This is a genomic window from Bacillus sp. VT 712, assembly GCF_001614195.1.
GTDB lineage: Bacteria > Bacillota > Bacilli > Bacillales > Bacillaceae_H > Priestia > Priestia flexa.
On the sequence record NZ_LWBK01000004.1, the window covers coordinates 1 to 57,671 of the forward strand.

57 protein-coding genes and 1 pseudogene (1 of these 58 running past the window's edge) are annotated in these 57,671 nt (G+C 37.6%); 35 read left to right on the plus strand and 23 right to left on the minus strand.

Features of this window, described 5'->3' with window-relative positions; translation table 11 throughout:
- Together A2U94_RS02590 and A2U94_RS02595 are read right to left on the minus strand one after the other, a co-directional pair.
- The coding region (locus A2U94_RS02590) for a transposase (protein ID WP_197473391.1) at window positions 1-453 on the minus strand (453 nt) is incomplete at its 3' end.
- A 128-nt stretch (window positions 454-581) separates the two neighbouring features.
- Window positions 582-2,750: an MMPL family transporter gene (locus tag A2U94_RS02595; RefSeq protein WP_025909555.1), complete on the minus strand. Its 2,169-nt coding sequence runs from the start codon at window positions 2,748-2,750 to the stop codon at window positions 582-584.
- Window positions 2,751-2,927: 177 nt separating this feature from the next.
- Here A2U94_RS02595 and A2U94_RS02600 point away from each other — a divergent pair, with 177 nt between their 5' ends.
- Together A2U94_RS02600 and A2U94_RS02605 are read left to right on the plus strand one after the other, a co-directional pair.
- The gene (locus tag A2U94_RS02600) at window positions 2,928-3,773 is read left to right on the plus strand and encodes a dimethylarginine dimethylaminohydrolase family protein (RefSeq protein ID WP_035320542.1); all 846 of its coding nucleotides are present in this window, start codon (window positions 2,928-2,930) and stop codon (window positions 3,771-3,773) included.
- A 67-nt stretch (window positions 3,774-3,840) separates the two neighbouring features.
- Complete coding sequence (locus A2U94_RS02605; RefSeq protein WP_025909557.1) at window positions 3,841-4,692, plus strand: YihY/virulence factor BrkB family protein; 852 nt, start codon at window positions 3,841-3,843, stop codon at window positions 4,690-4,692.
- Window positions 4,693-5,094: 402 nt separating this feature from the next.
- Here A2U94_RS02605 and A2U94_RS21755 read toward each other — a convergent pair whose 3' ends face one another.
- Window positions 5,095-5,277, minus strand: coding sequence for a hypothetical protein (locus tag A2U94_RS21755; RefSeq protein WP_025909558.1), 183 nt, complete (start codon window positions 5,275-5,277; stop codon window positions 5,095-5,097).
- 238 nt (window positions 5,278-5,515) lie between these two features.
- Here A2U94_RS21755 and A2U94_RS02615 point away from each other — a divergent pair, with 238 nt between their 5' ends.
- The 10 genes from A2U94_RS02615 (at window position 5,516) to A2U94_RS02665 (ending at window position 18,453) form a co-directional block, all read left to right on the plus strand.
- Complete coding sequence (locus A2U94_RS02615; protein WP_025909559.1) at window positions 5,516-6,403, plus strand: helix-turn-helix domain-containing protein; 888 nt, start codon at window positions 5,516-5,518, stop codon at window positions 6,401-6,403.
- Between the two features lie 488 nt (window positions 6,404-6,891).
- A complete protein-coding gene (locus tag A2U94_RS02620) occupies window positions 6,892-10,536 on the plus strand; it encodes a bifunctional 2',3'-cyclic-nucleotide 2'-phosphodiesterase/3'-nucleotidase (protein WP_025909560.1) in 3,645 nt (1,214 codons plus the stop codon).
- Window positions 10,537-10,920: 384 nt separating this feature from the next.
- A complete protein-coding gene (locus tag A2U94_RS02625) occupies window positions 10,921-11,670 on the plus strand; it encodes an exodeoxyribonuclease III (RefSeq protein WP_025909561.1) in 750 nt (249 codons plus the stop codon).
- A gap of 12 nt (window positions 11,671-11,682) precedes the next feature.
- A complete protein-coding gene (pepF, locus tag A2U94_RS02630; protein ID WP_025909562.1) occupies window positions 11,683-13,467 on the plus strand; it encodes an oligoendopeptidase F in 1,785 nt (594 codons plus the stop codon).
- Between the two features lie 439 nt (window positions 13,468-13,906).
- Complete coding sequence (locus A2U94_RS02640; protein WP_025909564.1) at window positions 13,907-15,289, plus strand: MATE family efflux transporter; 1,383 nt, start codon at window positions 13,907-13,909, stop codon at window positions 15,287-15,289.
- Window positions 15,290-15,632: 343 nt separating this feature from the next.
- Window positions 15,633-16,226, plus strand: a complete 594-nt coding sequence (gene uptA / locus A2U94_RS02645) for an undecaprenyl phosphate transporter UptA (RefSeq protein WP_062954409.1) — start codon at window positions 15,633-15,635, stop codon at window positions 16,224-16,226.
- A 65-nt stretch (window positions 16,227-16,291) separates the two neighbouring features.
- Window positions 16,292-16,579 (plus strand): DUF3219 family protein, encoded by a 288-nt coding sequence (locus A2U94_RS02650; RefSeq protein WP_025909566.1) that lies wholly within the window; start codon window positions 16,292-16,294, stop codon window positions 16,577-16,579.
- Window positions 16,576-17,586, plus strand: a complete 1,011-nt coding sequence (locus A2U94_RS02655; protein ID WP_025909567.1) for an LLM class flavin-dependent oxidoreductase — start codon at window positions 16,576-16,578, stop codon at window positions 17,584-17,586. Before A2U94_RS02650 ends, A2U94_RS02655 begins: the two co-directional genes overlap by 4 nt.
- Before the next feature lie 139 nt (window positions 17,587-17,725).
- Window positions 17,726-17,932 (plus strand): hypothetical protein, encoded by a 207-nt coding sequence (locus tag A2U94_RS02660; RefSeq protein ID WP_062954410.1) that lies wholly within the window; start codon window positions 17,726-17,728, stop codon window positions 17,930-17,932.
- 107 nt (window positions 17,933-18,039) lie between these two features.
- On the plus strand, window positions 18,040-18,453 hold the full coding sequence (locus tag A2U94_RS02665; protein ID WP_025908057.1) for a GNAT family N-acetyltransferase: 414 nt from the start codon (window positions 18,040-18,042) through the stop codon (window positions 18,451-18,453).
- Between the two features lie 30 nt (window positions 18,454-18,483).
- On the opposite strand, the gene A2U94_RS02670 is transcribed toward A2U94_RS02665, so the two are convergent.
- Entirely contained in the window at window positions 18,484-19,014 is a 531-nt protein-coding gene (locus A2U94_RS02670) for a DL-endopeptidase inhibitor IseA (RefSeq protein ID WP_025908056.1), read from the minus strand.
- 763 nt (window positions 19,015-19,777) lie between these two features.
- On the opposite strand from A2U94_RS02670, the gene A2U94_RS02675 reads away from it, so the two are divergent.
- Window positions 19,778-21,007, plus strand: a complete 1,230-nt coding sequence (locus A2U94_RS02675) for a Zn-dependent hydrolase (protein ID WP_025908055.1) — start codon at window positions 19,778-19,780, stop codon at window positions 21,005-21,007.
- A gap of 191 nt (window positions 21,008-21,198) precedes the next feature.
- Here A2U94_RS02675 and A2U94_RS02680 read toward each other — a convergent pair whose 3' ends face one another.
- Window positions 21,199-21,606: a VOC family protein gene (locus A2U94_RS02680; protein ID WP_025908054.1), complete on the minus strand. Its 408-nt coding sequence runs from the start codon at window positions 21,604-21,606 to the stop codon at window positions 21,199-21,201.
- Between the two features lie 133 nt (window positions 21,607-21,739).
- On the opposite strand from A2U94_RS02680, the gene A2U94_RS02685 reads away from it, so the two are divergent.
- Entirely contained in the window at window positions 21,740-22,264 is a 525-nt protein-coding gene (locus A2U94_RS02685; RefSeq protein WP_025908053.1) for an MBL fold metallo-hydrolase, read from the plus strand.
- On the opposite strand, the gene A2U94_RS20525 is transcribed toward A2U94_RS02685, so the two are convergent.
- From A2U94_RS20525 to A2U94_RS02725, 9 genes are all read right to left on the minus strand, one after another.
- A complete protein-coding gene (locus A2U94_RS20525; RefSeq protein ID WP_174521183.1) occupies window positions 22,207-22,818 on the minus strand; it encodes a DUF998 domain-containing protein in 612 nt (203 codons plus the stop codon). The two genes, A2U94_RS02685 and A2U94_RS20525, sit on opposite strands and share 58 nt — an antisense overlap.
- Before the next feature lie 128 nt (window positions 22,819-22,946).
- On the minus strand, window positions 22,947-23,228 hold the full coding sequence (locus A2U94_RS02690) for a hypothetical protein (protein WP_025908051.1): 282 nt from the start codon (window positions 23,226-23,228) through the stop codon (window positions 22,947-22,949).
- A gap of 117 nt (window positions 23,229-23,345) precedes the next feature.
- Window positions 23,346-24,263 (minus strand): NAD-dependent epimerase/dehydratase family protein, encoded by a 918-nt coding sequence (locus A2U94_RS02695; protein ID WP_025908050.1) that lies wholly within the window; start codon window positions 24,261-24,263, stop codon window positions 23,346-23,348.
- Window positions 24,264-24,281: 18 nt separating this feature from the next.
- Entirely contained in the window at window positions 24,282-25,613 is a 1,332-nt protein-coding gene (locus A2U94_RS02700) for a glycosyltransferase family 4 protein (protein WP_064484025.1), read from the minus strand.
- Window positions 25,614-25,640: 27 nt separating this feature from the next.
- On the minus strand, window positions 25,641-26,702 hold the full coding sequence (locus tag A2U94_RS02705; protein ID WP_025908048.1) for a protein kinase family protein: 1,062 nt from the start codon (window positions 26,700-26,702) through the stop codon (window positions 25,641-25,643).
- A 3-nt stretch (window positions 26,703-26,705) separates the two neighbouring features.
- Window positions 26,706-27,884, minus strand: coding sequence for a carboxylate--amine ligase (locus tag A2U94_RS02710; protein ID WP_025908047.1), 1,179 nt, complete (start codon window positions 27,882-27,884; stop codon window positions 26,706-26,708).
- The gene (locus A2U94_RS02715) at window positions 27,881-29,206 is read right to left on the minus strand and encodes a glycosyltransferase family 4 protein (protein WP_035320038.1); all 1,326 of its coding nucleotides are present in this window, start codon (window positions 29,204-29,206) and stop codon (window positions 27,881-27,883) included. Before A2U94_RS02715 ends, A2U94_RS02710 begins: the two co-directional genes overlap by 4 nt.
- The gene (locus A2U94_RS02720) at window positions 29,203-29,859 is read right to left on the minus strand and encodes a PIG-L deacetylase family protein (RefSeq protein WP_025908045.1); all 657 of its coding nucleotides are present in this window, start codon (window positions 29,857-29,859) and stop codon (window positions 29,203-29,205) included. Before A2U94_RS02720 ends, A2U94_RS02715 begins: the two co-directional genes overlap by 4 nt.
- A gap of 131 nt (window positions 29,860-29,990) precedes the next feature.
- On the minus strand, window positions 29,991-30,545 hold the full coding sequence (locus A2U94_RS02725) for a serine/threonine-protein kinase (protein ID WP_025908044.1): 555 nt from the start codon (window positions 30,543-30,545) through the stop codon (window positions 29,991-29,993).
- 162 nt (window positions 30,546-30,707) lie between these two features.
- On the opposite strand from A2U94_RS02725, the gene A2U94_RS02730 reads away from it, so the two are divergent.
- A complete protein-coding gene (locus tag A2U94_RS02730; RefSeq protein WP_062686292.1) occupies window positions 30,708-31,121 on the plus strand; it encodes a GRAM domain-containing protein in 414 nt (137 codons plus the stop codon).
- Here the strand turns inward: A2U94_RS02730 and A2U94_RS02735 are convergent.
- Window positions 31,045-32,073, minus strand: coding sequence for an LLM class flavin-dependent oxidoreductase (locus tag A2U94_RS02735; protein ID WP_025908043.1), 1,029 nt, complete (start codon window positions 32,071-32,073; stop codon window positions 31,045-31,047). The genes A2U94_RS02730 and A2U94_RS02735 overlap by 77 nt on opposite strands.
- A 355-nt stretch (window positions 32,074-32,428) precedes the next feature.
- On the opposite strand from A2U94_RS02735, the gene A2U94_RS02740 reads away from it, so the two are divergent.
- From A2U94_RS02740 to A2U94_RS02765, 6 genes are all read left to right on the plus strand, one after another.
- Window positions 32,429-33,244, plus strand: coding sequence for a creatininase family protein (locus A2U94_RS02740; protein WP_025908042.1), 816 nt, complete (start codon window positions 32,429-32,431; stop codon window positions 33,242-33,244).
- A gap of 25 nt (window positions 33,245-33,269) precedes the next feature.
- Entirely contained in the window at window positions 33,270-34,067 is a 798-nt protein-coding gene (locus tag A2U94_RS02745) for an ABC transporter ATP-binding protein (protein WP_374699983.1), read from the plus strand.
- A gap of 12 nt (window positions 34,068-34,079) precedes the next feature.
- Window positions 34,080-35,426 carry an FAD-binding oxidoreductase gene (locus tag A2U94_RS02750; RefSeq protein WP_025908040.1) on the plus strand — a complete coding sequence of 449 codons (1,347 nt, stop codon included), beginning with the start codon at window positions 34,080-34,082 and terminating at the stop codon, window positions 35,424-35,426.
- Window positions 35,427-35,438: 12 nt separating this feature from the next.
- Window positions 35,439-36,287, plus strand: coding sequence for an ABC transporter permease (locus A2U94_RS02755; protein WP_025908039.1), 849 nt, complete (start codon window positions 35,439-35,441; stop codon window positions 36,285-36,287).
- Window positions 36,288-36,304: 17 nt separating this feature from the next.
- Window positions 36,305-37,306: an ABC transporter substrate-binding protein gene (locus A2U94_RS02760; RefSeq protein WP_025908038.1), complete on the plus strand. Its 1,002-nt coding sequence runs from the start codon at window positions 36,305-36,307 to the stop codon at window positions 37,304-37,306.
- A gap of 72 nt (window positions 37,307-37,378) precedes the next feature.
- Window positions 37,379-38,623, plus strand: a complete 1,245-nt coding sequence (locus tag A2U94_RS02765; protein ID WP_035320049.1) for an amidohydrolase family protein — start codon at window positions 37,379-37,381, stop codon at window positions 38,621-38,623.
- A 33-nt stretch (window positions 38,624-38,656) separates the two neighbouring features.
- Here the strand turns inward: A2U94_RS02765 and A2U94_RS02770 are convergent, their stop codons facing one another.
- Complete coding sequence (locus A2U94_RS02770) at window positions 38,657-39,835, minus strand: NAD(P)/FAD-dependent oxidoreductase (RefSeq protein WP_025911184.1); 1,179 nt, start codon at window positions 39,833-39,835, stop codon at window positions 38,657-38,659.
- A 46-nt stretch (window positions 39,836-39,881) separates the two neighbouring features.
- A complete protein-coding gene (locus A2U94_RS02775) occupies window positions 39,882-40,316 on the minus strand; it encodes a helical membrane plugin domain-containing protein (RefSeq protein WP_025911182.1) in 435 nt (144 codons plus the stop codon).
- A gap of 292 nt (window positions 40,317-40,608) precedes the next feature.
- On the opposite strand from A2U94_RS02775, the gene A2U94_RS02780 reads away from it, so the two are divergent.
- From A2U94_RS02780 to A2U94_RS02805, 6 genes and pseudogenes are all read left to right on the plus strand, one after another.
- The gene (locus A2U94_RS02780) at window positions 40,609-40,821 is read left to right on the plus strand and encodes a hypothetical protein (RefSeq protein ID WP_139109139.1); all 213 of its coding nucleotides are present in this window, start codon (window positions 40,609-40,611) and stop codon (window positions 40,819-40,821) included.
- Window positions 40,821-41,712, plus strand: a pseudogene (locus A2U94_RS02785) (ammonium transporter). Before A2U94_RS02780 ends, A2U94_RS02785 begins: the two are co-directional and overlap by 1 nt.
- A 320-nt stretch (window positions 41,713-42,032) precedes the next feature.
- On the plus strand, window positions 42,033-42,230 hold the full coding sequence (locus A2U94_RS02790) for an IDEAL domain-containing protein (RefSeq protein ID WP_025911177.1): 198 nt from the start codon (window positions 42,033-42,035) through the stop codon (window positions 42,228-42,230).
- A 290-nt stretch (window positions 42,231-42,520) separates the two neighbouring features.
- The gene (locus A2U94_RS02795) at window positions 42,521-43,903 is read left to right on the plus strand and encodes a cobyrinic acid a,c-diamide synthase CobB (RefSeq protein WP_025911175.1); all 1,383 of its coding nucleotides are present in this window, start codon (window positions 42,521-42,523) and stop codon (window positions 43,901-43,903) included.
- Window positions 43,900-44,646 carry a uroporphyrinogen-III C-methyltransferase gene (cobA, locus tag A2U94_RS02800; RefSeq protein WP_035321217.1) on the plus strand — a complete coding sequence of 249 codons (747 nt, stop codon included), beginning with the start codon at window positions 43,900-43,902 and terminating at the stop codon, window positions 44,644-44,646. The genes A2U94_RS02795 and cobA overlap by 4 nt, the downstream gene beginning before the upstream one ends.
- A gap of 137 nt (window positions 44,647-44,783) precedes the next feature.
- On the plus strand, window positions 44,784-45,911 hold the full coding sequence (locus A2U94_RS02805; RefSeq protein ID WP_025911173.1) for a GAF domain-containing sensor histidine kinase: 1,128 nt from the start codon (window positions 44,784-44,786) through the stop codon (window positions 45,909-45,911).
- A gap of 28 nt (window positions 45,912-45,939) precedes the next feature.
- Here A2U94_RS02805 and spoIIP read toward each other — a convergent pair whose 3' ends face one another.
- The 3 genes from spoIIP to A2U94_RS22075 form a co-directional block, all read right to left on the minus strand.
- Window positions 45,940-47,127, minus strand: coding sequence for a stage II sporulation protein P (spoIIP, locus tag A2U94_RS02810; RefSeq protein WP_025911171.1), 1,188 nt, complete (start codon window positions 47,125-47,127; stop codon window positions 45,940-45,942).
- Between the two features lie 130 nt (window positions 47,128-47,257).
- Window positions 47,258-47,794, minus strand: coding sequence for an RQC domain-containing protein (locus A2U94_RS02815; protein ID WP_025911168.1), 537 nt, complete (start codon window positions 47,792-47,794; stop codon window positions 47,258-47,260).
- A gap of 133 nt (window positions 47,795-47,927) precedes the next feature.
- Window positions 47,928-48,059, minus strand: coding sequence for a hypothetical protein (locus tag A2U94_RS22075; RefSeq protein ID WP_258954099.1), 132 nt, complete (start codon window positions 48,057-48,059; stop codon window positions 47,928-47,930).
- Between the two features lie 215 nt (window positions 48,060-48,274).
- Here A2U94_RS22075 and A2U94_RS02820 point away from each other — a divergent pair, with 215 nt between their 5' ends.
- Complete coding sequence (locus tag A2U94_RS02820; RefSeq protein WP_025911166.1) at window positions 48,275-48,790, plus strand: SMI1/KNR4 family protein; 516 nt, start codon at window positions 48,275-48,277, stop codon at window positions 48,788-48,790.
- Window positions 48,791-48,802: 12 nt separating this feature from the next.
- Here A2U94_RS02820 and A2U94_RS02825 read toward each other — a convergent pair whose 3' ends face one another.
- Window positions 48,803-49,312: a GNAT family N-acetyltransferase gene (locus A2U94_RS02825; protein WP_157803598.1), complete on the minus strand. Its 510-nt coding sequence runs from the start codon at window positions 49,310-49,312 to the stop codon at window positions 48,803-48,805.
- Between the two features lie 175 nt (window positions 49,313-49,487).
- On the opposite strand from A2U94_RS02825, the gene A2U94_RS02830 reads away from it, so the two are divergent.
- The 3 genes from A2U94_RS02830 to A2U94_RS02840 are packed head-to-tail and all read left to right on the plus strand — an operon-like array spanning window position 49,488 to window position 52,048.
- The gene (locus tag A2U94_RS02830) at window positions 49,488-50,954 is read left to right on the plus strand and encodes a sensor histidine kinase (protein WP_035321214.1); all 1,467 of its coding nucleotides are present in this window, start codon (window positions 49,488-49,490) and stop codon (window positions 50,952-50,954) included.
- 14 nt (window positions 50,955-50,968) lie between these two features.
- Window positions 50,969-51,655: a response regulator transcription factor gene (locus A2U94_RS02835; RefSeq protein ID WP_035321211.1), complete on the plus strand. Its 687-nt coding sequence runs from the start codon at window positions 50,969-50,971 to the stop codon at window positions 51,653-51,655.
- 12 nt (window positions 51,656-51,667) lie between these two features.
- Window positions 51,668-52,048: a GNAT family N-acetyltransferase gene (locus A2U94_RS02840; protein ID WP_025911161.1), complete on the plus strand. Its 381-nt coding sequence runs from the start codon at window positions 51,668-51,670 to the stop codon at window positions 52,046-52,048.
- 332 nt (window positions 52,049-52,380) lie between these two features.
- On the opposite strand, the gene A2U94_RS02845 is transcribed toward A2U94_RS02840, so the two are convergent.
- A complete protein-coding gene (locus tag A2U94_RS02845) occupies window positions 52,381-54,021 on the minus strand; it encodes a SulP family inorganic anion transporter (protein WP_025911157.1) in 1,641 nt (546 codons plus the stop codon).
- Window positions 54,022-54,286: 265 nt separating this feature from the next.
- Between A2U94_RS02845 and A2U94_RS02850 the strand changes: the two genes are divergently transcribed.
- The 4 genes from A2U94_RS02850 to A2U94_RS02865 all read left to right on the plus strand — a co-directional run bounded on the left by A2U94_RS02850 (window position 54,287) and on the right by A2U94_RS02865 (window position 57,422).
- The gene (locus A2U94_RS02850) at window positions 54,287-54,694 is read left to right on the plus strand and encodes a MerR family transcriptional regulator (RefSeq protein WP_025911155.1); all 408 of its coding nucleotides are present in this window, start codon (window positions 54,287-54,289) and stop codon (window positions 54,692-54,694) included.
- A 5-nt stretch (window positions 54,695-54,699) separates the two neighbouring features.
- A complete protein-coding gene (locus A2U94_RS02855; RefSeq protein WP_025911154.1) occupies window positions 54,700-55,845 on the plus strand; it encodes an MFS transporter in 1,146 nt (381 codons plus the stop codon).
- A 139-nt stretch (window positions 55,846-55,984) separates the two neighbouring features.
- Window positions 55,985-56,284, plus strand: coding sequence for a TIGR04104 family putative zinc finger protein (locus A2U94_RS02860; RefSeq protein WP_025911153.1), 300 nt, complete (start codon window positions 55,985-55,987; stop codon window positions 56,282-56,284).
- Between the two features lie 337 nt (window positions 56,285-56,621).
- Window positions 56,622-57,422, plus strand: coding sequence for a YihY/virulence factor BrkB family protein (locus tag A2U94_RS02865; protein ID WP_025911152.1), 801 nt, complete (start codon window positions 56,622-56,624; stop codon window positions 57,420-57,422).
- A 28-nt stretch (window positions 57,423-57,450) separates the two neighbouring features.
- Here the strand turns inward: A2U94_RS02865 and A2U94_RS02870 are convergent, their stop codons facing one another.
- Window positions 57,451-57,671, minus strand: the final stretch of a protein-coding gene (locus A2U94_RS02870; protein WP_025911151.1) for an MFS transporter. The gene runs 949 nt beyond the window's last position; the window shows 221 of its 1,170 coding nt (coding positions 950-1,170); its start codon lies beyond the right edge, outside the window; it ends in the stop codon at window positions 57,451-57,453.

Sequence of the window (57,671 nt, forward strand, 5' to 3'; positions counted from 1 at the left end):
TTTGATATGAGTCGAGTCTGTCATTAAAGCACGTCCACCAACCATGCGATGTTCTATCGCCTGGCGAACAATTTCATCAAAAATGTCTTCAAAAATCGTCGTATCTAAAAAGCGTGTTCGGCGATTAAAACTAATCGTCGAATGGTGAGGAACGGCATCCGTTAACGATAAGCCTAAGAACCATCGATACGCCACATTCGTTTGAATTTCTTTGGCAAGTTGACGTTCGGAACGAACGCCATAAAAGTAACCAATAAACATCATTTTGAATAGCGTAATGGGATGAATGGAAGGACGTCCATTGTCTTCACAATAATAAGGAAGAAGCTTTTCTTCAATAAAGCTAAAATCAATTGTCGCTTCAATTGTACGCAAAAAGTGATTGGCAGGAACTAAATCTTCTACAGAAACCGTCACTTGTTCATCTCGATGATTTTTAAGTGCACCCATCATGTTTCATCAACTCCAGTCTTTTTTTATCAGTGTTACCACTGATAAAAAAAGACAGACATAAAAAAGCTGTTGAGAACAAAGTTTCTCAACAGCCTGAAAATAACCCTGCAATTTGCAGGGTTATTTTTTTATTTATTTAGCTGTGTGTTTGCTTTGGTAGTTTTTTTACCAAAAAACCACCAGTTTGCATTGCCTAATAACTTCATAAGAGAAGGGACAAGCAGCATCCGAACAACCGTAGCATCAATAAAGATAGCAAGCGCGATACCAACGCCCATTTGTTTGACAGGTGTAATGCCAGTAAACGCAAATGCACCTGTAATCACAATCATAATGAGAGCGGCACTTGTAATAATTTTACTAGTTGAAGCTAACCCTTCAACAGTTGCTAAGTTATTATCGCCTGTTTGTTCATACACTTCATGAATGCGTGAAATTAAGAATACCTCATAATCCATACTTAATCCAAATACTAGTCCAAACACAAATACGGGAAGGACTAAGGCAATATTAGACTCTGTTAAGCCAAAATGTCCCCCTTGGAAAAGCCAAACAAGCAATCCGAAAGTAGCTGTTAAGCTTAAAATGTTCATAATAATTGCTTTCAGTGGAATTAAGACAGAACGAAAGGCAATCATAAGGATTAAATAAGTAGATACCAGAACTAACAATAAGCCGTAAGGAGCTTTTTCATATATTTCATCAAAAATTTCTTGCTCAAACTTTGGATATCCTCCTACATACAGTTCAAGATCACCTGGTGTTTTAGCAGCCCACGTCTTTACAAATTCTTTTGCTTCGTTGGAACTTTGTTTTGTATCCAATGTTACTTTTACAAGCATATAATCATTATTTACAAATGACTCAACCGCTGGCTTAGTTTGAGTCTCTAACTGTTGGTTGTTCAATAGTTGGCTAAGTTCTTTCCCTGAATCTACTTTTAATGCAGTAGGTAAAGAGTCAACCTTACTGACCAAATTATCATCTTCTATTTGATGAATAAACGGTACGGCATCATTTAGAGAACCTTGTGCTAACATATCACCATTGCTTTTTAACACAAAGAAGACATCGGTGGTTGTTTCGTCCGTAAAACGCTCATTGTAAACTTCTAAAGCCTTTTTTGAATCATAGTTATCTGGCAGGGCTTCAGAAGATGGGATTTCCAGCTGCATATCTTTAATAGGAAGAAGTGCTGTTAACAAAATAACAAGGGAGACGAGTGTCATAATGACCGGTCGTTTCATTACAAAATGAGCAAAAGAACGCCATTTTGATTGACCCGATTTATCATTTGTGCGCAGGATACGCAAGCGATTTACTTTTTCGCCAAGCATTGCTAAAATAGCTGGCAGTAATGTAACCGCTGATAAGACAGCTACAAATACAACCGCCATGCCTCCTAACGCTACGTTTTGGAAAATGTCTACTTGTATGAATAACATTCCAGCAAGCCCAATAAATACGCAAAGTCCGGAGAAAATGACCGAGCGCCCAGCAGTTTGAATGGTCTTTTTCACAGCGTTTTCTACGCTGTTATGTACGAGCTCTTCTTTAAAACGATTAATAAATAGAAGGGCAAAATCAATACTTAAAGCTAATCCAATCATCGGTACAACATTTAAGATAAAGATTGACAATGGTGTCACATGATGAAAGAAATAGACAATTCCCATTGTTGTAATAACCGTCACGATACCAATAATTAAAGGAATGCCAGCTGCAATAACGCCACCAAAAGCAAGTAATAAAACAATGAGTGCTACAGGGATTCCAATTGCTTCAGCTTTTGCTAAATCTTTTTGGCTAGCTGTATTCATATCCTGAACAATAACAGGTTCGCCTGTTAGCTTCACTCTAATTTCATCATTTTCAATTGGAATATCTTGAAGCTCATTAATTTCATTATCTAAATCGACAGCTGCTTTGTTGAAGTGAATAATGCCATACGCAAAGTTGCCATCAATTGTACTACTATCTAGAGAAGGAGCGTCAATCTTTAACACATAGTCCTTTGTATTAATTTTCTCTAAGTAATTGCTTGCGCTCTTAATAAGCTCTTCATATGAGACGTCATCTTTCTTTTCAAACAAAACAATCGCTTGAGATTCGCTGACGTCAAATTCATCAACAAGAAGCTGTTGGGTTTGTTTAAATTCACCCTCCATCTCAAAGCCGTTACCTCCCAAAACAGATGGGAGTTTCAGAGCAAAATAACCAAATGTAACAATCAAAACAAGCCACATAGCTAGAAAAAGTTTACGATATCGATATAAAATTGTAGATAGCTTTTCCATAATAACCTCCGTTTCTATATAACTACTAGCCTATTTTATAACAAACAATGATACAAATAGAAGTTATTTGGCACTTTTAGTAGCAAATTAATTGCTGGTTGTAAGAAATAAAAACTTGTTTATTTTTTTCATAAAAAAGGAACACTACACTATACAATTATTTGGGTAGGTGTTTTGATGAATCTAGAAAAATCCTCCGTTTGTCAAACGGAATACGGCATTTTAAAAGAAGTAATTGTTTGTCCTCCTACATATATGGAAATTAAAGAAATAATTAATGAAACACAAAAGCATTATGCTGGAGAAAATATTGATGAAACCAAAGCTAGTAAGCAGCATAAAACATTTGTAGAGTACCTTCGTACACAAGGAATTAACGTCATTGAGCTAAAAGCAGACAAAAGGTTTCCAGAACAAGTGTTTACACGAGACATTGGATATGTACTTGGCCACGCGGTTCTTGTTTCCAAAATGGGAAGCGATATTCGTGAAGGTGAAGAAGCTTATTTGACAGAATGGTTGAACAATCATAACCTATCTTATTATCAAGTAAAGGGTGACTCAATTGAAGGCGGCGATGTAATTATCGATGGAAAAGACATTTACATTGGCGTGAGTGGGAGAACGACCACGGAGGCTATTAAGCAGGTCCAAGAACAACTTCCGCATATGAATGTTATACCCATTCCTATTAAAGACGGTTATTTGCACTTGGATTGCGTTTTCAATATTATTTCTAAAACAGAAGCGTTAATTTATCCCGAGGCTCTTGATAAAAGGGAAATAGCATTATTAAAAGAACGATTTGACTTAATTGAAGTAACCGAAAAAGAGCAGTTTACATTGGGGACGAACGTATTTTCAATTGGGAATAAAACGCTTATTAGTTTACCTGTAAATAATCAAGTAAATGAAACCCTTCGTATGAGAGGGTTTGAAGTGGTTGAAATTGATATTTCTGAGATTATTAAATCAGGAGGATCGTTTCGATGTTGTACGCTACCTCTTCAAAGAGAAGAATAGAAAAAGGATTAAAGAAGAGGAAAATCGGGAATTAAAGAGTTGAGTAAGTGAAGGAATGGGGGATTCAATGAAAGGAATCGTAGGTTTTGTAAAAAAACTAATAACTGAAATTAAAGAAGATAATGCAACTGGGCTTGCGGCAGAACAAGCGTATTATTACATGCTTTCGCTGTTTCCGATGCTAATTTTACTGTTATCCATCATACCTTATTTATCCCTTGATGCAAACGATGCGATAAAGGTGTTAGAAAGTGCTATGCCAGCTGAAACAGCAGATATATTTAAAGAAAATGTTGTTCAGTTTATTAATAACCCAAATGGTGGCTTATTAACAATCGGTATTTTAGGAACAATTTGGTCAGCATCAAATGGAATGAACGCATTTATGCGAGCGATGAATGAAGCGTATAATGTAAAAGAAACTCGCTCGTTTATAAAAGTGCGTGGCTTATCGATACTGCTAACAATTGGATTGATTTTAACACTTGTAATTGCACTTATTTTACCTGTATTTGGCGGTGTTATTTTAAAAGCTTTAGTAAGCTGGGGGCTGCCAACTAGCTTTGGGACATTTTTAAGCGTTTTAAGATGGATTGTAGCGATCACAATTATGATTGCTGTGTTATCTATGTTATACCGATTAGCGCCGAATAAAAAGTTTCCTTTTGCACACGTATGGCCTGGTGCTGTGGCAGCAACGCTTCTGTGGCAGCTCACGTCTCTTGGCTTTTCATTTTATGTCAGTAATTTTGGTAACTATTCAGCTACTTATGGAAGCTTAGGAGGCGTCATTGTGCTAATGCTATGGTTATTCTTAACGGGATTAATTCTGGTAATTGGCGGTGAGATTAACGCTATATATCATCAAGATCGAACGATTTCTCCTGTTACAAAAAATGACGAAATAACGGTTAATTAGGAAAAGGGTTTGGGACATAACAAAATGATGGCTTCTAAAAGACGAACACTAGCTGTTCCCATCTCTTTAGTTTGTCTGAACACGTTCGTTCCATTGCGCTACGGTCACTCGCTTTCCGCGGGGAGGAACCTGAGCTTCCTCGCTGCGCTGCGGGATCTCCGTTTTCCCTCTCTTTCCCGCAGGAGTCGAGTGTCCTACGCTCCATTCCACCCTGTTTCCAAACTAGTTTTTCCCAATCAACCAAAAAACCTGAACGATTAAAAGTTATGAACTCTCAATCGTTCAGGTATAGTAGAGGCTGAACTACTTATGTCTCAGTCTCTTTTTAACTACTTTTTTACACGTATCGATTGTATATAAGAATGCTGCTTGTTTATAAGCAATATCATTTATTATGACAGCCTAAGTTTCTGATAACTGATTTGATTGGTATTGTATAGAAGAGATGCCCTGTTGAATCGTTTCATTTGCTGTCGTCATTTGATCCATAGTTGGCGTAATTTCTTTTTTAAAGGAAATTACGCGATAAATGAAAAAGCAAGCAGAGACAATTATAAGTGCAAGGCTTAAGTAAATAATAATCAAAATTTTCAACTCCTTAAGTAACAGTTGTTTTATGAATAAAATACCCTCATTTTTTGTTTTTAAACGAGGAGTATATATCATGCTTAATCTCAGTGTAAAGCTATGAATATTGCTTTTTGTTTGGAATTATTTTCTTGTTTCTGTTGATTCAAAAATGAATAAAATGGTACAATAGACTTATAAAATATGATAGAACGTTGTTTAAACAGGTTTTATTGATAATAAATAAGGTGATTTCTTGAACGACAGACAGCATGTAGGAAAACTTATTCAAAATCTAAGAAATATAGCCAAGTTATCTCAAGAAGAACTTTCTGACGGGATATGTTCCAAAGAAGAACTTGATTTGTATGAAACAGGAGCAAAAGCAATTCAGGGTGACATTTTATATAAAATATCAAAGCGTCTAGGCGTATCTATGAATTATTTTTTTGAAGTAGGAGAGTTAACTCCTAATGACTATTCCAAAGAAATTAAAGAGACCATTCGCTATTATATTCGCAAGAGAAATTATGAAATGGTGTTGCATGTAGTAAACAAAGAAAAGGAAAACCCGATGTTTCAAGATCCGTTTCATGCTCAGTTCTTTTTATGGCACGAAGCGATTTGTGATTATTATATTCATCACTCTTTTCCAACAGCTCTAGAAAAATTAGAGCGAGCTATTTCGTTTACTCGCACAAGTGAACATTTTTATTCTGAAAAAGAAATTGCAATCTTGAACAGCATTGCCATCATTTATGAGGAAGAAGGAGATTTGAAAAAAGCATTTAGTGCGTATATGGAAGCTCTACAACATATTACGCTTCTTCCTAAATTAAAAGATCCGTTTGTAAAAATTCGCATTCTCTATGGACTTTCAAAAGCGCTGTGTGAGATGGAGCGTTATGAAAAGTCAATTAAGTACGGAAGACTTGGTCTAGAGCTCTGTGTAAAGCATGAAACTCTATATTTATTGGGAGAGCTACATTATCAGGTAGGTGAGTCCTTATATAAAATTGGCAAAAGTGAAGAAGGGCTATCCTGTCTCCAAAAATCGATTCACATATTTGAAATTGAAGAAAACGAACGATTTGTTTCGTTAGTAGAGCAAGAAATACAGCTTTTACAAGCAGATTTTAAATAGCTATAAATGAAAAAGAGGACCTAAAATAAAACATTAGGTTCTCTTTTTTATCTGCATAATGAAAAATAAGTAAAAATAACTAGTTGATGGAAGGCAATCTAACCAGATAGATTTTAAGTTGTTGTTTTTTAAATATAGTTATTTAAGAGTTTTTTTATTCTTTTTGGAATATAAAACCCCAATAGACCATAAAATTTTTTGGTTTGTCGAAGAAGCTAATATTTTCGTAGGATTTTAGATTTTTCTGTAGTTTGTCAGAGAGTATGACAGAGTTAAGGGTATATGGATAGGTTTTCTAACAAAAAATCCGAAAAATAAAATGGTTTAAAATACCTATCATTTCCCCTTTTATTTCCAAAATGTAGGTATGTTAACGACATGTAAAAGATTATTTACGAACAAGTCAAAAAATTTACAACTTATTTAAAATCTTTTCTGCTATACTATTTTTGAACAGTCTACTAATCTACTTGAAAGGTGAATGATACATGAAAAAGGGTAAACACAACAAAGCGAAAAAAATATTATCAACCTCTTTGGCGTTATCGTTATTATCAATGCCTCTTGTAACAACAACTGTATCTGCTTCTAGTACTCATGAGAACCACCAGAATTTATCTGAAAAAAAAGAGAAGCGTCCAGGAAAGAAAGATTCAATTGTCAAAATGCGCTTAATGGAAACAACTGATATTCATACGAATCTATTAAACTATGATTATTACAAAGATGCTCCTTATGAAAAAGTAGGATTAGTGAAGACGGCTTCACTTGTTAAGCAAGCGCGCAGCGAAGTGAAAAACAGTTTATTAGTTGATAATGGTGATTTAATTCAAGGGACACCGTTAGGTACATATAAAGCGACGGTAAAACCACTTAAAAAAGGTGAAGTTCATCCTGTCTTTAAAGCAATGAACGAAATGGACTATGATGTTGCGACTCTAGGAAATCATGAATTTAACTACGGCTTAGATTATTTGGAAGAAGCTTATAATGACGCTGACTTTCCTTATATTAACGCCAACGTATATATTGACGATCACGATAACAATCCTAAAAATGATAAAAATAAATTTACTCCTTACAAAATTGTGAATAAAAAAGTTGTGGATGAGAACGGAAAGAAGCACGTTATTAAAGTAGGTTTTATCGGCTTTGTCCCTCCACAAATTAATGAGTGGGATAAAGCAAAGCTAGATGGTAAAGTCATTACGAAAGATATTGTAGACACAGCGAACAAGTTTGTACCAGAAATGAAGAAAAAGGGAGCGGATGTTGTCATTGCCCTTGCTCATTCTGGATTTAGCAGCAACAAAGATAACTCCGAAGATACGATTTATGCCCTAAGTGAAGTAAAAGGCATCGATGCGATTACGTTCTCTCATACGCATAAAGTGTTCCCGGCAAAAACAGAAGCAGCGCTTGATGGTCTATTCTTAGACGTAAATAAAAAGCCGCTTCCAGGCGTAGATAATGCAAAAGGAACAATTAACGGTGTGCCAGCTGTACAAGCAGGGTACGGCGGAGGTTCTCTCGGCTTAATTGACCTGTCTTTAGAAAAGAAAAAGGGCAAGTGGTCTGTTATAAACTCACAGTCTTCAACAAGAGAGATTTATAAAGATGTAAAAGATCCACAAACAGGAAAAACAGTAACGCAAAGCACGGTGGAATCTGATAAAAAGATTTTAAAAGCGATTCAAAAAGATCATATGAACACAGTGAACTACGTAAATACGCCAATCGGTAAAACAACGGATGATATTCACAGCTACTTTGCGCTGGTTCAAGATGACCCATCTATTCAAGTTGTAACAAATGCTCAAAAGTGGTACGCAGAAAAATATATTGCGGACAATAAGCCGGAATACAAAGACCTTCCAATTCTATCAGTTGGTGCTCCGTTTAAAGCGGGTCGAAATGGCGTAAATGAATTTACAGAGATTAAAAAAGGCGACTTAACTATTCGCAGTGCGGGCGATTTGTATTTGTATGACAACACGTTGAAAGCAGTCAAAGTAAAAGGTTCAGTTGTGAAAGAATGGATTGAAATGTCAGCTGGAAAGTTTAATCAAATTACGCCAGGGAAATCGGAAGAGCAAGAACTTTTAAATCCTTCCTTCCCTGTATACAACTTCGACGTAATTGATGGGGTTCAGTATCAAATTGATGTAACAAAGCCAGCTAAATACGATGGGAATGGTAATGTTATTAACGCAAATTCAAGCCGTGTTACGAACTTAACCTATGATGGCAAGCCAATCGATTTAAACCAAGAGTTTATCGTTGTAACGAACAACTACCGTGCAAGTGGAGGAGGAAACTTCCCAGGTCTTAAAGGTAGCGAGCTAGTGGTAGATTCAGCGGATGAAAATCGTCAAATCTTAATGGATTATATTACAGAACAAAAAGAAATTACGCCAACTGCTGACAACAATTGGTCTATCGCACCGATTAAAGGAGAAGCAAATGTTACCTTTACATCATCTCCAAAAGGAGAAAGCTATGTAAAAGAAGGTAGCAACATTTCTTACACAAATAAAACAAATGACCAAGGGTTTGGAATCTTTAAACTGAACTTAAGCGGTGGAACTTCAACAGATCCGGTTAAGGTTCAGCTATTAGGCATGAACGATCTTCACGGTCAGTTAGATACGGATACAAAATTAACCCTAAATGGACAAAGTGTTCTTGCTGGTAGCATGGAGTACACGGCAGCGGCAATGAAACAGCGTGAAAAAGAAAATGAAAACACGCTTTTAGTTCATTCAGGAGATATGATTGGTGGAAGCCCACTTATTTCAGCTTTATTCCAAGATGAGCCAACGGTTGAAGTAATGGAAGCGATGGGCTTTGATGTAGGTACGCTTGGTAACCATGAGTTTGATGAAGGGATTTCTGAGCTACACCGCATGATCAAAGGTGGAGATCATCCAAAAGGCAATCCAGGATACGATGGTATGAATTTTCCTGTTGTGGCAGCTAACGCATATGATACGTCAACAAATAAACTAATTACCGATCCGTATGCAGTTAAAGAAGTAGGTGGCCAAAAGATTGGCTTTATCGGAGTTGTGACGCAAGAAACTCCTTCAATGATTGTTCAAAAAGGAAACGAAACGTTAAAAATTACTGATGAAGCAGAGGCGATTAACAAGTATACAAAAGAGCTCAAAGACCAAGGTGTGAAAGCAATCGTTGTGCTAGCTCATAACCCTTCTGTACAAAATGGAAGAACAGATGCTTTTGATGCTGCTGATATTGCAGAAAAGGTAGATGACGAAGTAGACGTAATTTTTGCTGCTCATAACCATGCAAAAGTCAATCAAGTCGTTGACAATAAATTAATCGTTCAAGCGTATTCATACGGCTCTGCGTTTTCGGATGTAGACATTGAAATCGACCCTGCAACAGGGGACATTAGTAAGAAACAAGCAGAAGTTGTGACTGTATACCAAAAGGACTATACACCAGACCCTGCGGTTTCCGCTATCTTAAACAAGTATGAAGAAAAAACGGCTCCAATCAAAGCAGAAGTAGTGGGTGAATCACTTACTACTTTACCTAAAAGATACCCTACAAATGGTGAAGTGGGAGACGTTGCTTTAGGAAATCTTTTAGCTGATGGAATGAAGTACGCAATGAATTCTGACTTTGCTTTAATGAACGGTGGCGGTTTACGTGCTCAGCTTGATGCGGGTGAAGTAACGTTTGGTGATTTATTCTCCATTCAACCGTTTGGAAATGTCTTAAACAAAGTGACCCTTTCAGGAGCTGATCTTGAAACGGTATTAAACAACCAGATTGCAGCTTCTGGACTTGATTTTCACGTTGCAGGTTTCCATTACACATGGGACCCAGCTACGCTAAAAGTCGTTGATTTAACTTTACCTGATGGAACGCCTTTAGATCCATCTAGAGAGTATACGGTTGTTGTCAATAACTATATGTATGGCAATACAAAATATGGAATCGGCGAACTATCGAAAGATATGGAAGTTGGTCCTGAAGATTTAGAAGCTACGATTGCTTATGTAAAGACGCTTCAGCAACCATTTGATTACAAGGTAGAAGGTCGCATTCAGCAAGCAGTTGTGGGTGCGAACAGTCAGCCAACGGAATTAAAGAAAGCTCAATAATAACATGTTTTATGTAAAAGAGACTGAGACATAAGTAGTTCAGTCCTTACTATACCTGAACGATTGAGAGTTCATAACTTTTAATCGTTCAGGTTTTTTGGTTGATTGTGAAAACAAAACAATGTTGGAAACAAGGTGGAATGGAGTGTAGGACACGCGACTCCTGCGGGAAAGAGAGGGAAAACGGAGATCCCGTAGCGCAATGGAACGAATGTGTTGAGACAAACCAAAGAGATGGGAACAGCTAGTGTTCGTCTTTTAGAAGCAATCATTTTGTTATGTCCCAAACTCTTTTGTTATATAGGCAAATCTGTTCTCTACGTTTCGTGAATATGCCATAATGATAGGTACTGATGAATAAGTTAAAGGAGAACAACTGATAAAATGAAATTAGTATCATGGAATGTAAACGGGTTACGAGCATGTGTGAAAAAAGGCTTTATGGACTATTTTCACGAAGTGGACGCAGATCTATTTTGTATTCAAGAAACAAAGCTTCAAGAAGGCCAAATAGATTTAGTAACAGAAGGATATCATCAATATTGGAACTATGCTGAAAAAAAAGGGTATTCTGGAACGGCCATTTTTACAAAGAAAAAGCCTTTAGGCGTCACGTATGGCATACGTGATTTTGAAGATTTAGAGGGAAGAGTCATTACGCTTGAATTTGAAGAGCTGTTTGTAGTCACAATGTACACGCCAAATGCGAAAAGAGACTTAACTCGACTTGCTTATCGACTGGAGTGGGAAGACGCAGTCAGAAGCTATTTAATAGAGCTAAACCAGCAGAAGCCGGTTGTTTTTTGCGGTGACTTAAATGTTGCTCACACACCACTAGACCTACGAAATGCCAAGAGCAACAAAGGAAATTCAGGTTTTACAACAGAAGAACGAGAAAAAATGACGCAACTGTTAGCGGAAGGATTTGTTGATGCGTTTCGTTATCTTCACCCAAACCAAGAAGGTATGTATACATGGTGGTCGTATATGAGTACGGTGAGAGAGCGAAACATTGGATGGCGCATTGATTATTTTTTAATTTCAGAGCAGCTGAAAAGTCGATTAAAGCGTGCGGATATTCACTCAAACATTTTGGGAAGTGATCATTGTCCCGTTGCAATTGAACTTATTTAAGGAGGAATAAGAATGAAAACCTATCGAAATCGAACGGATGTACCAGTTCAAGAAACTTGGAATTTAGCTGACATTTATCCAAATATAGAGGAATGGCATGTACAGTATGCACTTATTGAAGAAAAGGTGGCTGAATTAAATAGCTTTAACGGAAACATTTCAAGTGCTGAAGAGTTGTATCAATTTTTAAACTTAAAGGAAGAAATGACCTATGAATATAGCAAACTATATGTATATGCGTTTTTACAACATGACTTAGATACACGAGTTTCAGCTTCTCAGGCACTTTTAGATAAAGCTAGCCACTTAGGTCAAAAAATAAGCAGCGCCACTTCATTTTTTATGCCATTTTTATTATCACTAGATGAATCTACGCTTAAATCATACATAAACGAAGTAAAAGAATTAGCTTATTTTGAGGATTCGTTATTTGAGTCGTATCGGTATAAAAAGCACGTGTTAAGCAAGGAACAAGAAGAAATTTTATCGAAAATGGGGGATGCGCTAGGTTCTCCTCGTCAGACATTTGGGATGATTAATAATGCGGACATTCGTTTTGGTGAAGTAACGACTGATTCTGGTGAAAAGGTGACATTAACAAGAGGGATGTATAGCAAGTTAATTGAGGATAAAAACCGAGAGAAGCGAAAAGAAGCATTCCAAGCTTACTACAAGCCGTACATGCATTTGCAACATACAATTGCTTCAACGTTAAGCTCAGCGATTAAAAATACAAAAACAACGTCTGAAATTAGGCAGTATCCATCTACTTTAGAAAGAGCGCTATTTTCAGATAATGTTCCAAAAGAGGTATATGAGAATTTAATCCAAACAACAAAAGCACATATTCAGCCGTTGTATGATTATATGGACATTCGAAAAAAAGAGCTTGGGTTATCAGAGCTTCGTCAATATGATTTAAGTGTCCCGTTAGTGAAAAATCATAAGCTAACGATTCCCTATGATAAAGCATATGAAACAATGTTGGAGAGCTTGTATCCACTCGGTGAAGAATATGTCAATACGTTAAAGAGCTTTAAAGAAAAGCGATATATTGATGTAAGAGAAACACCAGGGAAACGCTCAGGAGCATATAACTTAGGTTTATACGGCGTTCATCCATTCGTTTTATTGAATCATCAAGATGATTTATCAAGCTTGTTTACTCTTACTCATGAAATGGGCCATGCGATGCATAGCTATTATTCAAACCAGTATCAGCCTCAAATTAAAGCTGGGTATTCAATCTTTGTAGCGGAAGTGGCATCGACGGTCAATGAAGTTCTTTTAATTCGTTATTTAATTGAGCGGGCTAAAACAGAAGAAGAGAAAAAGTACTTATTAAATCACTTTATTGATCAGTTTAAAGGAACCTTCTTCACGCAGGTGATGTTTGCCGAGTTTGAACAAATTACGCATGAAAAAGCACAGAAACAAGAGGCGTTAAATGCTGAGGTATTTAATGAAGTGTATGCCGATTTAATGAAGCAATATTATGGACCAAGTCTTGTAGCAGATGAAGAAACCAAATATGGATGGGCTAGAATCCCTCACTTTTACCGTCCATTTTATGTCTATAAGTATGCGACAGGCTTTGTGTCAGCCATTGATATTGCTGATCGACTTATTAAAAAGGAAAAAGGAACAAAAGAAGCGTATTTACAATTTTTGCGAAGCGGGAGCTCGGATTATCCGCTTGAACTATTAAAAGCTACCAACGTTGATCTCTTAAAACCAGATGCTATTGCTAATGCGATGTCCGTCTTTGCAGAGTTAGTTAAGCAGTTAACGAAATAATTGATAAAAAGAGGCTGGGACCTAAGTAATTCAGCCAATGATAAACCTGAACGGTTGAGAGTTCCTCACTTTTAATCGTTCAGTTTTTTTCTTGATTGTGAAAACAATGTTGGAAACAGGGTGGAATGGAGCGTAGGACACTCGACTCCCGCGGGAAAGAGAGGGCAAACTGAGTTCCGCAGCGCAGCTCAGGTTCCTCCCCGCGGAAAGCGAGTGGCCGTAGAGCAGTGGAACGAACTTGTTCAGGTAACTAAAGAGGTGAGAAAAGGGAGTGTTGATATTTTTGAAAATTTGTTTTGTTATGTCCCATCCTCTTTCTCTTTATTTGAAAAACTTTCGAATGTCGAAAAAAATAGGTGAAAAGGGTAGTGCATGTAGTGAGAAAGTGTGTTAAGATACGATTTGGTTGAAAAAGGATATCGGTAAAGAGGGTGAGGGTATGACCGCTGTTGAGGTCAAAAAGGGCTCTGGAGAAAAGCTAAATCTATTCTTTTTAACATGGCCTATTTTTTTAGAAGTTTTTCTTTTTATGCTGATGGGAATTGCCGATACGTTTATGCTAAGCGCGCTTTCCGATGACGCGGTATCAGGAGTAGGAGCAGCAAACCAATACCTACATATTGCGATTTTAATCTTAGAAGTAATTGGGAACGGTGCGGCGATTGTGGTTGCTCAGTACATCGGTTCAAAGCGCTACATGGAAGCCGCTAGAATATCAGCTTTGGCAGTTACTATGAATTTAATTGTTGGCATAGTCATTAGCGTGTTCTTTTTATTGTTTGCACGCAGCATGATGGCTGCTATGAACTTGCAAGGCGAAGTTTTGGCTTACGCGCAAAGTTATTTAGCGATTGTTGGTGGTGCTATTTTTTTACAAGCGATTATTAACTCGTTAGCTGCTATCATCCGTGTTCATGGCTTTACAAAACAAGCTATGTTTGTATCTCTTGGTATGAATTTATTCCATATTGTTGGAAACTATCTATTAATCTTTGGGAAGTTTGGTTTTCCAGAAATGGGTGTTCAGGGGGCTGCTATCTCAACAGTTGTCAGCCGCTTGCTTGCATTGATGGTTTTCTTCTGGTTGCTATATCAAGTGATGGAATACAAAGTTAAGGTTCAGTACTATTTATCGTTATCAAAAGAATATATGGGGAAAATCTTAAAGATTGGCCTTCCATCAGCATTTGAGCAAGTCATGTATCAAGGTTGTCAAATTGTCTTTTTATATTATGCAACGTATCTTGGCTCAGAATCGTTAGCAGCTAGGCAGTACGCTACCAATATTTCAATGTTTATTTACTTGTTTGCCATCGCTATTGGAATTGGAACATCCATTATTGTAGGCCGATTAGTAGGTGGGAACGAAAAAGATGAAGCCTATACGCGCGTTTGGCACAGTGTAAAGTGGGCTGTAGGGGTTACGCTTGGAATGGTAGTGCTTGTTATTTCGTTTCGAACAAAACTAATGAGTTTATTTACAGATAATGAACAAATCATTACGCTAGGTGCTACGGTTTTAGTGCTAAGTATTGTGCTAGAAACAGGGCGAACAATGAATATTGTCCTAATTAATTCTCTGCGCGCAGCTGGTGATGCTAAATATCCATTATTTATTGGCTTGTTTTCAATGGTGCTCATGAGCTTACCGCTTGGCTATTTCTTTGTGTTCCATTTAGATATGGGGCTTGCGGGCATTTGGTTAGCAATTGCTGCAGATGAGTGGACGCGAGCCGTTATTATGTTCTTTCGCTGGAAAAGCAGAGCATGGGAAAATCATGCGCTTGTTAATCATGAAAAAACAGAACCTGTGCAAGCTTAGAAGAGGCTGGGACATAAGTAATTCAGCCAATGATAAACCTGAACGATTGAGAGTTTCTCACTTTTAATCGTTCAGGTTTTTTGGTTGATTGTGAAAACTGAGATCCCGCAGCGCAGCGAGGAAGCTCAGGTTCCTCCCCGCGGAAAGCGAGTGGCCGTAGCGCAATGGAACGAACGTGTTCAGACAAACCAAAAAGATTGGAACAGCTATTGTTCGTCTCTTAGAAGCAATCATTTTGTTATGTCCCAAACTCTTTTTCGTGTGGAGAAAAGTTATACATAAGTAAAAACGTTAATATGATAGTGTCATAGAGCTTGACCACAATAAGGAAGTAGGTGGAGGCATGGGAGCGTTTTTAACAGATCTTTTAGAGCTGCTGACAAGCTTTGGGTACATTGGCATTGCATTGGGGTTGATGGTTGAAATAATTCCGAGTGAGATTGTACTAGCATACGGTGGCTACATGGTAACGAAAGGAATTATTACGTTTTGGGGAGCAGTTATCGCTGGAATAATTGGTGGAACGATTGCTCAATGGTTTTTATATTGGATCGGAGCTTACGGTGGACGTCCATTCTTACAAAAGTATGGAAAGTATTTATTTATTCGTGAAAAACACCTAGATGTTTCAGAAAAATGGTTTAAGGAATATGGAACAGGAATTGTATTTACCGCTCGATTTGTACCGGTGGTTAGGCATGCTATTTCTATTCCAGCTGGCATTGCAAAAATGTCGTTTTGGAAATTCACGTTCTTAACCATTTTAGCAATGGTTCCTTGGTCCATACTATTTGTCTATTTAGGGATTCAGCTAAAAGAAAACTGGATTAATATTGAGGAAATTGCGACTAGCTATACCATTCCTTTTATTGTCTTTGCACTTGTGGGCGTCGTTTTGTATTTTGTGTTTAAAAAGCCTGCTTCTTCTCAAAAGTGAGAATCCAATTAGTTGTTCTTATGTATAAGGTAGTGCTATGATGCTTATACGTAAGGAGTGATACAATGATAAATGAAGTATGGCTAAACGACACAAAGCTTATAGTTCGACATTTTGAAGAAAAGCAAGAACAAGAAAAGCGCTACATTACGTTTGAATTTGACGTGACAAGCGAAGCATATCATGATGTTACCACCTTGTTATATAAAAATAAGTTTCATGTTCGTATTCCGGCAAAGAATGAGTCTTTTTTTGCTGTCATTCAAACATACTTTACATCCGTTACAAACTTATATCAGGAAAATCAAATAGGAACGTTTACCTTAACTCTTGTTGAGGAGCAACCTAAATGAAACTTAGCATACTTGATCAATCACCAATAAGAATGGGTCAAGAACCTCAACAAGCATTAGTTGAGTCTGTTGAGCTTGCAAAACTAGCAGATAAACTGGGATACACGCGCTATTGGATGTCTGAGCACCATGATTTAAAGGGATTAGCAAGCTCCGCACCAGAAGTCATGCTTAGCTATATTGGTGCACAAACGAAGAAAATTCGGCTTGGTCCTGGAGCCGTTTTATTACCTTATTACAAGCCTTATAAAGTAGCGGAAGTGTACAATACACTTGCAGCGCTACTTCCTGATCGCGTTGATATTGGGCTAGGTAGAGCACCAGGAGGCGGAACAGACGTCATGACAACTCTTTCGGATAACTTTCTGCAGCAAGCATTTAAGATGCCTGCTTTAGTAGAGGAGTTGCTTCATTTTCTAAACTATAAAAAAAGTGCTGTTACTGGCCTGAAGGCTGCTCCATTGCCCGCGGTTTCTCCAGTACCGTGGATTCTTGGAACAAGCAAAAAAAGCGCTTTACTAGCTGCTAAGTACGGCTTGCCGTATGCATTTGGACAATTTATGAGTAACAAAGACCTAGAAGAGATTTTGCACGAGTATCGTACAAGCTTTCAATCTCATCGAGGACAGCAACATCCAGAAGCTTTATTAACGGTATCGGTTATTTGTGCAGAAACAGATGAAAAAGCAAAAGAACTTGCTCACAGTGCGTTAGCATGGAGTATTCAAAGTGAAAGAGGAGACGGCAAAGTAGGTCTCCTTCCAGTTGATGAAGCAAAGAAATATATTGACGAATTGCCAGATGATCAGGTTAAAGCTGATATTGAAAAGAAAATGCTGATTGGTTCACCAACGACAATCAAACATAAGCTTAAATCTATGCAGGACGCTTATCAAGTGGATGAGTTTATGCTCGTTTCGTTCATTCCATCGTTTGAAGAGCGCCTTCAATCCTACGAACTTTTAGCACATGAAATATTTACTGAAGAGAGGCTGGGACATAAGTAATTCAGCCAATGATAAACCTGAACGATTGAGAGTTTCTCACTTTTAATCGTTCAGGTTTTTTGTTGATTGTGAAAACAATGTTGGAAACAGGGTGGAATGGAGCGTAGGACACTCGACTCCTGCGGGAAAGAGAGGGAAAATGGAGATCCCGCAGCGCAGCGAGGAAGCTCAGGTTCCTCCCCGCGGAAAGCGAGTGGCCGTAGCGCAATGGAACGAACGTGTTCAGACAAACCAAAAAGATTGGAACAGCTATTGTTCGTCTCTTAGAAGCAATCATTTTGTTATGTCCCAAACTCTTTTTGTGACAAAAATTAGCTGTGTGTTTAAAGTGATGGATTACTATTGAATTTTTATAACTTTTATTGTATAAATATTTATATCGGTATTTATTTATTCAAACTTAATGAAAGTAAAATAGATAAATCTAGTGGAAAGAAAGGAAGGGACAGAATAATGGGTTACATAACAACAGAGCAGTTACCTGCGTTTCATCAATTTGCATATCTTCATGAAGAGAGTGGCTTAAAGAAAAGTAAAAAAGCAAGCTATACGAAAGAGCAGCTTTATGAAGCGGTATGCAATAGCTTTTATACGTTTTCTATTTATGATAATCATCAGTTAATTGCGTTCGGCCGAATGATTTCAGATGGTATTTACCAAGCTTTAATTTGTGATGTGATGGTAGCTCCAACTTATCAAAAAAAAGGGCTAGGAAAGCAAGTTATTGAAGGAATCGTCAATAAATGTAACGAACGAGGAATTGAGTCCATTCAACTTTTTGCTGTAAAAGGAAAACAGCAGTTTTATAAGAAGCTCGGGTTTCAAGAGCGGGATTCAGAAGCACCTGGCATGTCGTTAGTACAATAATAAAAAGGTAGGCGAAAGCCTACCTTTTTATTATTGTACAGCATCAAATTTATTTACTTTCCATGTAGCTCCTGATTTATAGAATGTGACCGTGCGTTTTACAGTGCCACCTTCTACGTCGGGAACAGTGAATTCGTAAGAGCGTACATCAGAACGTTGATATGTTAATTTAACTTTGGCTTTATTCCACTCTAACATGTTTCCACCATCTCCAACTGGACGAGCTAGCTTGCCGTTATGTGTGATAAAGCCGTATTTTGTTAGTCCTGCATTAATTGCGCTATTTGTATAAACTCCACTTAAGTAAGAAGTAACTTTTTGTTTTGTATCAAATTCGCTGCAAACATAAGAATAATAAGTGCCTTTATAAGTAAATGCTTTTTGTGTACACGCTTTTTGTTTGTAACCGTGTAATGTATTCCAATAGCGAGTGTTTGCGTCCGCCGCAATTTTAATAGCTTGGTTATTTGATAGGGTTGCTGACGTTGTTGCGGCCGTAGCACCTGCAGTCATTGTAAAGAAAAGAGCCATTGTCATTAGAACTAGTTTAAATTTTTTCATTGTGATTCTCCCTCCTAAATGAATCATCTTTTATGTAACATTCATGTTGCTTTTGTTACAATTATGTTACATTTATATTACAACAGAATTCAGAAAAAGAAAAGGGGTTTTCCGAATTTATGTTTATTTTTCCCTTTAAATTTTAAAACAAACCTGAAGTTATGAAATGACTGCGACATATTTTGAATGTAGTTTGTTAAATGATATGGCTGTGGTAAGATAGGTATGTCTAGATTACACTGAAGGAGAGAACATAATGGGTTATTTGTTTGCAACAACTATCTTTTTAATTATTGCTGTTGTTGTTGGGTTTCTAGTAACGGTTGTGAGTATTGCAAGACGAAATAAAAATGAAGGATCTAAATAAAAGCAAAAGTCATTTTGAAGTGACTTTTGTTTTTTTATGTACATATAAAAATACGACTCTCTTGCCTCACACCCCTTTGTAAAAAAAGAACTAGTTTTGTCACCTTTATGTCGTTTTATCGGAATTTCAAAGAGAAGTGTTTACTGAACCGTAGTATAAAGGTAAGCACTTATTTATGAACATTGGTTATAAGTAAGGCTAGAAATCATAAATTATAAATTAAGAAGAGGAAAAGCAGTGTTTTTGTATAATTTGTTATAAAGTAAGAGTTTGCTAGGAGTTCTAACATAAAAGGGGATTTGCATCGTTGCTTATGTCATAATAATGAATATTCATTTTTCGACATCAAGTATTTTCCACATTATTCATTTAAGAAGAAACGAAGGAGTGGTTGCTTTGCAAAGACAAAAATTAGTAGTAAACGGTGAACGGTTAAAACAAGAGCTTGAAGCATTTGCTGACTATGGAAAAACAATTAATAACGGTGTTACAAGGCTATCTCTATCTAAGGAAGATCGACTGGTACGCGATTATTTCTGCGAATGCTGCGAGCAGCTAGGCATGACAGTTAAAATTGATGATATGGGATGTATCTATGCAACTTTACCGGGAGTTGAAGATAAGCCACCTATTGTCATGGGTTCTCATCTCGATACGGTAAAAAAAGGTGGTCGCTTCGATGGCGTACTAGGAGTTGTGGCAGGGTTAGAGCTTGTAAGAACTCTTGTAGAGAACAACATTAAGCCGAAAGTTCCCATTATGATTGTGAACTTTACAAACGAGGAAGGAGCTAGATTTGAACCTTCAATGATGGCTTCAGGAGTGTTGTCTGGGAAATTTGATAAGCAGACAATGTTAAAGAAACAAGATGTGGAAGGCACAACTTTTGAGCAAGCTTTAGCAGCAAGTGGTTATGAGGGAGATATTACAAACCGCTTAACAGAAGCTGCTGCATTTTTGGAGCTACATATTGAACAAGGCCCTGTATTGGAAAGTGAAAATCTATCAATTGGAGTAGTGGAGTGTGTGCTTGGGATGGTTTGCTATGAAATTGAAATTACAGGTGAATCCGATCACGCAGGCACCACACCAATGAAGATGAGAAAAGATGCCCTGTTCGCTACTAATACAATTATCCAAAAAGCGCGTGAAAAACTGAGCGCAATTGATGAAGAACTAGTTTTTACGATGGGGCGCATGAACGTCTTGCCAAATATTCATACCGTCATCCCAAATCAAGTTATTTTTACCATTGAAGCTAGACACAAGGATATGAATGTTATTGCAGAAGTAGAAGAAATAATTAAAAACCTATCCTCTTTAGCAGCAGCGGAAGGCTGTGCGATGAAAGCAACGAAACAATGGGGACGAGATACCGTATGGTTTAATGAAAGAGTGTGTGGAGTTATTGAGAAAGCAACGCAAAACCTCACGTATTCTTATAAGCGAATGGTAAGCGGAGCGGGTCACGATGCGCAGTTTATTGCTAGTTATGTACCGACGGCGATGATTTTTGTACCAAGCTTGAATGGTAAAAGTCATTGCGAGGAGGAATTTACTGAGTGGAAGCAGTGTGAACAAGGCGTAAATGTATTATTAGAAGCGGTGATGCAGCTGCTTGAATAGAAAAAAGAGACTGAGATATAAGTAGTTCAGCCTCTACTATACCTGAACGATTGAGAGTTCATAACTTTTAATCGTTCAGTTTTTTTGGTTGATTGTGAAAACAGTGTTGGAAACAGGGTGGAACGAACGTGTTCAGACAAACTAAAAAGATGGGAACAGCTAGTGTTCGTCTTTTAGAAGCAATCATTTTGTTATGTCCCACACTCTTTTTTTAATGAAGACTGTTCAACATTTAGCTCAATTAAATTCCCATCAGGGTCTGCACAAAAGATTTGGGCAAAGCCGCTTTTACTCTTTCGTTTTTCAAGGGTCTCAATTCCTTTAGAGGTTAAATGACGGAGCGTCTCTTCAAAGTCAGCTACACGAAGAGCAAAGTGACCTTCACGACTGCTTAGTTCCGTTGTTCCACGAAGGGTTTGAGCAGTAGGAAAAACGATTAAGTGGATTTGTTGATTCCCAACTCCGTACCAAGCTCCTTCGAAATCAAAATCTGGACGCTTAATTTCTTGTAATCCTAAAACATCTCCATAAAAATGTTTGGCTTTTTCAATATTTGTTACGGCTATGCTTACGTGATGTAAGGCTTCGTATGTAATCATGATAAATTCCTCATTTCTCAAGAGTTATTATGTAAAACGATATCATAAAAACAAATAGATGACCACAAGTACGAATGTATACTGAGTATAAACTAGTGCACAATGAAAAGGTACAAAAAAGGGAGTGTATAAAATGGATATGGAAATGCAAGGTAGCTCATCTACTGAACGGTTTATTCCAGTAACATCTGTAGCTAATGATAAAGGAGTAGAGGTAGCTCTTGATATTTATAGTTATACCATTCAGATTGTAAACATTTGCTTTTTAGGTAATCCCCAACATGAGAATGAATTTGTGTTAGTGAATGCAGGAATGCCAGAGTCGGCTCCAATGATTTTAAAGGAAATTGAAGACCGATTCGGTGTGGGTGCTCAGCCTAAAGCAATCGTTTCGACCCATGCTCATTTTGATCATATTGGTTCTATTATTGACCTAGTTGATAAGTGGAACGTTCCTGTCTATGCTCATGAGTTGGAAATGCCTTATTTGACAAGTCAAAAAAATTATTCACTACCGGATAGTATAGTAGAGGGGGGGCTTGTAGCAAAATTATCCCCTCTATTTCCTACTGAAGCCATTGGTTTATGGGGAGCTTTTTATCATTGTTTTATGTCCCAGAAGGCAAGAACGGTTCCCCATATGAAAATAACGAAATAAAATAAGCGCTGTAATAAACCGACAGGCATTGGAAAAAAGAAAACAAACATTATAAGTAATAGAATCATAAATAGAATGGTTAAACAAATAAGCGTCCATTTGCGTCCTGTAGGTAAAAGCTTCGCGTATATCCAAAGTCCGGCTAAAGTAGTGATCATCCCCACCTGAGCAACAATGGAGTGCCAAAATAGATTTATATCAGCTGGTATGAATCCAGAAACGATATTTCCTAATGCCAATAGTAAAAGAAAGATCGTTGCTAGATGTCTCACTTTTGTTTTTGCAAGGTTTTGTGCTAAATACAAAATCCCAATAGCGAGAGTTAAACCGTTTATAATAAACAAGACGTTCATCCAAAGATGAAAAGGAGAACAGATCGTGTAAGGTGCCAGTGAATACGTATATTCACCACATGAAGTAACACCAAGATCACTCATAGCTTGGTATAAAAAGCTATAGGGAACAAGAGAAGTATAAATAAAGAATGGTTCAATCAAAAAATAGCAGCAAGTAGCAAACCAGCTCAAAACGCCAATTTTTTTTGGTATATACAGTGTAATCACCCTTTTTAAAGTGTTATACAGCTATTATATATCCAAAAAATGCTAATTAGAATAGAGCTATAAGGGGAGTTTATTGTAAGGCTTAGGTCTGATAAATAAAGTTCTTCAAACGTACTCTTTTATTGTTTTGTTTCTGTACGAAAAGCTTGTAGGGTTGTTTGTAAGGAAGCATAGGAACCAATGGCGCCATATCCATAAAACCATCCCATAAAAAGGCCAGCGATTAAATCCTTTGGGTGGCTGATAAAGATAGAAACTGTTAACCCTATTAATAAAGCGATTGTTGGTACATATTTCTTATTGATTTTGAAGAAGATTTTTAAAAGTTGGGTTATAATCATCACGCATGGAACAGCGATTATTGCATCCCAAAAGTTTGTGTGAATTGTTGGAAAGACCATGTAATCCCACCTTCAAATGAAAGGAATAAAAATAACTCTATAGTAATAAAATTAGAGTCTCCAATTTGTGCCTTTTTATTTAGAAAAGCCACCAGGAATTTCTGGTAGCTTCTTGTGTTAGCTCCTATAGGATTGAAAGTGTTCAATTGTTTTGAGCAAGTGCGTATGAATGTCGCTAGAAGGTTTCCATCCAAGGGTTTGAAGTGCTTTTTGATTGTTTAATTGACTGTGTAAAATCTCTCCGCTTTGTTCAGGTAGATAATTAGGAGTAGCAGATGAAGAAATCTCCGCAGCTAACAGTTTAAACAGTTCATTAATGCTAATTTGATGATTGCAGCTAATATTAATAATTTCATTCTCACCACTTTTAATAGCAAGAACATTTGCTTTCGCTACATCTTCAACAAACACAAAGTCTCTAGTTTGATTACCGGTCCCAAAAATAGAAGGGGTTTTACCATTTAGTAATTGGTTAATAAAAATGCTGATAACGCCACCTTCTCCGTCTGATTTTTGACGTGGCCCAAATACGTTAGCATAGCGGAAAATTGTAAAAGAGAGGCCGTGTAGCCGTTGAAATAATTGAATGTAAGACTCCGATACAAGTTTTGAAGTTCCGTAAAAGGAAAGAGGAGATGTGGGTGTTTCTTCATCAATCACTGTGTCGGCATCACCGTATACAGCGCTAGAAGAAGAAAAAATAAATTTTTTGACCGCATGTTTTTTACACATATCTAGCAAGTTAATAGTTCCCAAGATATTAGTTGCTGCATCTTCAACGGGGGCTTTTAAAGAAGTCGAAACATTGACTTGTGCCGCTAAGTGGATAACAACTTCTGGTTTTTCAATTTTAAATACCTGCTCAATCTCTTTTGACAAAATTGACATGTTGTAGAAAGAAACGTCATCAGCAAGGTTGCTTCTAATCCCGCTTGATAGATTATCAAGGACAACAGGAGTATACCCATTTTCTAATAAACATTCAACAACATGAGAGCCAATAAAGCCTGTTCCGCCTGTCACTAGTACCTTCATAATTTATCACAATTTGATTTATTCATCACATTCATTCTCCTTTTTTGTATTGGTCTTCCACCACTCTTCGTAGACTGCTTGTATTTTAGCAATCATTACATCCGCGGTTAAATGAGTGGTTGCAAACTCAAAGGCTTGGTTCGCTATTGTTTTACGATATTCGGCATTGCAAATGAGTTCTTCAAGAGCTTGCTTTAGTTCAGCAACGTTTCCGGGTTTACAAACGAGTCCTGAATGTCTGTTTGTAACAATCTCAGGTATACCTCCACAATCACATGTTATAATGGCTTGTTTTGCATGCATTGCTTCAATGATTGATAAAGGGAGGTTATCATTTAGTGTTGGCAGAACGTAGATATCGGATTGTTGCAGAATGTCAAAGACATCATGACGTTTGCCGAAAAACGTAACGAATGATAAGTCTAAATCGCTACGGATTTTTTCAAGATGTTTTCTCATAACACCATCACCCACAATCCATACTTCAATATAATCTTCGAACTGTTTTAGATGAGAAAGAGCTTGAAGAAAGAATTCATGTCCTTTTCTAGGTCCTAATCGTGCGATGCATGTAATAACTAGTTTATTTGTTGCTTTGCTATAAGAAGTACGCAGTGAAGGAACTTTCACGCCGGTATGAACGGTCCTTAATTGTTGATTTGATGCTCCAAGCTCCTTTAGTCGTGGATGAAATGAATCGCTGATTGTGATAATTCGGAAAGCCCCTCGTATGCCAGCTCTCTCAATCGCTGTAAAATAGGCTTCTTCAAGGGATCCTTGTTGCATCTTGTAAAAATCGATGCGACTTTTGGTAAAATGACCGTGCGGAGTAAAGAAAATGGGTTTGTGAAGTTTTTGGTTGAGGTGAGCGAGAAGGTATGCTGCGAAGAGATCTTGAGCATGAATAATATCATAACTTTTAAGATTTTGTTTTTCTAAAAAAGCGTTAAAAACAGTGAGGAAGCTTGTGTTTTTAACAATTTTCTCGCTAACCAACCCGTAGCGTTTGCTCATAAACTCTTTTGCTTTTGAAGCTTGAACTGGAATATGGATCTCAAGCTCTTCTTTCGACATGCTAAGAGGTGAGAGTACATCAACGTGATAGTCCAGCTCTGAAAAACCATCTTTAACATGGTTGATATAGTGAGCTAAACCTCCTGTATTAGGGTAGCGTAAAAAGGTGACATACAAAATACGAAGCTTTGGCTTTCTGATGAGTGCTTTTGCAGTTTGGAATCCTGGTTTGGAAATGAAAGCTGGATTATTTGATGAAATAGCATAAAACTGATCCATGGTGTGGAGTAAATCAGGGAAAAACGGAGGTAGATTTGTCGAAAAAGAATCGTTCATAACATAACACCTCGATTCGTTCGCTTACTATTTATAAATTCCAAGGTCTTTACCCCAGGTTTTAAGTTTATGAAGGTGATAAGGTAATAGCTCACCACCACGATTTTCATAAATTCTTCGCAGTTGTGTTTGTAATCCCTTTTCAAGAGTTCGCTGCAAATATGCCATTTTATAAAGGTGGGTCGGATTTTCTTTAAAGGAAATGCCGTGTTTTTTCATCTCTTGAAGGTAGGCTTTAATGCACTCTGTTCGAATAGAATTGCCGTCTTTTTGCCAGTCTTTTCGAAAAGCAATTAACAGCTCAACTAATACGATTAAATCTAGCCAAGAAGGAGCGTATTTAGCAGACTCCCAATCGATAAATTGAATTGGCCAAGGGCCGTTTTTTACCGTTTCATGGCTACATATGTTTTGCATGTGCAAATCGCCATGAGTTAGGGCAGAACCACTTTCTAATAACTCTGGAAAAAAATCAGGACCCTTTTCGTATATTTTATATAAAGAACTTTTATGAGGTGAAAGAATGGATTTGAGTTCTCGGTTTTTTGAGGATTCTTGAAGGAAATTCATCGTGTTAGCAATCGCTTTTGAGCGTTCTTTTCGCATAGTGAATGAATCATAAATAGGTAGCCAAGAGCTCCATTCCATTGCCTGTTCATTAAAATGACTGTCAAACGTATTAGCATGCAGTTTTGCTACCGATGGAATAATGGATTGAAAATGCTTTGGTGTGAATACTAGTTGACCTCGAACTTGTTGCACAAATTCCATGAATATCCACGTTTCTTCTTTATATTCTTCCACTAAGTAAATAGTTGGAAAAAAAGACTTTAACTTGGAATAACCTTTTGTATACATATTGATTTCAATGTCGTTTTTATAATTATTCTTACTATACGTTTTAAAGATAAGTGGAAAAGAATTATGTTTTGTGCTCACAACCAGTTTATAAATACTACTTCGCGTTGTAGATTTTAAGCATTTCAAGTCGGTGGAATCAATCATGATTTTTTCCCCGATAGATGCTGATAGCTTTTCTTCGATTTTTAAGAGCTGAAACGTTGAATATAATTCTTTTGGTTGATACATTTCTTATTTCTCCTTTCGCTTGTTTTTCCATGCGTTGACTAAATGTGAATAAGCACTTCGAACAAAGGGCATTGGATCTCGTAAGCTGAACAATGCCCATTCTTTTTCGCCTTTAAAACCTGATAGGAAATCTCGTAACGTCATGCCTTCTTGTTTTCGCTTCGTTAGGTAAGTTAAGTAATAGCGCACGAGATAAATCCACTTCACTCCATCTTTTTGAACGAGATGGGGAATCGGTTGTTGTTCTGTCATTGATAAATAGTAGAGGTAAACAAAGTCGATTCCAGCTGCACCTGTTAAGCTGTGGGTGAGCCAAAAACGAGGGTTTATTTCAATGAATTTATAAACACCATCTCTCGGGTCTTTTTTAAACTCAGCCATCGCAACGCCCTTTAAGTGAATGGCTTTAAAGAATGGGAGGCAAATATCAAATAATTCAGGAACGGTCTTACTGACAATATGCGCTCCAGTGCCAAACTGAGCTGGAAACTGATGATTTTTTTGGAGTGAAAACTGAGCAAGTAAATTCATATTTTCATCAAAAAAAGTGGCTACCTTATAAAAACAGCTGTTATCGCCTGGAATAATTTCTTGTACAATTAAATCTCCAGCTTGTTGATAGGTAGGGTATTCTGCTTGGAGTTGTTCAGCAGTTTGGATTAAGATTGCTTTTTTATTAATAATCTTTCGAAATTCATGGCCAAGCACAGGCTTTAAAATGCATGGAAACTCTAACGTCTCTATCGCTGTCTTCATATCATCTTCATTTTTAATAATAAACGTTTTAGGGCAGGGGATGTTATGTTTCAAAGCAAGATTATAAGCTCGCTGTTTATCTAGCACTTGCTCAATTACATCATGATCAGGAAATAAGAATAAAAAATAATTGGAAAGTTCCTTACGGTATTTGGAAATAAATATGACATAATCATCAGCACCCGTATATAATACAGGTTTATGTTTCTGTTTCTTTCCAAGTGTAATGAGCACATCTAGCAGCTCTTTTTCTTCGGTAAGAGGACTTGGACAAGGGCTACAGGTAGCTAATTTTGTTTTTCCAATTCGGTAAGACTTTTCTGTATCAAAAGCATATATTTCAATGTTCCGTTCTGCTAACCTTTTAATAATTCCTAAGCCGTTTGCGCTAAGGTCGAGTACTACGGCAGCATGTTTGTTATTCATATTTTTTCACCTACTTTAAAAGCGGCAAGCGCTTGAGAATAAAGGTTGCTTATAAAAGACACCATTTTCACGTTTGTCAGGTTGGCGTTTGCGAAACGCTTTGCATTGGCGGCCATTCGAGCACGCGCCTTTGTATTAGCGATGAAAAAGGAAAGTGCTCTAGCTAACGTTTCGGTGTCTCCTGGTTCAATAATAATTCCAGTTTTATTATGCTTAATAATCTCTGGGATGCCTCCGCATTCTGTTGAAATGATTGCCGTTTGAGCATGCATTGCTTCAATAATAGATAGAGGCAAGCTATCGTTTAGCGTTGCGAGAACAAAAATGTCGGTTTCGTGTAAGATTTCTGGAATATCGGTTCGAGTTCCAAGAAAATGAACCATGTCCAAATGGAATTTTTCCTTTTGTTCTTCCAACTCTTCGCGCATTTCTCCGTCACCTACAATAAGCACTTCTACGTTATCTAGATGATTAATAGTAGACAGGGCACTTAATAAATCTCTATGGCCTTTTCTAGGGCCTAGTCTAGCAATTGATGCAATGGTAATCTTGTCATCTTTTGCTTTATGCTTTTTAGGGTACATCTTATTTTCAATCCCGGTGTAAACTGTTGTCATATGTTCTTGTTTGGCACCAATACTTTCAAGTGGTGGGCGAAATCCATCATGTAAAATGATAATATGGCTGGCAAATGAAACAGCTTGCTGCTCCATGCGTAGGTAATACGCTTCTTCAACCGATCCTTTATCAAAAATATTGAATTTTAAGCGGTTAAAAGTATACATGCCGTGAGGAGTATAGAAGAGAGGTTTCTGAAGAGACTTGTTAAATTTCCCTAAAATATTTGCGGTGAATAAATCTTGAGCATGGAGGATATCATATTTTTCTAAATCTACGGTCTTTAACATTTGTTCATAGATATAAAGTAAACGTTGGTTTTTTAAAATAAGTTTGTTTACTTCGCCATAACGGGTTGAAAAAAAGTCTTCAAGCTCAGGAACAATTTCATTGCGCATTTCTTCTTTTTTTAAAGATGGAAACTTACGAGGAGAAATGACATCCACATAATGACCTTGGCTCCGTAAAGTAGCGCTTAGCTCTGAGATATAGTTAGATAAACCACCTGTGTGAGGATAATCCCAAAATGTTGTAATTAAAATCGAAAGCCTGCGCTTTTGTGAATTTTGTTTTTTCATAGATTTTAACTTTTTGCTAGGTTGAGTTGAACTGTATTCTTCCACATCACTTTTATTATTAATCCCATAAAATGTATCCAACGTATCAATTATATATGGATATGGGATGTTGCCACTGTATTTCACAACCAAACCCTCCTTATAATTTCAAACGCTTCAGCATACGGTACACCAACGGTCATTCCCCGAACCTTTGCTAATGCTTTTACTCCCTCATATGATCTTGGGTGTGGGAAATCACGCATTTCCACGTCATATTCTTTTAGCGCTTCCACTTTTAAATCCATTGTATCGGTAACATTTACAAAATAATTTGGTTTAAATACTTGATCGTGTGTATAGGTATTCCATTCGGTAGAAGATACTGTTTCAAATGTAATGAGCTCGATTGGTTTTTTATTAGGAAGCGGGCGAGTCGCGGTTAACACCGCTTCAAATGTAATACGGTGATCGATGTTCATATCACCGTAGTGGTGAGTGAAAATTTTACTTGGATTATATTTTGTAATTAATGCTTCAATGTCTTTTGTCAACTTGTGACGAGGCATCATTTCTAACTCTAAATTTTTATGACCGAGAAAAATAACTTCTTCAATGCCGAGCTTTTTGTTAGCGAGACGGCCAAACGCTTGAATATGATGAGCTTCTTCTTTACGCCCTAACGCTGTAACAACAGATACGACCGTATATCCTTGATCGATCAATCGTTTGAGAGTTCCTGCAGATCCTAATAGTTCGTCATCAGGGTGAGCTCCGATAACTAATATATAATCTTTCATTCCGATGTCACTCCTTATAGCCTTCTGTCTCTATTACGGTTAATATATGCAAACGTATGGTTGAAAAGCAACCGGCATTAGCGGAAAAAAGTTGATAATTACCAATAGAATTTTTCTACTTTGAAAGCAAATTACTGATAAGAGCTCCATTTCAAATGAAGGTCTGGACGTAGATCACGTAAATGCTTAAAGAATAAGTCTAAAACCCCTAATTTTTCTAAACCTTGAAAAAGCTTAGTAGGAACTTTTGTATCAGAAGTTAATGCTCGTTTTAAATCAATAACCTTCAAATGTCCATCTTTTGTAATTAAAATATGTCGAACCTCTGCATCCCATCTAGTAAAACCAACCCTTTGAAGTTCATCAAGAAGTAAAATAATTTCCTTAACTAAGGAAAAGGGTAGGCTGTTCGTTCTTTTTATATATCTAGCTAGAGAAATAGATTCAATATATTCTAAAATAATGTAATTATAGCCAGCTTCATAAATCCTTGGGATGACGGAAGAACTTTGACCTAGCTTTAATGCTTGTAGCTCTTTTTGTTGTGTTGCTTCATTGTAGTAAATTTTGATACATTTGCCATTTTTAAGATGATATACTTGGCCATCTTTTCCGCTACCGATTAGATTATGGTCGCGTAGGCTACTAAAGGAAATTCTTCGTTGCCTAATAAGGGGATATTTCATATTGATTAAGCCTCTTTTCTTAAATGTTACTTAATTTACTTTTTCTTAATAGTTTATGAGACAGGTTATGGAAATGGAACCGTTAATTTCTGTGCATATTAAAAATATGAGAAGATAATAAAAATTTCTATAAAAAGGAAAGAAAGGAGAAGAACAAAAAATATGTCTGAGGAATCATATATTCGAACAGGACTTGCCAATTTAATGAAAGGGGTAGGAGGTAAACTATACCTAACTTCAACGGAGCTTATACATAAATCACATGCGATTAATGTTCAACGAGGTACTGTAACATTGGACTTGGCAGATATTGAAACGGTAGAGAGAGTCCGTAACAAATTATTAGGAGTGCCTTTGTTAAAAAACGGTCTAAAAATAACTACAAACGATGGAGAAGAGCTTCGGTATGTTGTGAACAAAGCAAGCCAGCGGGGGGAAGATATCGAACAAGCAATAAATAAAGAAAAGCCGAACGTTTGTGACAACGTTCGGCTTTTCTTTATTTACTATTCATTACTTCAGAAACAATTTCATATGAGCGTAATCGCGCTTTGTGGTCGTATATTTGTGCGTTGATCATCAATTCATCAGCATTTGTTTCAGCAATAAAGCTTTCAAGCTTTCTCTTTACAGTTTCTGGTCCGCCGATGATGGATGAACCTAACTGTTGCTGTAGAGTTGCCTTTTCAAATTCACTCCAAATCTTGTCCATATTGTCAACAGGTGCTTTAAGTTTGCCTGGCTTGTTGCGAATTAAGTTTAAGAACTGCTGTTGAAGCGACGTTGCTAATCGTTCCGCTTCTCTATCTGTATCCGCTGCAATTACGTTAACGCCTAACATTGCATATGGTTTATCCAATACTTCAGACGGTTGGAAGTAGCGGCGGTACATTTGAAGCGCTCCAAGCGTATTGTTCGGTGAAAAGTGGCTTGCAAATGAAAATGGTAAGCCAAGCTGAGCCGCTAACTGTGCACTAAATCCACTTGAGCCAAGTAACCAAATTGGCACTTCAAGACCTTCTCCAGGAACAGCTCTCACTGGTAGTGGATGCTCATCAGATGGAACGGCAAGATATGCTCTCAGTTCATCTAACAAATCTGGAAAATCTTGACCATCACTCATGCGTCCTCTTCTTAAAGCTTGGGCGGTTAATTGATCCGTGCCAGGAGCGCGACCTAGGCCTAAGTCAATTCGACCGGGAAAAAGGGATTCTAATGTTCCGAAATGTTCTGCAATAACAAGCGGTGAGTGATTAGGTAACATAATGCCACCTGAACCCACTCGAATGGTAGATGTACCAGCAGCGACATGGCCAATTACGACAGAAGTAGCGGAGCTTGCAATTCCTGACATATTATGATGCTCGGCTAACCAGTAGCGATTGTATCCCCATTTTTCGACGTGTTGTGCTAAGTCTAGCGTATTTCTAAGTGCATCAGCCACCGTGCTGCCTTCCAAAACAGGTGACAAATCAAGCACTGAAATTGGAATGTTTTTTTGACTGTTTGGATGTTGGTCCATCGACATATACTCATCCTCTTTCCGTAATAATAATAATTTAATTATTCGATAATCATCGAACTATCTGCAGGTTTCATTGTAACAAGAATGTGAAAGAGAGAAAAATAAAATGCCTGTGTTTAAACAGAAAATAATTCGATAATTTAGTTATATTATGTTAGGTTTTCTTACAAAAAATAATAAAAAGAATAAAATATTTGGTGATTATGGCTAATTAGAAATTTTAAAATTATCATTTATGTTAATGATTCTTGAAAATTAATGTAATAAAATAAACTTATTACACAAAAATGTTATATCTTATTACATTATATGTTAAATTTTCAGAAAATAAATAATCTTCCGAAGAGGTGAAAGTGTGATGAACAAACGGTATAGTGGTTTCGCATTTGAAGAAAATTTCTTACCAAGATTATCGAGTGTAGATATTGAGCACCTCTCTAAAGAGGACGCACTAGTCATTTTACCAATCGGTGCAGTTGAACAACATGGTCCGCATCTTCCTGTTTATACCGATACTTTAATTGCAGAAGGGCTTTTAGAAGAAGCAATGCTTCAGCTTCAGCACGAAAATATTTGGGTTCTTCCAGCCATTCCTTATGGTAAAAGCAATGAGCATCTAGGTCTATCGGGAACAATGAGCTTATCAGCTTCTACATTACAAGCAGTTGTAATGGATTTAGCTATCAGCGTCTGTAAAAGTGGCTTTAAAAAGCTTTTGCTTTTCAACACACACGGCGGAAATCATGACCTGCTCAATATGATGGCGAGAGAAATACGCATAGAAACTGGCTTGATGGTATTTCGGTTAAATCCTGGATTTGAAGCAGTCAACCGCTTAATTTCACAACAAGAACAGCGCTTTGGGATACATGGAGGTGAAGTGGAAACATCATTAATAATGGAGTTGAAGGGGGATTGGGTGCAATTTGATAAAAGTCCAACAGAGTTTGTTAATTTATCCAATAACCATCATTTACATTTGAAAGGAAATAGCTACTTTGCCTGGGTAATGAACGATATTTCAAACACGGGTATAGCTGGAGATGCCAGACAGGCAACGAAAGAAAAAGGGAAAATGATGAAAGAACTCATCGTGAGTGAGCTTGTTAAAACATTAAAAGAAATGAAGCATTTTTCATTAGGTGATTTAAAGAAAGACTATGTAAATAAATGAAGCGAGGTGGTCGAATATCGTGAGCATTCAGCAGGTGAATCAAGTAAATGAGGTAAAGCGCGAGAGTAGCCCCACAATTGTACAAATGAACCGAGTTAATAAAATGTATGCAAACGGTAAAGTCGCTGTCAAAGATGTTAATTTGACGATTCAACAAGGAGAATTCGTTTCATTTGTCGGCCCCTCAGGTTGTGGAAAATCAACTATTTTTAAAATGATTTCAGGACTGATTGATCAAACAAGTGGTCACGTTGACATTCTTGGAAAGACACCTCGTGACGCTCAAAAAGAAAGTACGGATGTGGCTTTTGTGTTTCAAGATGCTACGTTACTACCATGGAGGTCAGTTATTGATAATGTAATGCTTCCTCTAGAGTTTCGTAATATAGCCCATTCTGAAAAGAAGGAGCGCGCTTATAAAGTACTAGAAATGGTAGGGCTGAAAGAGTATACAAAAGCGCTACCTCGAGAATTATCAGGTGGAATGAAAATGCGTGTTTCTATTGCCAGAGCATTAATTGCAAAGCCGAAGCTTTTGTTGATGGACGAGCCGTTTGGTGCTCTTGATGAAATTACAAGGCAAAATTTACAAAGTGAGTTATTGCGAATTTGGGAAAACGAAAAGATGACGGTGCTTTTTATTACACACAATGTATTTGAAGCTGTGTATCTATCGACCAAAATTGCGGTAATGACGCCTAGTCCGGGTAAAATTGAATCCATGGTAGAAGTGAATCTGCCCTTCCCTCGTAAAGCAGAAATTCGGACAGATCCACAGTTTAGTAGTATCGTTGCTAACGTATCTCACGATTTAAAATTTTAAATGAGGTGATTTATGGTGTGGTTACAAGAATTCATAAATGAGTTTGGAACTGATGCTGTTATTGTAAACGAGGTCTTAAGAGAAAAGCTATCAAAAGACTACTATTGGTATTCTCCAGTACTGTATGAGCAGCTTAAAAATAAAATCGCCGATTGTGCAATTGCGCCTACATCAATCGATGAACTACAGCGTATCGTTTCGTTTGCCGTTAAAAATAAAGTAGCTATTACGCCAAGAGGAGCGGGAACAGGAAACTACGGCCAAGCAATTCCATTACAAGGTGGAATCGTTATTGATTTAACAAAACTTGATCGTATTGACATGCAAGGAGATCGCTTAGTTTCCGTGCAGGCTGGCGTTCGCTTAGGTGTATTGGAAAAGACGCTGCGTCAAAACAATCGGGAACTTCGTATTTTTCCGAGCACTTATATGAAGGCAACGGTGGGGGGATTCTTATGCGGAGGCTCCGGTGGAATCGGATCGATTCGTTGGGGGAATTTATGGGACGATAATGTAAGTAGCGTTACGGTTATGACCGTTGAGGAAATGCCCCAGCTGTTAACTGTTTCAGGTGATGACATGCAGCGGTACATTCACAATTATGGCACAACCGGTCTTATTGTTGAAGTGAAGCTGCCGATAGAACCAAAGGTGTCATGGTCACAACATATCGTTTTCTTTCATGATTTTCGTGAAGCTATTAAGTTTAGCGATGAACTAGCCCATAGTGAAGAAATCCTTAAGCGTTTGGTTTCCGTGTGTGAATGGCCAATTCCAGCTCACTTTCACCCCTTGAAGAAAGTATTACGGGAAGGTCAGTCAATTGTTATGCTTGAAATTGACGAAAAATCAGTTCATCTATTAGATTGTTTGGCAGATAAATATGATGGAGACATAGGATACACAATTCCTGCTGAAAACTATCAAAAAGGACTAAAGCTTTCTGATTTTACATGGAATCATGCGACATTATGGGCTCATAAGCATGGAGACAATTTAACCTACTTGCAGGCTCGCTTTCAAACTGATCGAATATTTGAGCAGATGGCAGACCTTCGAAGTAAATTTGGTGATGAAATTCAGTTTCACTTTGAATACATTAAAATTCAAGGAGAAATTGTACCCGCTTCACTACCGGTGGTGAAATATCAGTCAAAAGAGAGGTTATATGAAATCATCCAGTTTTGTAAAACGATTGAAGTAGAAATTAATGATCCGCACACATATATACTCGGGTTTGGTGGATACAACATGAGAATGAAAGAGTTATTAAAACGAAAAGAGCTAAACGACCCTTATAACTTATTGAATCCTGGTAAGTTGCCGACGGCTAAAGAAGTCCAAGAATTTCAGTTATAGGAGGGGGAAAACATGGAACATTCGCATCAGGAGTTAAATCGAGTTCAAGAAGTAAACGTCACCTATAAGAAAAACACGTGGCCAATATTGAATACGTATCTTCCACCAGTTATCGTATTTATGCTTTTTATGCTATTTTGGCAGTTTGGTACCCAGCTGCTTCAAATTCCACCTTACTTATTGCCAAAACCAATGGATATTGTAGAAGCTGCCGTAATGAATTGGAGTAACCTAAGCGGTGCTGTTATTCGAACAATCACAGAGTCGATGCTCGGGTTTATGTTTAGCGTAATAGGTGGAGTGGTTGGCGCGCTATTGATGTCTAGCTCTAAGCTTCTAGAACGCAGCTTATACCCCTACGCCATTTTATTACAGACTATTCCGATTGTGGCCATTGCACCTATCATCGTGATTTGGTTTGGTTCAGGTATGAATGCTATTGTGATCATTGCGTTTACAATTGGCTTTTTCCCTATGCTATCCAACACGCTCATTGGCTTAAACGCAACGGATCGTGGCATGATTAATTTGTTAAAGCTGTACCAAGCGTCACCTTGGCAAATTATGTGGAAAGTGCGAATTCCAGCTGCTCTTCCTTATATCATGGCAGGATTGAAAATTTCCTGTACCTTAGCAGTTGTAGGAGCAATCGTAGGAGAATACATAGCCGGTATTGGTGGGGGCGACGGTGGTTTAGGCTATGCCATTACGGTAGCTTCCTCTCGGATGGAAACGGCATACCTATTCGCTTGTGGTATTTCCGCATCTGTTTTAGGTATTGGCTTTTTCTTGCTGGTCAATTTATTTTCTAAGCTTTTGTTAGGTTCATGGCATGAGTCGGAAATGAAGAGAGAGAACTAATTTTCTAAAAGGGGGAAATGAGTGTGAAACAAGGGGTTTTAAAAAAAATCGGTTTAATTGGTGCTGTATCACTGTCATTATTTCTGGCAGGATGTGGAAGTGAAGAGACGTCTGGGAGTGATAATACTGAGAAAAAATTGGAGACGGCAACCCTTATTACAAACTGGTTTGCACAACCTGAACATGGCGGTAACTACGCGGCATTAAAAAAAGGTTTTTATAAAGAACAAGGTCTCGACATGATAATTGAACCGGGAGGACCTCAAATTTCATCAACCCAAGTCGTTGCTTCTGGAAAGGCTGAATTTGGTTATACGCAAGCGGAAGATATTTTAATTGCAAGAGATAAGGGAATACCTCTTGTTGCGATTGGAGCAATTTTTCAAAAAAGCCCGCAGGTATTAATTACCCATAAAGGAACGGTAGGAGATTTTAAGCAGCTGAACGAAAAGACAGTGTATACAGCACCAGGGAGTGGTTATTGGGAATATATTAAAAAAGCCTATAACTTAGATAGGGTAAAAGATCGTGCGTATACGGGCTCATTAGCAACCTTTATTGAGGATGAAAATGCGGTCACACAAGGGTACGTGACGTCAGAGCCGTTTTCTCTTGAACAAGAAGGAATAGAAAACGATTATTTATTCATTCATGATGCTGGATTTGAAACGTATGCAAACGTGATTTTTACAACTGAAAAGATGATTAAAGAAAACCCTGAAGTGGTTCAATCATTTATGAATGCTACGGTAAAAGGCTGGGAGTATTACCGAGAAAGTTCAGATGAAATCAATTCGTTCCTTCAAGAGAGAAATCCAGACTTGAAGATGGAAGCGATGGAATATGGTGCAAAAGCACAAGAAGAATTGATCTTCGGAGGAGATGCTGCTGAAAGAGGTTTCGGTTATATGTCAGCGGAGCGCTGGGATAAACTTCAAATGCAGCTTCTTGACTTAGGGATTATTAAAAATAAAGAAGATATTAAGGGGATTTTTACAACAGAATTTTTAAAGAAATAAACCGTAAATGTAGAGAAAAGAGAAGAGTAGATCTTCTCTTTTTTAGTAGAAAGGAAGATTCTATTGTATGATATGGCTATTAAAAATGCTCGGTTGTTACACGCAGTGGAAGTTGTAAATATTGGAGTATCGAATGGAAGGTTTATGCATATAACAAAAGATCTAGTGGATGGAAAGAAAGTGATAGATGCCAAAGGGGGGATAGTTATTCCTCCTTTCGTAGAATTGCATACTCATTTTGATACCGCTTTGACTGCAGGTTGGCCAAGCTTTAATCGAACCGGTACGTTACAAGAAGGAATTTCAATATGGAACAAACGAAAAAAAAGTCTTACCATCAAGGACGTGAACGAGAGGGCTGAACAAGCATTAAAGATGTACATCAAGCATGGGGTGTTAAGTGTTCGAGCAGCAGTGGACATATCTGATGATGATTTAACGGCTTTAAAAGCTATTCTGCAAATAAAAAAAGTGTATGAACAAATTATCGATTTACAAATTATTGCTTTTCCGCAAGATGGGTTGTGGAAGTGCTTTGAAAATCAGGGGCGAATGCGGAAAGCACTTGAAATGGGAGCTGACGCAGTAAGTGCTGTGCCACATTTAGAAAGTAGTCAAGAAGAAGGAGTGCGCTCTTTGGAATACTGTTTTAGTCTCGCCAAAGAGTATGGAAGCTATATTCATATTTTTTGTGACGAAGTAGACGAAGTGAGCTCAACATTTGTACAAGAAGTAGCGAATTTAACCATTGAAAATGGGTTTGAAGGTAGGGTTGTAGTCAGCCACGTAAATGCGCTAGCTTATTATGAAAGTAAATATGCTGAATCAGTAATGGAGGCTATAAAGAAAGCTCGTTTAACCGTTGTTAGTTGTCCACTTATTAACAGTTCGATGCTAGGAAGAAATGATGCATATCCTAAAGCGACAGGAATTACCAGGGTGAAAGAATTAGATACCAAAAATATTAATATTTGTATTGCTCATGACGATATTCAGACTCCTTTTTATCCCTTCGGAGACGGAAATATGCTAAGAGCCGCTTTTATGGGAGCGCATTTAGCTCATATGACAGGAGAAGAACCAGTGAAAAGGGTTTTATCCATGATTACAGAACGACCAGCCGCTGCTTTTGGAAAAGGCAAAGCGTATGGAATTCAAGAAAGAAGTGAAGCTAATTTTTTACTTTTTGAGGAGCGGACGATTCGTGAGCTTATGCTTAACCAGTCGGTGCCTAGATATGTAATCAGAAGAGGGAAAGTTATAGCTGAAACGATTCCGGCTTATACGAAGTGGGGGTGTTCTTTGCAACTTATGTAAAAAAGCCAACGCGTGTGCGTTGGCTTTTCTGTATTAATATGCTAGAGCAAATAAACCTTTGATGTGTGACAAGTAACGAACGTTACTTGCTTCTTTCATTAGAGACGCTGGCAAACCTTTTAATTGCGTTTTATTTCCGCCGATTGTACCAATTGCATCTTTACGTCCAAGGCTTCCTAATGTACCAGAGAATACTGGAGAGAACCCGTGCATTGCGCCACCTTTAATAGCTACTGCTAAGTTCACGCCAATAACTTCTCCCATTTGCCAAGCTAGCTGTGCAGTTGGTGGGTAAGGGCGTCCTTCAGGCCCCATAACAACCGCGCTATCACCAGCTACGAAAATGTCTTCGTGAGAAGTAGATTGTAAGAATTCATTCACAAGAGCACGACCGCGGTTTACTTCGATACCAGAGTTAGCAACTACTGAGTTACCTTGAACTCCGCCAGTCCATACCATTGTTTTTGTTTCGATTTTGCTACCGTCTTTAAGCTCAACTGTTGTAGCATCCATTTTTGTAACAGGAGTTCCTGTTACAAATGTTACGCCACGTTTTTCCAAGCTTGATTGAGCGCGTTCTACTAGTTCAGTTGGGAAACCAGGAAGAACAGTTGGAGCAGCTTCTACACAGTATAGAGAAACATCTTTTGGATCAATACCGTGTTTTAGGCAAAGGCTTGGCATAAGGTCAGCATATTCACCTACAAGCTCGATACCTGTTAAACCGCCACCACCGACAACGATTGTTCCGTCAGCTTTATTTTTTGTTTTGCTAAATTCAACAATGCGCTCTTCTACGTGTGCACGTAGGCGGTTTGCATCATTTACTGATTTCAACACAAAGCTGTTTTCTTCTAGTCCTGGAATGCCGAAGTAAGCAGTTTCACTACCTAATGCAGTTACTAAGTAGTCATAGCTTAATTTTGTTCCGTCTTCTAATGCCACTTCACGTTGGTCTGGTGAAATTTCTTTTACTGTAGCAATCTTTAATTCTACATCTTTACCTTTTAGTAACTTTTCTAATGGAAGAGCTACTGCTTGTTCAGATAGTCCACCTACTGCTAAACGGTGCAGTTCAGTAATGATTTGGTGAGTAGAAAAACGGTTTACTACTGTAATTTTTGCTTCAGATGCACTTAAGTGTTGACGAGCTGTTAGGGCTGTTAGTAGACCACCATAGCCGCCACCTAAAATTAAAATATGTTTTGACATAGTAGATCGATCCTCCGTTCGTGCTTTATAAAATGATAGATTGTTATTATTTTTGTTTTTCGCCTGTTACTTCTAAGTAAGCCTGCGCAAAGCGGAATAGTTTTTGAACTTGTGGATCTTTGAGCATACGTAATAAACCAAACAAACCGATAGTTGTTGATTGGTTAGCTTCCGCACGATCACTTGCTTCGATTGCTGAAGCAGCAAGATCTTTCACTTTTCCTTCAATTGGTTCGATAAATTCTTTAGCACCAGCAAGTAAATCTTCTTTTAACACGTTATCTGTTAATAGAGACTGTGTTAAGTCGTACGTTTTTGTTAATACAGTTACCATTTCAGTTAGCTTTGGTAAGTTGTCAACAAGAACTGTTAATGATTCTTGAACTTCTGGTTTTAGCAATTGATCAAGTACATCTGATTGAGTTGCACCTTTAGCTTGAACCGCTTCTTCAGCCGGCTTTTGGATAGTTGATTGAGACATAAGAACGTCCTCCTTTGCTGTATATTGTTGCATATGTAGACACTTTAGCTGCTAGACTTCTAGTTTTGTTGTGAAGTCCTGCACATTTATCTATTGTAAATTTATTGCCTTATAAAAGCAACCGGTTTGGTGGAAAAACCTAAGAAAGAGTCGAACGATGCATTTATTGAAAATGAACTCTGTTTATTCAGAAAATAAGAATAAATTCCGATTTTTAGATTGACGATTTTATCGATTCTCACATATAATCTAAAATATAACATTTGATGTGAGAAGATATGACGTGAAGGTCATGAATGAACTATACCAAACAGCTATATTTGAAATTAATCGTGAAAAGTATATGGTCCATGTAAAGGACAGGCTTCGTAAAATTGAGCAGTTTAAAGGGAAAATTCGTGAAGTTGAACGTGTGCTTGAACTGCTAACACAAGAGGTTGTCATCGAGGCAATCATTTTAACATCAGCGATTGTAGAAGGTTTATCGCGAATGGAGGAAAGATAATGGGGATTGAAGAACTTAGCTTGGGCGTCAATACAACGTGGGTGGTACTAACGGCTGCTATGATTCTATTAATGGAAGGCGGCTTTGCATTATTAGAAGCTGGATTTGTACGGTATAAAAATAACGTTAATATTATCATGAAGGTATTTGCTGATATTACAATCGGAACGCTTTGCTTTTATATAATCGGGTTCGGACTTATGTACGGAGATGATTTAGGTGGTATTGTTGGTACAAATGGCTTTGCGCTAACGGGTAATTTATCGTATTTAGATATTCCAATCGGTTTGGAAACGTTCTGGCTGTTTCAATGTGCGTTTGTTATTGCTGTGATTTCCATTGTATCTGGCGCGGTCGCGGAACGAATTAATTTCTGCGCATATTTGTTATATGCAGTGCTAATGACCGCAGTTATTTATCCAATTGCGGTCACTCGCAGGTCTGGTTGGAATTACAGCAGGATGCGCTTTTGTCAGTACGCCTTCTGCCATTTTTATTGGTGCAGTTTCTGGGTTGTTAATGATGGCCGCAACAAATTGGTTAGAGGCAAGACGAATTGATGATCCAGTCGGCGCATTTCCGGTTCACGCTGCTGCTGGCGTATGGGGGACAATTGCAGTAGGGTTATTTGCTACAGATGGTGGTCTGTTCTTTGGAGGTGGCTTTGAGCTACTAGGGATTCAGTTCATTGGCTTAGTAGCATTGTCCGCGCGGGGCTTTATAGCAACGTGGTTTGGTTTAAAAGCAATTGCGCTACTTGTACCGCTTCGCTCCACAGAGGAAGAGGAAGAAGTAGGGTTAGATATTAGCTACCACAGTATTATAGCTGCCAATCAGTCTCATGAATTTATTGAATACTATAACCAGTACGAACAAACAGAACAAAAATAAAAGAGGCTGAGACATAAGTATTTCAGTCAATAATCTATCCGAACTATTGCGAGTTAACTACTTTTGATAGTTCGGATATTTTTTGTTGGTTCCAAAGACAATTAAAAAAAGCGAATTTCTGTAGCGTAATGGAGTAAACTTATTCTTCCAACCTAACGATGGTAGAACAGTTATCATTCGTCTGTGAGAAGAAATTATTTTGGTATGTCCCAGCTTCTTTTTATGTGTAAAAAAAGAAGAATTTTTCTAATTCCTGCAAAATGATTGAAAAGTCAGAAAATTTATGTTATAGTATAAAAAAGATAAGGAGTTGATTTCTTATGAAGAAAAATTTGCTGAATTCGTCGCCGAAATCGAATGTGAAAGTGTTAGATTCCCTAATTGCCGAAATGTTCTTAGATAAAGTTATTGCAGACTTTCAAAAAGCGAAATTGAAAAAAGAAATCGACCAGTCATTAGAAAAGAAAAGCAAAGAAGATTTCTTTAAACTAACTGATCAGCTAAAGAGTATTTCTTAATAGATGAGGCTGAGACATAAGTAATTCAGCCTCTACTATACAGGAACGATTTTAATGCATCAAACTCGGAAGTTGTTTATTTTAATGATGCTAGACTAAGGTTGTCAGCAGTATAAGGATAATAAAGGTAAAAAAGCTGCAGTCGTTTAGACATTCTAAGCGCCTGCAGCTTTTTATATTCCGTTAAAAGGAGTTGAAAAATTCAGTAATATAAGCTACTATGTGAAGGATTATCACGATAGGTATAGTAGGATATTGCACATTACATAAGCAAGAAGAAAGGAGATTGCATGTCTAATCGAAGAATAGTCATTGCAGGAATTGAAAGCGGAGTAGGCAAAACGACTCTTACAATTGGATTGATGGGAGCACTCCGTCAAGAAGGCTATGTTGTACAGGGCTTCAAGTGCGGACCAGACTACATAGATCCAACGTATCATACAGCTGTTACGGGAAGGGTTTCAAGGAACATTGATAGCTGGATGCTTGAGGAAAAGATGATAGCAGCAATTATGAATCATGCGAGCGATGGAGCTGATATATCAGTTATAGAAGGAGTGATGGGCTTTTATGATGGAAAAGCACCCACCAGCAATCATGGAAGCACCGCTGAGCTTAGTATTTTAACAAACAGCCCCGTCATTTTAGTTGTTGACTGCTCTGGAATGGCAAGAAGTGCTGCTGCAATTGTGAAAGGCTTTCAGCTTCTTTCAGAAGAAGTCAACATCGTAGGCGTTATTGCAAATCGAGTCGGCAGTCAAGGGCATTTTCAACTAATTCAAGCAGCGGTTCAGAAGGAGTGCGGAATTCCAGTTGTAGGCTACTTGCCAAGATACAAACAGTTCTCTATGCCGGAACGACATTTGGGCCTTATCCCTTCAATAGAACGTGGTGACTTGCAACCCTTTTTTCATGAGTTAAGTCAAGCCATTTTAAAAACGATTGATGTAGAAAAAATTTATGAGCTTTCTAAGGCGCCCACTCTTAAAGGTTATACTGCTATCTTTTCGCCTCAAATACCTTTTAAAGTGAAAATTGCTGTTGCAAGAGATGCAGCCTTCAATTTTTATTATGAAGAAAATCTACAGTTATTAAAAGCAAAAGGTGCGGAACTTGTTTATTTTTCACCATTGCAAGGTGAAGAGGTTCCTAGTAATATAGATGGTCTTTATATTGGAGGGGGGTTTCCTGAAGAGTTTGCAGCAGAGTTAGCTGATAAAAACGAAGTGAAAGAGTCTATTAAGCAAGCAATTCATCGTGGAACACCGACGTTAGCAGAGTGCGGAGGGTTTATGTATTTAACCGAAGCAATCGTCACGACAGATAAAGAAAAGTTTGAAATGGTTGGCATCATTCCTGGAGAGGCACATATGCAAACGCAGCTTGCTGAGCTTGGTTACAGAGAAATTGAAGGTGCTAAAGGCAACTTTTTATTAGAAGGCGGCGTAAAAGCAAGAGGGCATGAGTTTCATTACTCAACTTTTCATTCAGCCCAAAAGCTTCCACACGCTTATCAGACAACAAGTATGGTAGGGGTAAAAGATGAAGGCTATTTAAAAGAGAATCTTGTTGCAGGCTATACGCACTTTCATTTCGGATCATCAACGGAGCTTGTTGAAAACTGGATAAACAAATGTGAAAAATTTAAAAGAGAAAGAAGCGATTCACTATGACAGCTGGGAAAGTATTTCTTGTGGGAGCGGGACCTGGAGACCCGAAATTAATTACGGTTTATGGCGTTGAATGCATTCAACAATCAGATGTTATTTTATATGATCGACTGGCTAACGAAAAATTATTAGAATATGCAAAAGCGGATGCAGAGCTAATTTTTTGTGGGAAGCTACCGGGAAAGCATGGGGTTATTCAAGATAAAATTCATAGCTTATTAGTAGAACATGCCCTTGCTGGAAAAACGGTCACTCGTTTAAAAGGAGGAGATCCGTTTGTATTTGGACGCGGAGCAGAAGAAGCACAGTTTCTTGTTCAGCATGGTATTCCTTTTGAAGTAGTACCTGGGATTACATCAGGAATTGCAGCACCTGCTTATGCTGGAATTCCTGTGACTCATCGCGATCATGCTACATCGTTTGCAATTGTAACAGGACACGGTCGAGAAGAAAAAGGACAAGACTTCCTAAACTGGCCAGCGCTTGCAACGGGTATTGATACGATTGCGTTTTATATGGGGGTTGGTAATCTGCCGTATATTTGTGAGCAGCTCATTAAGCATGGACGTAATCCACATACGCAGGTAGCGCTTATTGAATGGGGCACAACAGAAAAGCAGCGAACGGTAACAGGAACGTTAGAAGATATCGTAACGATTGCAGAGACAGCGAAAGTAGCGCATCCTGCAATTGTCCTTATAGGAGATGTGGTTGGGGTAAGAGAAGCTATCCGCTGGTTTGAATAAGAAGATTAAGTAAGTTGGCTACTATGCCCATGTGACTTTGAAGGGTTTTTCTGAAAAAAGCGACTAAAGATAGTGTACCTGAAGCAGTAAAAACCTTATAATAAATGTAAAAGAATCCAAAGCTACGGGTGATTACAGTGAATAAAGTTTTCAATAAAGATGCGCTGACAGATATACTTCAAATAGCCATTGACCTCATTAAAAGTCGCACGGTTTTTATCGGCACGCTTGATGACGTGTTTTCAATTATGAAAATTGTAAATAGCGAAGGTGGAAGTCTACTCCATGAGGGATTAACGTTACCAATTGAGCTTTCGATTTGTAATTTGGTAACGTGTGAAGAGTCACTTGTCATTTCTGATACGAAGTGCGATGTTCGAACAAAACATCTGCAGGCTATTTATGATGCGGATGTTGGCTCTTACTTAGGTGCACCAATTGTATTAGAAAATGGTAAACTCTTTGGAACTCTATGCGTAGTAGATCCCAATCCACAGACTTTTACAGAACAAGAAGTTTCATCAATTAAGCGCTTAGCAAACGTATTAGGTACCATCATTTCTCAACAGCAGCAGGTAATTATTCCAGAGTTTGAAGAGAAAATACAGCATTTAGATAAGTTAGCGCTTGTAGGTCAACTTGCCGCTGGTTTAGCTCATGAAATTAGAAATCCTATGCAGTCAGTAAAAGGCTTTATCCAATTTCTGTTTGAAGAGCACAACCAAACCAGTAGTCATATTAAAGATCTTGTGTTAACAGAATTAAATAGAATGAATGAGCTTATCAGTGACTTTTTACTAGTCACGCAGCCCACTGCGCCTAAAAAAACACTAACTTCCATTACTGACGTTATGCAAGCAACAATTGGCGTATTGCAAAGCGAAGCGAACCTACATAATATTTCTATCTGCTTGGAAACGGACGACTACGTGCCGAAGTTATGGCTTGATGCTTCACAGATAAAGCAGGTGTTTTTAAATATTATAAAAAATGCTATTGAAGCGATTGGTCATAATGGGAAAATAGCAGTTTACGTTCAAAACAAAGAGGATACGGTCTGTTTGTTTATAAAAGATAGCGGTCCTGGTATTCCGTTGTCGATTATTAATAAAATTGGAGATCCCTTTTTTTCAACGAAAGATGAAGGGGTAGGGTTAGGTCTTTCTATTTGTCAAAGCATTATTAAAGAGCATCAAGGCTTTATGAGTATTGCAAATGATTATGAAGGGACCGTTGTTAGTATTCAACTACCCGCTACATCATAAGAAAAAGCTGCCTCTTGGCAGCTTTTTCTTATGATTCATTTCCGTTAACCTTTTCAGCATCCCAGTAAAATTCACTGAGAACATCTGCTAGCGCTTTTACGGTATTCGTTAATTCTTCCATATTGTTATCAACGCCACCCATTTCAATGAGAATAGCATTAGTGGATAAATCTTGGTTGTAAACTCCATTTCCGCTCGCTTTGCTTTTACCGAGTACACCACGACTTAATCCAGGATACTTCTTTTCTAACCCTTCATGAAGCGCTTTTGAAAGCTTTAAGTTTTGCTCAAAGTTTTGATTTTCTTTTCCCAATACAAACATGACGCGTGCATACGACTTGTCATTAATTTGAATCGTTGTATCTTTTTTACGAAGGGAATCTCGATGCAGGTCAATAAGGTAGGTTAAATCTTTATTCTGTGCCATGGCTTCTTGTACGATAGTACGAGACATCGCATAAGAGCGCGGTGTTTTCCAACCCTTTTCATTTAGCTTTGCGCCAATATTTGTTGTGTCGACTTCAGCACCAATACCTTGTGATTCTAATTCTCTCCCTAGCATTTCTCCGACCATGCTAATATTAGTTTTACTATCGGCTGCTTTATCAGCATTACCATCGCCTTCTAAACCTAGTAAAGGCAAATAGGACTCCCAGCTGTGCGTATGGTAGATATAGACGACTTTTCGTCCATTTGTTGTGTTAGCTGGAGGCTTTTCTTCTTGCTCTTTTTCCTTTTCCGTAGAAGGTTGTTCAACTTCTTCCTTGTCTACTTCTCTTTCCTTTAACACTTCTTCGATTGGAGGAGCTGATTCTTTTGGAAAGTTTGTAAAATTAGTTCCTTCACCCGCAATAATTAAATTCGAGTCAAAAATGCTAAAACCTGGAATTTCAGATCCAAATAAGCTTCTCGCATCTTGTGTTCGTATGCTAGTGGAAAGTTCTAGTAGAGTGGAAGATAAAGAAGGCGTAGAAAAATTATCGTCAAACGCTTTCTTAAAATGCTGATTTTCTTGGCTCATTAAATAATATAGAGTTTCTGCTTTATGTTTTGATAACGTCTGATACACAATCGATGAATGAAACTGCTCTTTGAATGCGGAGTAGCTTACTACAAAGACTGCTGAAGAAATGAGGACAACAACGCATATAATGACCATAATCATTCTATATGTGAGAACAAAAAAGTTAGCACGGTTATCGTTACTAGATTTCAATATCGCTTACTCCCTTCAAGACCGCTTCTGAATCTAGTAACTAGTTTATGAGGAATGGAAAGGAAATATGAGGACATTTTCGAACATAATAGAGTAATTGCTAGAAAAAATGCTAGCTGAACCGAATCGGTTAGCTAGCAGAAGCATGTTTAGCTGTTAACAGTTGATAAATTCGACGACCTTTAGGAGTCAGCGTAAAGCCTCGGCTATTCTTTGTTATGAGATTTAAATGTTGAAGTTGGTCAAATACCGTTATAATATGCTTTCGCTTCACGTTGTTCAAGAGGTCGTGTGCGTGTAAGTTTGTTAAGCCTTTTTGGCGCATACTGTTTGTTGATTGACCTTCAACTACTTGGAAATAAACTTCTTGTGTTTGAGAATCCTGTAGTAGCTCTATCAATTCTAGAAGCTTATAAAAAGACAGAGAAGAAAGTGGTTTCTTTTGGACCATTATCGGTACTTCTACTGGTTCTTTTTGAATCTGATTTAATTCCTGTTTGTACATAGATGAAAATCCATCAAGCTGCTGATGTATGCCACTTTCATTTAATAAGGCAACATAGGCTTCCATTGTTTGAAACAGTGCAGTATGTGATTCAACGTTCCATTTAGAAAAGTAGGGTAGTGACAGCTCAATTTCTTCATTAGAAACGACTGTGGTTTCCAAAGGTGTGGATAAATTGTTTCCATTCGGTCAATTGGAATAGGAAAACCGTCAGCTGCATTATTATATAAAAACGAATTAAGAAGCAATTGCTCATCTATGGAATATGTTTGAAGAGCTAATAAAACAGCTTCGTTCAAACGAGGGAGTAATGCTTTTGTTTTTTTGTACTCGATGAGCGCACCGTTTTGTTTTTGCGACCGAGTAGTATAAAAGTTAGCTGCGGATAATCTTCAAACTGAATCGATAAGTTTTCAGATACTGCCATTATCGTAACTCCTTTCCTGTAGGTTGTATTGTAGCTACATTTTCATAAAAGAAAAAGTTTTGATGTGTTGAATTCTGAATAAATTTTTACTTTTAAAATAAGGGAGAAAGTATTTAATGGTAGCTGTATTTATAAGTGAAAGAAGGAATTAAGAACCCATTTGTGTAATTAGTGTATGTATGTTTTTTTGTTCAATCCAAAAATAGGAGGATCTTATGGTCAAAAAAACAATAAACGCACTAAAACAAAGGCTATGGGAAAATAACGATGTAATTGAAGTGTATAAAGGGAATGGAGAAGTTAATTTCACCACGTGCACATTTTACGAGGGTTTAGTAGAAGAAATAATTCATCAATTTGAACAAAAGCATAGGTGCGTTATGCCAAAAGACTACCGAGAATTTTTAAGGGAAACGAACGGCTGTCGCTTATTTGAGTCAAATCTAGTAGAAAACAGCGTTGTCTTATACCGTTTGGAAGATACGGAGAGTCAATGTAGTGAAGACTATATAACTATTGGAGCTGTCAATCAGAATGAGATTTTACTCCGAAGAGTAGAAGCAAGCGAGCACTCAGTCATAATTAAAAGCAAATATGAGCCGGTTGAGCAAGCGGTGAACTTACATATGACTTTTGAACAGTGGTTTGATCGACTAATAATGAGCCAAGGTAATTTATTTTGGACGTGGTCCGTTCAGCCAGTTCTTGTACGAATTAAACGGTTTCAATAACAAGACGTGCTGCTATGAGCGGCACGTCTTGTTGTTTGTAAGATCATAGGTGTATAAAACGTCGTCTAAAAATACCCCGTCAAATTCGTGGGGCTGGTTTTTTACGAACCGTGCCCCTTGACGTTTGTAAAAGTTGACTGCACGCTTATTCTTTCCTAAGGCCCAAATATCGATTGACTGGACGCCTAAGGAATAAAGGTCCCTTTTAATAAAGTCCATTAACAAGGTTCCAAGTCCTTGGCCTTGTGTGCCTTCTGAAATGTATAATGCAACCAATTCACCTTTATGTGATGAGTGGCTGTATTGTTCATACGCACCAAAAGCAACGATAGTTTGCTGATCGCTGAAGGCTGCTACAATAGAAGCCCCGTCCTTCTGTAAAAAATTGCTCCACTTTTCTTCGCTTTCTTGATAGGAGAGCTTTTCTAAATAAGAGTCTGGAACTAGATCGCGATAAGTGGTTTTCCAACTATCAATATATAATGTTGAAATACTGTTTATATGGCTAAAATTTGCTTTCATGAACTGCAATGTGTGAACCCTCCGTATACAAAAATGAATGAATAACATGAATGAAATGTAAATAATTGTAATGTAGGACCATATTAAGAGATTCTTAATTTTTTTTGTGATATGGTTTAATTATCAAAATAGTTTAATAATAATTTCTTTTTCGGCAAGAAGAAAGGATGTGGACATGTCATTAAAACTTCGCTTTTTATTAACCTATCTTAGCATGGTTTTAGTTTTTGTGCTTCTGCTTTTGCTTTTTGGCTTCTTAGTGTTTTTTTCAATTACAGGGGATGCTAACTTTCTGCAAAAAACATACTCCAATGCATATGTATATAAGCTCTTAACACCGGAAGAAGAAACGACATTTTTAAATGTAAAGCTGCTGAGTCAAGAGGACCCAAATCAACTTTTAAATCAGCAAATAATTAAAAGTTATGAGCAAGAAGGCATTGATGTAATTGTCAGAAAGAATGAAGAAGTGACGTACTCATCGTTCTCTATAGATCAGCGAACAGTGGACAAAGAGCTGCCGCATTTTAATGAAAAAAGTACAAAATCAGCTACATATGAACAAGACATTATTCGAATTAAAAATAAGTTTTATTCATACATCAAATTAGATTTTTTCTTTCCAAATCGGGATGAAGGAACTGTTTTTGTTTTACGAAGCATTAGCCCTTACGTTGGAATTGTTCATAAAGTTTTTCCGTTTTTATTTATTTTTCTCTTGCTTTTATTTGTGGTGATCATTGGTTTTGTTAACTATGTTGTGTCCAGAAGCGTTATTAAGCCAATTTATAGATTAAAGCGAGCAGCTGAACGCATTCGTCAAGGAGACGTTCATTTCTCAATACCGTATAAGCACAATTCCAAAGATGAAATAAATGAGTTAACCAATTCTTTTGAAGAAATGAGAAAAAAGCTGCAATCATCTATTGACCTTCAGGTTCATTATGAAGAAAATCGTAAGCAGCTGCTGTCAAGCATCTCACATGACCTAAAGACGCCGATTACCTCAATCATTGGTTATGTTGAAGGGATACAAGATGGCGTAGCCAACACACCTGAAAAGCTTGAAAAATACTTATCAACAATTTCTACAAAAGCAAAGGATATGAATAGCTTAATTGACGAGCTCTTTTTATTTTCTAAACTAGATTTGCATGAAGTACCGTTTCATTTTGAAACCGTGAATATTAATGATTTTATGGAGAACCTCAACCAGGAGCTGCAATTTGAGTTAGAAGAAAAAGGAGTGCTATTACGCTTTTATACAACGCTTTCTAAAAGAGCTTATGTAAAAGTAGATACAGATAAGCTGCGGCGAGTAATAATGAACTTAATTACAAATAGCATCAAATTTATGGATAAAGAGGATAAGCGTATTGAACTGGTGCTCAGTGAAAATGAAAGTGAAGTAATTGTAAGAATAGTAGACAACGGGTGCGGTATCGAGCCGAGAGCGCTTCCTTACATATTTAACAAGTTTTATCGAGCTGAAGAATCGAGAAATACGCAGACGGGTGGAAGTGGTCTAGGGCTAGCAATTGCCAAACAAATCATTGACTCGCACGGTGGATCAATTTGGGCAACAAGTACATTACATAAAGAAACAAGCATCTATTTTTCTTTGCGAAAAATAACTAAATAGAGGTGATAGCAAGAGTGAAGCGTATATTACTAATTGAGGATGAGCCAAGTATTGCAGAGTTACAGCGTGATTATTTAGAAATTAACCAGTTTGAAGCACATGTGCAGCATAGCGGAGAAGAAGGTTTAGAAAGAGCTTTAAACGAAGAGTTTGACCTAATCATTTTAGATATTATGCTCCCAAAGCTAAACGGATTTGAAGTGTGCAAACGAGTTCGAGCGGTAAAAGATATACCTATTCTACTTGTATCAGCTAAAAAAGAAGAAATCGATAAGATTAGAGGTCTTGGGCTGGGTGCGGATGATTATATCACAAAGCCATTTAGCCCTGGAGAGCTTGTAGCAAGAGTAAAAGCGCATTTATCTCGCTATGAGCGCTTGAGCGAGCGCAATCACACAAAAAAACTAATTAAAGTTCATCATATTGAATTGGATAAGCTAGCCCGTCGCGTCTTCGTTTATAATCAGGAAGTAACATTTACCACAAAAGAGTTCGATTTATTATTATTTCTTATTACTCATCCAAACCAAGTACTTAGCAAAGAACAACTGTTTGAAAACTTATGGGGGTTTGATTCGACTGGAGATATTTCAACTGTTACGGTGCATGTACGAAAAGTGCGTGAGAAAATTGAACAAAACCCTGCCCAGCCTCAGTACTTAGAGACAATTTGGGGAGCGGGATATCGCTTTAATATTTAAGGGGGAAGGAAATTGCGATTTATTTATTTGGAATCTCGCAGTCACCACTTTCATTGGATGAAAGCTGAAGCCTTTCAGCTTGAGGATTTTGATAGGGATATGGTAGGTGAACATCTACTAGTTGCTGAGCTTGATGATAAAGTTGTGGGGTTTGTATCTTTGGATCTTCCTGATAATTTTATTCACTGCTTATTTGTGCATCCCGATTATTCAAGAAAAGGTGTTGGAACAGCGTTAGTAGATGCAACCATTCAAAAAATGAATCCGCCACTGCGTCTGAAGTGCGTATCAAAAAATGACAAAGCGCTGCTGTTTTATAAGAAGAAGGGGTGGGTGCAAGTGGTTGAAGAAGGCCCTGTATCTGAACGCTATTGGTTAATGGAATATCAATAAGTAAAAAAGAGTTTGGGACATAACAAAATGATGGCTTCTAAAAGATGAACACTAGCTGTTCCCATCTCTTTGGTTTGTCTCAACACGTTCGTTCCATTGCGCTACGGCCACTCGCTTTCCGCGGGGAGGAACCTGAGCTTCCTCGCTGTGCTTTGGGATCTCCGTTTTCCCTCTCTTTCCCGGAGGAGTCGAGTGTCCTACGCTCCATTCCACCCTGTTTCCAACATTGTTTTCACAATCAACCAAAAAACCTGAACGGTTAAAAGTTATGAACTCTCAATCGTTCAGGTATAGTAGAGGCTGAACTACTTATGTCTCAGTCTCTTTTGTATTTAAGAAGAAAATGCGGGTTGATTAGCTTTTCGCTTACGTTTTGTATGAACAAAAGATTGTGCATAATCAAGTGCTTTACCTGCCTGAGAAAAAAAGTGTTGCCGTCCAATTCGATCATACAGTCCAGTTTTTAGAAACATCTCTTTTGGCTGAGCATCTAGCCCTGTAATTAATAATGCCCGGTTATCTTCATTAAGCCTTTGATGAACGTTTGATAGTAGATTTTCGCCTGAGGTGTCAATAAATGAAACCTGCTCCATTTTTAAAATAACAACGTCTGCATTCGATTGAATGATACTATCCGTTGCTTCTTCTAATCGTTCAGCCGAGCCGAAAAAGAGCGAGCCTTCTAGCGTGTACATTTGAAGCTGGGATTTTTCATCATCATGGTTTGTTTTTGAAACGTGAAGCGATTGGCTCATACGCTTAACAAACATAATAATGGCAAAGAGCAATCCTACCCCAACACCTGTTGTTAAATCGAAGAATACGGTTAGTAAGAACGTAATTGCTAAAACTGCAGAGTCTGCAGTTTTTGTTTTGAAAATATGAGCAAATTCTTTTCGTTCGCTCATATTAAAAGCAACGACCATTAATACAGGTGCCATGCTTGCTAGTGGAATATGAGATGCATAAGGTGCTAATACCAACAAAACGATGAGTACAACAAGGCCGTGTACAACTCCTGAAATAGGCGAAGTTCCTCCGTTACGAATATTTGTTGCTGTTCGAGCGATTGCTCCTGTTGCAGGAATACCTCCAAATAAGGAAGTGGTCATGTTGGCAATTCCTTGTCCCACAAGCTCTTTGTTGCTGTTGTGTTTTGTCTTTGTCATACTGTCAGCTACCATAGCTGATAGAAGCGATTCAATTCCACCGAGCATAGCGATTACAAGTGCTGCTGGTAATAGCATAACAATGGTATCAATTGTTAATTCAGGCCACTGAAAAGTAGGGAGTTCATTTGGGATTGGACCATAGGTTGATCCAATGGTGGCAACCTTGTCTTGAAAAAAAAGAACGGCAATCAAAGTGGAAAATAGAATGCCTAACAACGCACCAGGAACCTTTGGAATAAATTTCGGTGCAATAAGGACAATTACTAAACAAATAATAGCTATTAGTATGCTATAAATATTGACAGCAGATAGGTTTGTGATAATTTCCCACATGTTAAGGTGAAAAGCTTCGTGTTTTTCTATATTGTGTAATCCTAAAAAGTTTGCAATTTGTCCTGAGAAGATAATAATTGCAATGCCGGCAGTAAAACCAATTGTCACTGGTTTTGGAATGAACTTGATAAACTTTCCAAGCCTAAGAAGTCCAACGGTAACTAAGATAATTCCTGCCATAAAGCCAGCTATAATTAAATTCTCATAACCATATTGCATGACAACTCCTAATAAAATAGGAACAAACGCACCTGTCGGACCTGCGATTTGGAATCTGGATCCTCCGAATAAGGAGACCAAAATCCCGGCAATAATCGTTGTATAAATACCATATTCCGGTCGAACGCCAGAAGCAATGGCAAATGCCATGGCTAAAGGAATTGCTACAATACCTACCACGAGTCCAGCGATCAAATCTTTTTGAAAGCGTTCTCCGTTATAATCTTGAAACCTAGTCGCCTTTTTCATTTGAGTATCCTCCTTTGTATAATCAATAGACGGTCTGTTCTAAGGTGATACACTTAGTCTAAGGAGCAATCGTAAAGAAAAGTGAAAGGAATTCTTAAAAATTTCTTAAAAGACGGCAAAACTTATCTAAAATATAGAGTGAAAATATGCTTGAAATTATAAGTGAATCAAAATCAATACGTTGACATTAACGTTAACGTTAAGTATTCTTATAAAGTAAAGTTTACGTTAACGTTAATGTTATATCCCTGGAGGTTTACTGTACATGTACAAAATTGATGAAGTAACAAAAATGACAGGTTTAACAAAACGAGCAGTTCGCTACTATGAAGAAATAGGGCTAATTTTGCCTCCTTCACGTACAAAGGGAAATGTTCGACTCTACACGGAAGATGAAGTAAGTGAGTTGAAAAAAGTAGCAGAAGCAAAAGAAGTACTTGGCTTTTCCCTGCAAGAACTTCAAGAGTTTATGTCGTTAAGAAGAACGATTGAACAAGCAAAAAGAGATCAGGATGTCTCAGCTCAAGATGTATTGGAAATTGAAAATATGATTCATACTCAAATGGAAATGATTATGTACAAAGTCGATAAGATGATGACATTTAAAGAGGAATTAGAGGCCATGCATAAACGAGCTACAGACATTCGGAAGCGAAAGGAACAAGAGGAGTGACGCGTGTGGAACAACAACATTCTAAAAGCCGTGTTGGTCAAGTCATCACGGTTTTTGCTACGTTTTTAGCATTTATGGGAATAGGAGTTGTAGATCCAATTTTACCAGAGATTGCGGCTCAAATAGGAGCTTCTCACTGGCAAGTTGAAATGCTATTTACGTCATACTTATTAATGATGGCTATCATGATGATTCCAGCTGGGATTTTAGCTTCCAGATTTGGAGATAAACGCTTGATGGTTACAGGACTTATTATCGTAACAATTTTCGCTGCGCTTTGTGGCTTGTCTAATAATATTCCACAGCTATCCATTTTCCGTGCCGGCTGGGGGTTAGGTAATTCATTTTTCTTCGCAACTGCTATGACGCTGTTAATTGCACTATCAGGTGAAGTGAAACAAGCGGTTGGAATGTACGAAGCAGCTATCGGATTAGGAATGGCAGGTGGACCACTTGTTGGTGGTGTACTTGGTAGCTCTTCATGGAGACTACCGTTTATCGGAACTAGTATTTTGATTTTTATTGCATTTATTCTCGTTTTAACAATCGTTAAACAACCTGGTTCTAGTAGGCTAAGAAAGGCAGCAGGCTTTAAAGATATTATTCAGCTCTATAAGTGTAAGCCGTTTACCCAAGGTGCGCTTTCCGGAATGCTTTATTATTATGGCTTTTTTACGGTGTTAGCCTATACACCTCTTATTTTACCGATTAGTGCCTTGCAAATTGGTTTTGTCTTCTTTGGTTGGGGGTTATGCTTAGCTTACGGATCTGCTATTTTAGCTCATAAATTAGAAATGAAGTATCCGCCGAAACAAGTGCTTCATATTAGCTTGATTATCTTTGTTGTTATCTTAGCTTTACTATTTGTAACAGATAATACGGCGCTACGTATTATTCTCGTTATGGCATCAGGCTTAGTATCAGGACTAAACAATGCACTATTTACAAGCTACGTTATGGAAGTATCACCGTATGAAAGAGGGATTACTTCAGGTGGATATAATTTCCTTCGCTGGTTAGGAGCTGCATTTGCACCGTTATTATCAGGTGTAATCGGTCATGCAATAGCGCCTCAAGCACCTTTCTTAGTTGCTGCTATCATAGCAGTTGTAGCGTTTGTTATCATGAAAGTGAAAGTAAAAAAAGTTTAGAGATAGTAGGATAAAAGTACCAAGAGAAAGGCACGTAGCCTTTCTCTTTTTTTTGACTAATTTTGAGGAAATCAAAAAATAGTGTATAATGGAGACAAGAACGTAAATTTGTGTTCTATATTATAGGAGTGTGATGCGAATGGCCACCTGTAAGAACTGTGACCATAAATGGAATTGGAAAACATCTGTTAAAAAATTATTAACGCTTCGAAACGTGATGAAGTGTCCACATTGTGGAGAAGAGCAATATATGTCCGCAAAATCTCAAAAAAGATTGTCAATCTACTTATTTACACCTCTGATTCTTTGGCTTATCTTATCCGTACTTAATTTTCCTCTTCAAAATGTAATGACGGTTACCGTCCTCGGATTTGTTGTTTCAATTATGATGATGCCTTTTTCATACGAGTTAAGTGATGAAGAAGAGCCACTATGGTAAAGCTCATGTCTACATGAGCTTTTTTTATGCGTGTAAGCTACTAATAAAAGTCATCATCGTAACAAAGTCTAATAATAAAGACTTATTTAGTACCAAAATGTTTACAACAGATAAAAAAGGGAAATAAATTTATATTTTTCATGGCTAACGACGAAACACCTAGATATTTATTTTAGGAATTTCAGCTCATTTTTCAAGTCTCTGATGATCTTATATGCTGATTTACTCGTTTGGTTAAGCAAAGGGGTGAGATGCTTTACGAAGAAATAAGTAATGAAACATATTTTAGTTTATTATACTAAAGCAAAGTGCATGTACAAAAAGAAGGTGTATACAAATGGTAGTTCAAACATCAAAAACGGTCTTGCAACGTTTTTTTTCAGAGCGTTTTTTTGACCAAGCAGCGCAAACAGCATACTATTTTTTATTGTCCTTTATTCCATTTATCATTTTTTTATTTTCATTGCTAAGCTTCTTTCCGATTGATACCAATAATTTATTGGTGCTTATTCAGCCGTTTGTGCCGGAAAGTGCATACGATATTATTGAAAGGTCGGTTACGTCTGTTTTAAACCAAAGCGGAAAGAAATTATTGTCCTTTAGCTTAATTGCTACGTTTTGGCTTGCTTCAATGGCGATTCAGTCTCTTGTACGCTCGTTAAATGATGCGCATCAAATTGAGCGAAAGCAAACTTTTCTTCATGCATTAATAAATGATTTGATTTTGACGCTTGGCTTTATGATTATCGTGTCACTGTCGCTTTTCGTTCCAATTATAGAGGAAATTTCACGACACTTTATCGTAACAAAAGTTAAAATTCCGGATTTTTGGTATACAAGCTGGACCATTATTCGTTGGGGAATCGGTACGAGTTTTCTGCTTTTATTCTTTATCTTTTTCTATAAAATGGTGCCGAGTGCCAAAATTGCATGGAAAGAAGTATTGCCAGGGGCTATCTTCGCAACGCTAGGCTGGCAAGTGGCTTCAACTGGGTTTTCGTATTACGTGAAGTTTGGTAGTTATTCTGAAATATATGGTCAGTTGGGGAGTATTATCATCTTAATGATTTGGTTTTATTTAACCGCTGCTATTTTATTAATTGGAGGGCTAATAAACGGTCATCGTTATCAACGATAAAACCCGCTGCTACAAGCAGCGGGTTTTCTTATTTACTTTGAATAGAGTTAGTGGAAATGCTTGGGCGCGTTACAGCAATTACGGTTGCTAGTAGACCTAGTAAAACTAAAATAGAACCAACCCAACCGTTAAAGAGAGATGAATAGCCGTTAATAATAATTCCACCCACGTAAGATCCTGCAGCAATTCCCAAGTGAGAAATGGCAACATTTGTACTAATCAATACATCGGGATTGTCTTTGGCGCTTT

Bases quoted from the DNA above. Each gene is read 5' to 3' on its own strand.
- A2U94_RS02770 (WP_025911184.1), bottom strand. From the start codon at position 39,835: ATGTCAAAACATATTTTAATTTTAGGTGGCGGCTATGGTGGTCTACTA.
- A2U94_RS02605 (WP_025909557.1), top strand. From the start codon at position 3,841: ATGAAAGGAATCGTAGGTTTTGTAAAAAAACTAATAACTGAAATTAAA.
- A2U94_RS02720 (WP_025908045.1), bottom strand. From the start codon at position 29,859: ATGAAAGATTATATATTAGTTATCGGAGCTCACCCTGATGACGAACTA.
- A2U94_RS02765 (WP_035320049.1), top strand. From the start codon at position 37,379: ATGGCTATTAAAAATGCTCGGTTGTTACACGCAGTGGAAGTTGTAAAT.
- A2U94_RS02860 (WP_025911153.1), top strand. From the start codon at position 55,985: ATGGCCACCTGTAAGAACTGTGACCATAAATGGAATTGGAAAACATCT.
- A2U94_RS02680 (WP_025908054.1), bottom strand. From the start codon at position 21,606: ATGATTACATACGAAGCCTTACATCACGTAAGCATAGCCGTAACAAAT.
- A2U94_RS02790 (WP_025911177.1), top strand. From the start codon at position 42,033: ATGAAGAAAAATTTGCTGAATTCGTCGCCGAAATCGAATGTGAAAGTG.
- A2U94_RS02730 (WP_062686292.1), top strand. From the start codon at position 30,708: ATGTCTGAGGAATCATATATTCGAACAGGACTTGCCAATTTAATGAAA.
- A2U94_RS22075 (WP_258954099.1), bottom strand. From the start codon at position 48,059: ATGGCAGTATCTGAAAACTTATCGATTCAGTTTGAAGATTATCCGCAG.
- cobA (WP_035321217.1), top strand. From the start codon at position 43,900: ATGACAGCTGGGAAAGTATTTCTTGTGGGAGCGGGACCTGGAGACCCG.
- A2U94_RS02625 (WP_025909561.1), top strand. From the start codon at position 10,921: ATGAAATTAGTATCATGGAATGTAAACGGGTTACGAGCATGTGTGAAA.
- A2U94_RS02620 (WP_025909560.1), top strand. From the start codon at position 6,892: ATGAAAAAGGGTAAACACAACAAAGCGAAAAAAATATTATCAACCTCT.
- A2U94_RS02865 (WP_025911152.1), top strand. From the start codon at position 56,622: ATGGTAGTTCAAACATCAAAAACGGTCTTGCAACGTTTTTTTTCAGAG.
- A2U94_RS02725 (WP_025908044.1), bottom strand. From the start codon at position 30,545: ATGAAATATCCCCTTATTAGGCAACGAAGAATTTCCTTTAGTAGCCTA.
- A2U94_RS02735 (WP_025908043.1), bottom strand. From the start codon at position 32,073: ATGTCGATGGACCAACATCCAAACAGTCAAAAAAACATTCCAATTTCA.
- A2U94_RS02665 (WP_025908057.1), top strand. From the start codon at position 18,040: ATGGGTTACATAACAACAGAGCAGTTACCTGCGTTTCATCAATTTGCA.
- A2U94_RS02700 (WP_064484025.1), bottom strand. From the start codon at position 25,613: ATGAACGATTCTTTTTCGACAAATCTACCTCCGTTTTTCCCTGATTTA.
- A2U94_RS02705 (WP_025908048.1), bottom strand. From the start codon at position 26,702: ATGTATCAACCAAAAGAATTATATTCAACGTTTCAGCTCTTAAAAATC.
- A2U94_RS02760 (WP_025908038.1), top strand. From the start codon at position 36,305: ATGAGTGTGAAACAAGGGGTTTTAAAAAAAATCGGTTTAATTGGTGCT.
- uptA (WP_062954409.1), top strand. From the start codon at position 15,633: ATGGGAGCGTTTTTAACAGATCTTTTAGAGCTGCTGACAAGCTTTGGG.
- A2U94_RS02655 (WP_025909567.1), top strand. From the start codon at position 16,576: ATGAAACTTAGCATACTTGATCAATCACCAATAAGAATGGGTCAAGAA.
- A2U94_RS02820 (WP_025911166.1), top strand. From the start codon at position 48,275: ATGGTCAAAAAAACAATAAACGCACTAAAACAAAGGCTATGGGAAAAT.
- pepF (WP_025909562.1), top strand. From the start codon at position 11,683: ATGAAAACCTATCGAAATCGAACGGATGTACCAGTTCAAGAAACTTGG.
- A2U94_RS02690 (WP_025908051.1), bottom strand. From the start codon at position 23,228: ATGGTCTTTCCAACAATTCACACAAACTTTTGGGATGCAATAATCGCT.
- A2U94_RS02640 (WP_025909564.1), top strand. From the start codon at position 13,907: ATGACCGCTGTTGAGGTCAAAAAGGGCTCTGGAGAAAAGCTAAATCTA.
- A2U94_RS02775 (WP_025911182.1), bottom strand. From the start codon at position 40,316: ATGTCTCAATCAACTATCCAAAAGCCGGCTGAAGAAGCGGTTCAAGCT.
- A2U94_RS02795 (WP_025911175.1), top strand. From the start codon at position 42,521: ATGTCTAATCGAAGAATAGTCATTGCAGGAATTGAAAGCGGAGTAGGC.
- A2U94_RS02850 (WP_025911155.1), top strand. From the start codon at position 54,287: ATGTACAAAATTGATGAAGTAACAAAAATGACAGGTTTAACAAAACGA.
- A2U94_RS02845 (WP_025911157.1), bottom strand. From the start codon at position 54,021: ATGAAAAAGGCGACTAGGTTTCAAGATTATAACGGAGAACGCTTTCAA.
- A2U94_RS02830 (WP_035321214.1), top strand. From the start codon at position 49,488: ATGTCATTAAAACTTCGCTTTTTATTAACCTATCTTAGCATGGTTTTA.
- A2U94_RS02670 (WP_025908056.1), bottom strand. From the start codon at position 19,014: ATGAAAAAATTTAAACTAGTTCTAATGACAATGGCTCTTTTCTTTACA.
- A2U94_RS02710 (WP_025908047.1), bottom strand. From the start codon at position 27,884: ATGAATAACAAACATGCTGCCGTAGTACTCGACCTTAGCGCAAACGGC.
- A2U94_RS02825 (WP_157803598.1), bottom strand. From the start codon at position 49,312: ATGAAAGCAAATTTTAGCCATATAAACAGTATTTCAACATTATATATT.
- A2U94_RS02600 (WP_035320542.1), top strand. From the start codon at position 2,928: ATGAATCTAGAAAAATCCTCCGTTTGTCAAACGGAATACGGCATTTTA.
- A2U94_RS02750 (WP_025908040.1), top strand. From the start codon at position 34,080: ATGGTGTGGTTACAAGAATTCATAAATGAGTTTGGAACTGATGCTGTT.
- A2U94_RS02740 (WP_025908042.1), top strand. From the start codon at position 32,429: ATGAACAAACGGTATAGTGGTTTCGCATTTGAAGAAAATTTCTTACCA.
- A2U94_RS02780 (WP_139109139.1), top strand. From the start codon at position 40,609: ATGAATGAACTATACCAAACAGCTATATTTGAAATTAATCGTGAAAAG.
- A2U94_RS02595 (WP_025909555.1), bottom strand. From the start codon at position 2,750: ATGGAAAAGCTATCTACAATTTTATATCGATATCGTAAACTTTTTCTA.
- A2U94_RS02660 (WP_062954410.1), top strand. From the start codon at position 17,726: ATGGAGATCCCGCAGCGCAGCGAGGAAGCTCAGGTTCCTCCCCGCGGA.
- A2U94_RS02685 (WP_025908053.1), top strand. From the start codon at position 21,740: ATGGATATGGAAATGCAAGGTAGCTCATCTACTGAACGGTTTATTCCA.
- A2U94_RS02695 (WP_025908050.1), bottom strand. From the start codon at position 24,263: ATGAAGGTACTAGTGACAGGCGGAACAGGCTTTATTGGCTCTCATGTT.
- A2U94_RS02755 (WP_025908039.1), top strand. From the start codon at position 35,439: ATGGAACATTCGCATCAGGAGTTAAATCGAGTTCAAGAAGTAAACGTC.
- A2U94_RS02650 (WP_025909566.1), top strand. From the start codon at position 16,292: ATGATAAATGAAGTATGGCTAAACGACACAAAGCTTATAGTTCGACAT.